The following is a 54,579-nucleotide window of genomic DNA, read 5'->3' as shown; positions in this document are numbered from 1 at the left end:
GAATAGCTCAACAAGTAAAACAGACTTATAACCTTCCATTGGTTCTTATTGTTGATAATGCCTCGATTCATAGAAGTAAAAAGATGGCTGATTACAGAGAGCTACTTAAAAGTAACTTTTCGACGAATTTGTATTTTATTCCAGCTTATAGCCCTGAGTTAAATCGAATCGAGATGGTATGGAAGCAGATGAAATATTATTGGCGAGATTTTCAAGTCATGACAGCTGATAAAATAGAGCAATGGGTGGAGAGAGTATCAAACCAATTCGGAAAAGAATACATGTTTACTTTTTAATGACAGCTTAGAAACGATTCAAGAAATTTCTGTACAAGAAAATCTCCAACTCAATAAATCACAAATATTAGATATCTCATACGTTATTTTTTACTTTGGTATAGAGGGAAGTTGGACGACATTTATAGTAAATAAACTATCAAGGTATAATGGATTTAATGAAGAATTAGTTATTAAAATTCAGAAAAGGTTAATGGAAAAGGATTTTAGAGGCTGCTTATTGAAAACCAATCAAACTCATTTAAGCTCTTATTTTAGAAATATGTATAATGCTATAAAAATAGTAGATGAATCAAAAATCCTAAGTGATTTTGAAAAATACGAGTTAATAAAAATTTACCGTGCACAACTTTCAAATCCTGAGCTTTATATCCTTTTTTTCAATGTTTTATCGCGTTTTGGAAAAAAATGGCTCCAAAATAATTTTATAAATAAATATGATTTTATTAAAAATATTCCATTTGAATATTGTGACGGATATGACCCTAAACATTACTTTCCATCTATCAAATTCGAAGAGGATGAATATTGATTTAAGTACTAACGCACAGAAAGGTGACATGGATGTAGCCTGTTCGTTAGGCACACGGACGTGCCCTCTAACGAACAAAGGATTTTTGTTACTTTTGATCCTTTAAAAGTAAGGCAAACATTTTAATTATTAGAATACCCTCATCCCAATCTTCTCCCAAAAGGCATAGGTATCTACACAAATAAATCACTTCATCCCAAAAATTAACTTTAATCCCAATACTGTCATGACCGCCCCTGCTGCACGGTCAAAAATAGCCTTAAACTTAATATAAGCCTGACGCGGTTTTTCTGCAGACAAAGCCACTGCAACCAATGAACACCAACCTGCATCAATAAAAAAACACAGAATTGGCAGCACCACATAAAAATAGTTCGGAATTTCTTTAGGCAACAAAGCCGTAAAAATACTCGCCAAGACAATTGCAATTTTAGGGTTAGATAACTGCGTAATTAAACCTGTAGTAAACGCACGGCGCAGTGACATTTGCTGTCCATGTGCAAGATTGGTTTGAATAGGCGCTTTGGCATGCTTCACAATTTTATAAGCCAAAAACAACAAATATAAACCACCACAAATTTTAAGCAGAAAATATGCTGAAGGCACTGCCAATAAAATAGCCTGCAACCCCATCACCGCCAATAAACCAAAAATTGCGGCACCCGTACCCGTGCCTAAAGCCGTAAATAAACCATGCTTACGTGAAATGGCTATCGAATTTTTTGCCACATAAATAAAGGTAGGCCCAGGACTAATTGCCCCCAACATTAATGCCAAAGCAATAGAGCCTAAAATCAATAATGATTCCAAGATAGACCTCAAGATTAGAATAATTTTCAATTATTTATTTTACTTAAAAAACCATAATAGAAGATATAATTTTTTTGATTTATGTTTATAAATTTAAGGATTTTTCAAGCAATTTGATATTTATTAAAAAAACCAAAAATAGAGTAAAAACTCAATTTAATTTCAATATCAAACAGTTAAAACATAGCATATGAACAGTAAAATTTTATTGTGCATCCATTTTTTCTATTAAAGTTTTTTTCTGATAATAATTTATCATCGATTTTTAGCAGAACTTTCATATATTTTTAAAACATATAATCCCATAATAAAATTATGGCTTTAATTTTCTTTAGAACTACAACCGAGGCACATCAGATGCAAAATAAAAGACTGAAAACATTAGACCGCTCTAAATCACATCTTTGGATTGTAGGTGGAGGCATAGCTGGTATGGCTGCTGCTGCTTTTGCGATTCGTGACGCTAAAGTGCCAGCCGAACATATCCATATTTTAGAAGAATTGAATGTTTCTGGTGGTTCGATGGATGGTGGACATAATCCGCTTAATCCGAACCAAGCATGGGTCACACGTGGTGGACGTATGCTAACTGATGAGACTTATTTGTGTACTTGGGATTTATTTTCAAGCATCCCATCTTTAGAAAATCCAGACATTTCTGTTCGCGAAGAATGTCGTGAATTTAACGAACAAATTAAAACCAATGCTCAAGCACGTTTGATCGACTCAAATCATATTGTTGCAGAAGCTCAAAAATTGGGATTATCAACGCTCAACCGTGCTCAAATGTTACGTCTACTGGCATTAAAAGAAGATCGTATCGGTAGTCGCCGTATTGATGAATTTTTTGATGATACATTTTTCCAAAGTAATTTTTGGCGGATGTGGCGAACCACGTTTGCCTTTCAAAAATGGCATAGCGCAGCGGAATTACGCCGTTATTTTCTACGTTTCATTCAAGAATTACCACGCATCCATACCTTAGCAGGTGTGAAACGAACTAAATACAATCAATATGATTCAATGATTCATCCTCTACAACGCTGGTTGGTGGAACAAGGCGTTGATGTTCGTTTCGGTAGTTATGTCACAGATGCAGACTTTGTCGAAGATGCCCAAACGAAGGAACGTAAGGCAACCCAACTTTATGTCAACATTCCAGAAGGCACTGAACAAATTCAACTGGGTGAGCATGATCTTGCGCTCTTTACTTTAGGTTCGATTACGGCTGATTCACGTTATGGCGATAAATTCGATGTTCCTGAGCTGATTCGTGATCGACAAGATCATGGCTGGCGTTTGTGGGAAACATTGGCTCAAAAAGCTCCTGATTTTGGTCGTCCAATGACCTTCTATGGCAACATTGATGAGCATAAATGGAAATCCTTTACGCTCACCATGCATGATGATGTGCTGCTAAAACGGATTATTGATTACACAGGAAATGAACCGGGTACAGGTGCACTCATGACTTGGTTTGAATCTGGTTGGCATCTATCTGTGGTCGTTCCAGCTCAACCGCATTTTGCTGACTTACCAGAAGGTAAATTCACCTTATGGGGTTATGGTTTTGAAATTGACCATATCGGCGATTACATTAAAAAACCGATGAGTGAAGCGACAGGTCAAGAGATTTTAATTGAGTTGATTCATCAACTTGGTTTCGATGACATCTTGGATCATGTGTTGGCACATACTGACATTACCACAGTAATGATGCCTTATGCTTCTGCCCTATTTGCATGTCGTAAAGCAGGTGATCGCCCATTGGTCATTCCAGAAAATGCGGTCAACTTTGCTTTCTTAGGTCAATTCGTAGAGCTTGAAGATGATGTGGTTTTCACTGTGGAATATTCCGTACGTTGTGCCATGATTGCCATTTATCAGCTCTTAGGTGTCGAACGTGAAATTCCAGAGATTTACAATGGTTTACTCGATCCTAAAGTTGGCTTAAATGCTTTGGAAGCAGTTTTTCATTAAATTTTAAAAAGCCATAGGGTAAATTGCTGCCCTATGGTTATTCAACTTATTTTGATAAAACGATCTTTGTACACGACAAAAAAAGATAACTCATTGAAATAATGGCATAATACTTGTTTTCTAACGACGAATATGATGACACATTTCAATGAGTTACATCTCAACTTAAACACATATCTAAAGTGAAACAAGTCACATGTAAAATGTTTTACACTGATTATGCTTGCATTAATTGTAAAACAGACATGTAATCTTTCTTCTGCATCTAAAGCCTTACCCATCACGTGCTTACCACAATCATTTTATCGATGTATACAACGCTTCTTTGCAGATCAGTATTTCGATTATCGTCAAATTTCTCAGTTAATTTTCAATATATTTTTATTCGATAAAGTCCAATTAACTTTGGATAGAACCAACTGGAAATGGGGAAAACGAGATATCAATATCTTGATGTTAGCCATCGTCTATCGTGGAATAGCGATACCTATTGTTTGAACATTGCTCAATGAACCAGGCCATGTGGAACAGATTTCCCCCGCTGCGGGTTCAGAGTTCAGTGTACTTAAACCTGATAATGCCACAGGCAACTCTTTACCAAAGTGGTGCAACGTATTGCGGTACGTATCACCATTAATCCGAATCAAAAAGGGATCGAAAATCTACGCCCTGGTATGTCGGTGATCACGTCGGTGGATACCGACTCATAAACCAACACTGACATTCTCAATCAAATACATTTACAATGTGGTCAAATTCATTTCTCGTTCGCAAAAAATGTTTGATCACATTGCTTTTCCTACCCCTTATCAAACATTAGAACTTCCCCAGCCTGTTCAACTGACCATCAAACGCCTTGATCAGATTCATCCCCAGATTTCGGGCAACAAGTTTTTTAAACTCAAATACAACCTCTTGGCAGCACAACAGCAAGGTTTTTCTCAAATCCTCACTTTTGGCGGTGCATTTTCCAATCATATTGCAGCAACGGCTTATGCAGCTCAACGCTTTGGCTTTCAAAGTATTGGCATCATTCGTGGTCAAGAACTTGCGACCCAAGACTTAAATCCAACCCTACAAACAGCGCAAGATTTTGGCATGCAACTGCATTTTGTCAGCCGAGCCGAATATCGTCTGCGCCATGAAGTGGAATATTTACAACAACTTCAACAGCAATATCCTCAAGCCTTTATTATTCCAGAGGGTGGAAGCAATTCCCTTGCCATTCAAGGGACACAGGAAATCCTCTCCCCTGATGATTTAGAAAATTATGACGTAATTTGTTGTGCTGTGGGTACTGGTGGAACAATTGTGGGCATCATTGAAAGTAGTTCAGATCACCAGCACATTTTAGGCTTTTCAGCCTTGAAAGGTGATTTTCTCAAACAGGACATTCAACAATGGACCGATAAAAGCAATTGGTCTTTAACCGATGCCTATTGTGGTGGCGGCTATGCCAAAACTACACCTGAATTATTGAAATTTATTCAAAATTTTGAGCAAAAATATCAAATTCCACTCGAACACATTTATACAGGTAAAATGATGATGGGACTTCTTGATTTAATCCAGCACAATCATTTCCCTGCCCACACTCGAATCCTGGCCATTCATACAGGTGGGTTGCAAGGAAAGCTTAAAGCATATTAAAACCCCCACAAATCTTTTATAATTGCTCGCTTTTCGTCTACCGAGTAATACTCATGGTTCATCAGGTTGATGTTGTTGTTTTAGGTGCGGGTGCATCAGGCTTGATGTTGGCTGCAGAAGCTGGTAAACGTGGACGTTCCGTTGCCGTATTAGAAAAAGCCAATAAAGTGGGCAAAAAAATTCTTATGTCTGGTGGTGGTAAATGTAATTTCACCAATTTAGAAGTCGAACCAAACCATTATATTTCACATAATCCACATTTTGTCATTTCTGCTCTCACTCGTTACACCAACTGGGATTTTATTGGTTTGGTCTGCGAATATGGTATTGAATATGAAGAACGTAAACACGGTCAGCTATTTACAATCAAAGGCGCAAAAGAAATCCTCGAACTTTTACTTGCAGAGTGCAATAAATCGAAACGAGTTCAGATTCAGACCCATTGCGAAGTACAAAGCATAACAGCACAAACAGATTCAGGTTTTATCATTGAAACCAATCAAGGCACTTATCACTGTGAATCTCTCGTTGTGGCGACTGGTGGCTTATCTATTCCAACTTTAGGTGGCTCTGGAATTGGCTATGAAATTGCCAAACAGTTTGGTCATCGTGTTTACCCGACCCGTGCAGGTTTAGTGCCTTTTACCTTCTCAGACAGCTTTAAAGAAGTCACCACACGTTTAAGCGGTAATGCGGTGGATGCGACTTTATCGAATTCATTGACTAGTTTTACCGAAGCGCTACTATTTACCCATCGTGGTTTAAGTGGACCAAGTGCCTTACAGCTTTCTAATTATTGGGATGTCGGACAAAATTTTAAAATTAACTTTTTGCCTTACTTAGAACTCTATGACTTTTTTAAAAATAAAAAGCAAAACAGTCCTAAAGTTTTACTGCGCACCTTGCTCAGCGAACATTTGCCAAAAAGTGTAGTGACTGAATTACAGCAACTGATTTGGTCAGAGCTTTCTGAAACTGCAATTGGCAATATTAGTGATGACAAGCTAGAACAAATTGCAGCGCGTTTACATGCCTTTGAAGTCAAACCATCGGGTACAGAAGGTTATCGTACTGCCGAAGTTACTTTAGGTGGAGTCGATACCCAGGAAGTTTCCTCTAAAACTATGGAAAGTAAAAAACAAAAAGGCTTGTATTTTGTTGGGGAAGTTTTAGATGTAACGGGACATTTGGGCGGCTATAATTTCCAATGGGCGTGGTCATCTGCACATGCAGCATCGGAGTATGTTTAAGTTTGCTTTTAGATGAAACATGCAAACAAATGAATGTGATAAAAATGATTCTAGTCTAAACAGAATAATATTGATCTTGCCGATCAAATTGCAAAATGACAAAAGCCAGTTTTTTCTAAACTGGCTTTTTCTTTAACACCGTCACGTACTATAAAGACTTAGCAATACGTGAATCCTGTTATTTTATTCTAAATAATCGGTACGAAATAATACCAATTTTGGCGTGTTTGCCAAACGTGATTCAGTTTGCTGCATTTTGAGGACTGCACTTTGTTGATGCATAGGTAACGAATTTACCACTTGAACTTTTAAACTGATACGTAATTTGTTTAGCATATTGATTTCTCTCATTATTGTCATCCTTGCGCGAATTTTAAGACTCAAATATTTCAGCTTGGTTAAAACCCAAGTTTTTTATTTTTCCCTTAAACCCTCATCAAGCTTTCCAAGCTATTGATCTGATTTATCCAAATCAGTCTTTGGCTCATTCCTGCCAAAGTTGATTAATTTTTAACATAATTTAAGAGCTTGGTCTATCCTCTTTTGGATGATTTTTCTCAACATTTTCAGTTGGTTTTGCCGTTGCTTCTGGTTTAGCAAAGACAAACTTATAAGCGGCAACAAAAAAACCGATGGTGATGCCAGCAATCACGATTGGGGCAAAAAACTTATCGGGTGCTGATTTGGACATTATCGTTTCCTCTTTTTTAATGAATACCGAAAAGAAATCGACCAATACGGTGATTGGTCGATCATCTTAGCGATTCAAATCAAAATTTGAACAGGTTATTTCGGGTCATTTTTTGGATGTTCATCGACATCTGGTTCAGCCTCACCTGTCGAACCAAATGGGTTGTTGACTGGTGGATGTTCAGGATCAACCTTTAAGGTATCTGGCACTGCATGATCAGTTGCCGCTTCAGGTGTTGTAGTCACATCACTTACAGACGCTTGCGGCTGCTCAGATACAATAGGTGTCATCACACTTGATGCTGACGTTGCCGTTTCTGTCTTGTGCAAAGGATTCGGTTGATTTGCCTCACGTTTAGCTTTATCAATCAAATCAGTTAACACACGCTCTGCAGGTTGACGACCACCTAAACCAAAGGCAAGTGCGAAAGCCACTGCAACAGAACCGAGAGTTAAACCAAAGGCCAAGTTCACAATCGAGTCGGCAATACCCATCGCGCGTAAGCCCATGGCTACCACCAAACCCATAATTAAAATACGGACTAAGTTTGCCAACCAACGTGAGCTGTTATATTCACCGCGCTGTACCACTTTGGCGACCAAATTCGCGAGCCAGAAACCCACCACCAAAATGACAGCACCCAACAGGATATCTGCACCAAACTGGATAAACATGGCAATCAAGCCGCTGACTTGATCAAAGCCCAAACGGTTCGCCGCTTCAGATACCGCAAATAGCATGGTAAAGAATACGATCAGATAACCAACCACACATGAAATTTTAGTCGTACCTAAAAAGCGCTGTAAGTCGAGTTTGGCAGGAATATCATCGACTCCTGTGCCTGCAACCACTTCCACCACAATATTGGCTACAAAACGCGACACCACATAAGCCAAAATAAGAATCAGACCTGCCGCAATAATATGCGGGATCGCATTCATAATTTCATACAACATGGCAGTCGCAGGCTGAGAAATAGCTTCAATGCCAAGTGCCTCAAAACCAATAATCAAGGCTGTGATGATCACCAAGACGAAAACAAACGAACCGAGTAATTTAGGTAAATTTGAATTTTTGAAGATGCCAACTTTTTCAGCATGCTGTTGAATATTCAAGCTACCCAATAAACCTTCGACAATGCCACGAACAATTTTTGCCAGAATGTATCCGACAAAAACAATCACGCCTGCAATGAAGATGTTCGGTAAATACAGCACAACTTCATTCACCATGTTTTGCACAGGGAACAACAGACCGTTTAAGCCTAAAATTGACAGCACAATTGGCAAGAACAGCAATAAAATCAGCCAATAAACAATTTCACTGATATTTTGACTTAAGCCACTCACACCCACATCGGCGCTGAGTTTTTCATCCAACTGGGTACGTGCCAACAGTTTTTGCATCCCCACTTTGACCAGATTTGCCAAAATCCAACCAATAAAAGCAACAGCAACAGCAGCAAGTAAAGAAGGAATAAACAGTAAAAACTGCTGAATCATATTACTGAATGGCCCACTGACACTGGTCAGATTCAACACATTCAGCGCACCAATGACCGCAATAATTAAAATCACCCAAAACACGACACGTGACACAATCAGTTCAATATTTGAACGATGCCCCGTTGCATTTGATAGTTTATGATCCGTACCCAATTTTTGCAGGACTTTTTTAACCCCTCCAGCCACGAGTAACGCCACAACCCATCCTATCAGCAATATTGCAACAGCCGCCAGAATCGGCTGAAATTGCTCCCAATAATACATGGCTTCAAAACCTCTACCATGTAGGTTGTCATTTAAGTAATCATTCATCTTATTTAATCCTCATGGTTTTTAGCTTCATTTTTTGGTTTGCGCCGCAGCGTAAAACTGCTTTTTATCGATTCAAATTATTGAGTAAAGCTCTACCCACCATAGAATTTGCATATTTTTTATTCAACCTTGGGATGCAGAATCGCAACAATTCTACAAAGGAGGGACAATAAACCTTGTGAAAATCCACAAAAAAGCCCTGCATCTAGGCAAGGCTGAATTTGTAAATACGATTTTTTGACGCTTAGGCTAAACTACCGATCTGTTGCTGTTGCAGTATTGCTGTCCTCTGCACGTGCTTCATCTCCAGCTGTGCCCGTTGTCGTGCTATTTGGCGTTGCTTGTTGTACGGTTGGATTAGGATGTCCAGGAGGTGCTTCGCTCGGACTCGGATTGCGATCCGCCATCATGTAAATCAGCAATGCCAATAAAAAGATTCCCACCAGTAGAAGCATATAGACTGGAATACGTTTTTTTCGCTTAATGTCTTCAGCTGAGTTTACATGAGGTGGTTTATTGAAATCATGCGGCATGTTCCCCTCACTTATGTATTTATCTGATGAATTTTCATACTAACAAGCTCCTCACGCTTATTGTGTGACAATACATAGCAAGATGGTGAAAAGATGTAATATACCTCAAGTACCACCTATGTTGCCCAATATCGACAAAGCTGCCTCTCACGGGGAAATGCGCTATAATCACGTACCGTTTTTTGTGTACTTTGAACTTTATGGCGTATCGTCAACAAAGTGTATCGCTTGATCTTGACACTGACGTCACTCATCAATGTGCCTTGCACTATACCCGTGATGGGCATCTCATTGGTATTATTGAATTTAGCAAGCCCAGCTATCTGCTCAAATGGGGCGATTTGGAATATTTCCGTCGTCGTACCGAAGAATTTTCGGTCATGCCATTTCCAGATTGTGTGAATGCCATGATCATTGATATTCGCAACATTGCTGCATTTCTGGATAATGAAGTGCCAATTTTACCGTGGCGCTTACTTGAAGAAGAATGTCCTGTGCGTTTGGTGGTTCCTCAAGAGCGCTTAGAGCATTATGTAGGTTTTTTTGAACCGACTTGGCTAAGTAGCGATGTCGATAGCGCGATTCAGGAAATCCGCGAATATATGGATATGTTTGTGCACTAATTTCTTTGAAGAGTCACTTTCAAGCATTGCGTTCAAAAGTTGCTTTCAAAATTGAATCGCACCAAGCAAAAACCTCATCTGCAGCGTTGTAGATGAGATTTTTATATGAATGGTGAAGATCACCTCAACAACCAATTTTTAGCGAATTGTGAAAATACATTTATTTTCAAAACTCAATTTAGGCAGCCACAAAACCTGCTTAAAACGCACCTGATCTATGCCAAAACTTCGCATTTTCTTAGATGTATAGCGCTTGATATTTTTCATATTCAGGAGTCTGCCCTGCAATGGTTGAGCTTTGCTGAACTTTAATTTTCTGAAAAAAAGCGGTTTCCTTTGCACGGATTGGGCCAATATATTCATTATACATTTGTTCCATTTCGGCACTTTCAAATTGCATTTTTTGCAAACTGCCACCATGCCAACCCAACTGACTACGCAAGTTTAAATATTTTACTTTGCCCGCAGGAAACACATAATTGGCACAAGAAGAAAAGCAATACTGCGCAACTTCTACATTAAGTTGATGGTCAAAGACCAAATTGCCCAAATCAATACCTAAGCCGATCTCGCCACCCCGACTGTTGATTTTTAAGGTATCAATCTTATCTGACTGTTTGAGTAATTCCGCTGCACGTGCATTGGCTTCAGGGCTAAGTGGCCCATCATAAATGAGTACGTGATCTTGCACAGCAACCTGAGTTTCGACCGTTTCAGCCTGTACGGTTTGTGCGACTATAAACATCAGCCCTGCGCTGGCTATATATTTGAACAGTTGATATTTGAATAGTTGTATCACATCCTCACCAATAATTTTCAACTGCAATATTACCTTCCCCGCGGCGGTTCATGCTTAAACCACGCGCTTTTAAGGCTTCTTTGGTGTCATCGACCATGGCAGGGTTACCGCATAACATCACATGGCTAGTTTCAGGGTTGAGTACACTGCCTGCAGCCTGTTCCAGTTCGCCATTCGCAATTAATACAGGCAAACGATCATGCAAAGCAGCTTGAGGGTCGCGAGTGATAATTGGGATAAACTCAAAGCCTGTATGCCCTTCGCCAAAAGTTTCGGCAATCTCGTGAATTTTATCGACATAAGCCAATTCAGCTTCGGTACGCACGCTATAAACCAAATAAATATGTTGATATTTTGTCCATGTTTCAAAATCTTGCAGCATGGATAAAAACGGTGCAAGACCTGTACCTGTGGCCAGTAACCATAAATCGTGTGGCGCAGGCAATTGATAACGCGCCAAAGTCAAAAAACCATACGGAATTTTTTCCAAGTACAGCTCATCGCCCACTTGAAGGTGCTGCAAGTTAGAAGTAAACGCACCATCTGGCACGACAATTGAGAAAAACTCCAATGTTTCATCAAAGGGTGATGACACCACCGAATAAGCACGTACCACCAATTCATCGCCCACTTTTAACCCGATACGTGCAAACTGTCCTGCGGTAAATTTAAAATGCGCAGGACGGGTCATGGTGAAGCTAAACAAGGTGTTGGTCCAACGATGAACCGAAAGCACTTTTTCTAAAGTAAATTTTTCAATTGACATGATTTGAGCGTGGCATGAAAGACTGTGCTCATGTTAGCATGTTGGGGTAATTTATGAATATTTTTAAATGTTAAGGCTTGATTCATGCGCATGACTTTACGCCAGTTGGCGGTTTTTGTAGCAGTTGCCCAAGAAGGGACAGTAACCAAAGCCAGTGATGCCGTTAAGCTCACCCAAAGTGCTGCAAGCATGGCCTTAGCAGATTTGGAAGATGGCTTGGGTGCTCCACTGTTTGACCGTTTGGGTAAGCGTCTACAACTAAATGATTTGGGTCGTTTTTTATTGCCACAAGCCTTAGAAATTTTGGGTCGTTGTGAAGCATTTGAGCAAGCCGCTAAAGGTGAGCTGCAAAGCATCGATTTGCGTTTAGGCGCAACTCTCACCATTAGTGACTATTTGATGCCTGATTTAATGGCAGACTTTTTGCAAATTCAACCACAGGCGCATTTACAATTACAAGTGGGCAATACCCGCCAAATGATTGAAGCTGTGAATCAGTTTCAGCTAGATTTAGCCTTGATAGAAGGCTCTTGTCACTTACCCCAACTCCAATGTATTCATTGGCGTGATGATGAACTTGCAGTGTGCTGTGCGCCAAGTCATCCTCTAGCGCAGTTAAACCGTGCTTTAAGCATTGCAGATTTTGAAGATGCCGAGTGGATTTTACGTGAAGAAGGTTCAGGTACCCGTGAAGTGTTTGACAATGCAATTTTAAAAGACCTGCCTGATGCCAATATTCGTTTAACTTTGGGTCATAACGAAGCGATTTTAAAAATTGTCGCAGGTGGGATTGGTATGTCGTGTATTTCACGATTGGCGATTGAACCTTTACTAGAAAAAGGTCAATTGGTGATTTTAGATACACCTTTCTGGCAACTGACGCGCCCGTTATTCATGTTGGTGCATCGTCAGAAATACCAAGGGCCTGGCTTAAAGGCATTTATGAAGTTTTGCGACGCGAAATAGTTTATAAAAGAGTACCGATGATGGTACTTTTTTTTAGCGATTAAACTGACTCTCACACGGTATGCCGTCACCATCACCGTCCATTTTAGTATTTGGACAATTTCGTATAAAGAATAATGCTTCTTCGTAAGACGTCATTTGACTACAGTGCTCACGCCCATCACAAGTAAAGTTCTGTTCAACAACAGGAACTTCTACTACTTTTTGTACTGATAAAGCTTCAGGCTGACTATTTTGCCAAGCTTGGTACTTATTAAATACTGCATAAGCCAAGCCGAATATAATCAATATACCAATATAAGTAACAAAATTGGATGAGTTATTTTCAGACTTCTGCTGTCTTTTATGATTCTGCTTTGTCGTATGAATTGCCCTTGATTGAGGTGTATGCCTTTCGACTGCAACCTTAATATCTAGACGGACAATATTATCTGCTTTGAACTTGCCATTTTCTTCTACTTTACGAAATTTTAGATTTTCTCCCACTTTTAGTGGAATATTTTTATTGGGAAAATCTTTAATATGAAAAAATAAATCTTTAGGCTCTCCTTCTATTTGAATAAAACCAAAGCCTCGTTCTTCGTTATAAGTTTTTATTTTCCCTTCTAAAAACATAAATTACTCTTTTCACGTTAATTTTTGATTATTGTACAAAAAAAGAGGCGAGAATGCCTCTTTTCTGTGCATGAAAACATTTAAAACTAACGCTTTAAGTTTGATAACAATGCAGACGTAATCGAGGTATTCGCAGCAACCGCTTTGGCTTTTTTTGCTTTTTTGGATTTATCTTCTACAGGTTCAATATTAATGGCTTTATAACGATCACCATTTTGAACCACATTAAATTTAACGCGATCATTGCGCTTTGGCTCGCCTTCAGCCGCAGGAAAATCCGAGATATGGAAAAACACTTCACCTTCAGGTGCGGCAATAAATCCATAGCCTTTTTCGGCATTATATTGTTTGATTTTTCCTTGATATTGTTCAGATTTCATGGCTTAACCTTTTACGAGCTGCACTTTATATGAGTATATAAAAAAGAGGCAGTTAATGCCTCTTTTTCACCGACATTCGGCTTAATCTTTTTGGACTGAACCAAAAATTTTATCGCCTGCATCACCCAAGCCAGGCACAATATAACCATCTTGGTTTAAACCTTCATCTACCGATGCAGTAAAGATCACCACATCTGGATGCGCGGCTTCTACACGTTGAATGCCTTCTGGCGCTGCAACCAAAACCATCACACGGATGTCTTTACAACCACTGGCTTTGAGCAAATCAATTGCTGCCACTAAAGATGAACCTGTGGCAAGCATAGGGTCAATAATCATCGCGATACGATTTTGTACATCTGGTACTAATTTTTTGTAGTAAGTACGCGCTTCTAAAGTTTCTTCATCGCGTTCCAAGCCAAGTACAGATACTTTAGCACTTGGAATCAGGTTCAAGAAACCATCTAACATGCCAATACCTGCACGTAAAATTGGCACAACCGTAATTTTTTTACCCGCAATACGGTCTACAGTGACTGCACCATTCCAACCCGCAATTTCGTGCTCGACCACTGGCAAATCTTTAGTCGCCTCATAAGTCAGCAACATGGTCACTTCTTGTGCTAATTCACGGAAGTTTTTGGTGCTGATGTCTGCACGACGTAATAGCCCTAATTTATGACGAATAAGTGGATGACGGATTTCATGAATAGCCACGGGAGAACACCTAAAAGGAAAGAAAAGCAAATATCCTTTTATTATATGCTGTTTTTATTGTGTATATAAACCAAAAAGCCTTCAATTTATGAAGGCTTTTTGACTGAAAGTTAAACTTCTTTCAAATTATTGCTGTGACAGCATGAAATGGATGGGTGACAAAATTTCAGCTTCAAGTGCCATTTTGATAATTGGGTCTGGATAAACACCAATCACCAATACCGCTAAAGCTGCAACCAATACCATAATACCGCCCACTTTTTGGCCCCAATGATCGACAGCATCCATTTTTGGTTCATCTGGCGGTGTCATATACATCACCACCATAACGCGCAAGTAGTAGTACAAACCAATACCTGAACCCACGATGATCATCGCAGCTAAGAACCAGTGCTGAGTCGTTACCGCAGCCATCACCACCAAGAACTTACCAATGAAGCCTGCAGTTAATGGAATACCTGCAAGAGAAAGCATCATCACGGTTAATACAGCAGTCAATACTGGACGACGCCAGAACAAACCACGGTAGTCAGCCAAACTTTCAGCTTCTGCTACGTTGTTGTATGGGCTAGACATTAATGCCACTGCACCAAACGCGCCAATAGTCGTCAAGACATAGGTAATCACATAAACGCTGACATTACCCAAGCTTGCATAAGTCATGCTGATCAAACCAATCAACAAATAACCAAAGTGTGCAATTGATGAGTAAGCCAAAATACGTTTCAAGTTCACTTGACGTACAGCAAGGAAGTTACCCACCAAAATTGAAAGCACGGCAATAATGGTCATGATAGTTACAATCGAGTCGATCAGGATTGCCCCTGAACCCAAAATGTAACGCACGAACAAACCAATGGTTGCTACTTTCGCTGCAGTCGCAAGGAAGGTTGCGATTGGTGCAGGCGCACCGTCATAAACGTCTGGTGTCCATTTGTGGAATGGCGCCAAAGACAGTTTAAATGCCACAGCAAAGACAATTAAGCCTAAACCTAAAATTACCAAAGGTTGCTGGATGTTTTGCATTAATGCTTGAACAGAGTCATAGAACGACAATGAACCTGTGTACGCATAAATGTACGCCATACCCATAAGCAACATTGCTGATGCAGTTGCAGACAATACTAAGTACTTCACACCCGCTTCTAAAGATTTAGAACGCTGGTGGGTATATGCCAATAAGCCATAAACAGGAATTGACATTAACTCAAGGCTAATGAAGAACGATGCATAGTGCGAACTTGATACCATCAACATAGCACCCGCTACAGAACATAACATCAAGATGTAAAGTTCTTCGCGGTTGTCTTTATAGGTCTCAATATAAGCATGAGACAAAGTAGAACATGCCAATGCTGCGATCAGAATCACCAGTTGATATAACAAGGTGAACGGATCAATCATAAACATGCCCATCACGCTGGCAGGAGCAAAGTTCCCACCAAACATCATGAGTAAAAGGTAAGCCGCAGCGAGGTTCAAGCCCACCACTGATGCTGTAGCAATTAAGTTATGGTTACGCTTAATTGCAGTAAGGATCATCACGACAATCGCAGTTAAAGCCACGATCATCACAGGAGCTAAAGGCATAAGCTCAGAAAATGACATTGTGAAGTTCATGGCTTATTGGATCTCCACATTTTCGAGTTGAGCTGTTACTTCTTGTGTAACTTCAACTACTTCTTGAACTGGGATGTAGCTATTTGCTAACCACGCCATACTTGAATTTGAAATATCAAGGAAGGTTTGTGGATACAGACCAAGCCATACTAGACCCAGCGCACAAATTGAAAGAATCACAACTTCACGTGCATTTAAATCTTTTAACGGATTTGCATAGTGCTGTTTTTGCTCTTCATTTGGTACACCAAACAAAGCTTTGTGAATCAGGATTAAACCGTAAACACCTGCAAAAACTAAGCTGATTGCCGCAATAATTGTGAAGGCTGGGAACTGTTCAAATGAACCCATCAAAATCAGGAATTCACCAATAAAGTTACCTAAACCAGGAATACCGACTAACGCAGCCACAAAGAACATCAGGAAGAATGAAAGGTATTGGAATTGACCACGAATACCGCCCATTAAACGCATGTCACGTGTATGTACGCGCTCGTAAATTTGACCACACATAATGAACAATGCAGCAGATGACAAGCCATGTGCCAACATCATGATCATTAAGCCTTGGTAAGTCAGGATATTACCTGCATAAATTGCAAGTAATACGAAGCCCATGTGCGAAATTGAGGTATAGGCAAGTAAACGCTTCATATCGGTTTGCTGGAAAGCACACCACGCGCCGTAGAACACCCCAATTAAACCCAAAATAATGGCGATGTCTGCAAACTGAGCAGAAGCCGCTGGGAAGAATGGAATCACGAAACGTAATAAACCGTATGCCGCAGTTTTAATCAAAATACCTGCAAGGTCGACAGAACCCGCTGTAGGCGCTTGTGCGTGTGCATCTGGTAACCAACCGTGTAATGGGAAAACTGGAAGTTTTACCGCAAAACCGATGAATAAACAGATCATGAAGGCATAAGCGACTGCTGGTAATTGTGCGTCAAGTGTATTCGCTACAGCCAATAAATAGTTGTAGTTGAATGAAATAGTACCTGACATCATGTATCCATAGATCACTAGACCTAAGATACCAATCAACATGATTAAACCAGCAACTTGCGTGTAGATAAAGAATTTGGTTGCAGCGTAAACACGTGAACGACCATTTGAACCTTTATGCCCCCATAACGCAATCAGGAAGTAGATTGGTACAAGCATCATCTCCCAGAAGAAGAAGAACAGGAACAAGTCAATCGCAAGGAATACACCAATTACCCCACCCAAAGACCATAAAAGGTTAAGGTGGAAGAAACCAACGTTCTTTTGAATTTCACCAAATGAACAGCCTACCGCTAAAATACCCAGTAATGCGGTTAAACCCACCATGAGTAAAGATAAGCCATCCACCGCTAAGTGAATGTTGATGCCTAGGGTTTGAATCCAAGGCAACATAAATTCAGCCGACCAAGTTGGAACTTGAGCGCCTAATTCATAGTTATAGCTAGCTCCTTGCCACAATGCGACAGTTAAGCCCAAAGTAACGAGCATACCCACTAAAGCAATGTAACGCGGTAATTTATCGTCGAGTTTATCGACCAACCAGCAAATAAAACCTGCAATGAACGGAACAAGGATCAGCGCGGGTAGAATTAAATTGTTTGGAGTATCCATCTTATTTCCCCACGACCTGAATCACGATCAAGATCATTAGTAAGACCACCACACCAAGTGCCATACTTGATGCGTACTCACGCAATGAACCTGTTTGACGTGAACTTGTGAAGCTATGACCACCTTTCACCAGTGCAGGCAGTACCAACCACATACCATCAACTGGATCACGACCTAATAGTTTGGCAATCAGCAAGAATGGTTTTACAAATACGATGTCATACAACGCATCGAAACCAAGTGCATTACGGCAAATGTTGGCAAGGCCTGCGCCCAATGAAGTTTGCGCAAAACCTTTTACAGCATTGTAAGCAAAGGCAAATAACACCACACCTACTGCTAAACCAGCCAAAGCCACACCAATTGCAACATACTCTGCACCATGTGCGCCTGCTTCTAATGCTTCAGGAATCACAAATGCTGGGATTTTTGCAGCATCAAGAATGCTCATCACTGGTGCTTTTAATACAATCGCTAAACCAGTTGAAAGTACTGCAAGCACTGCCAATGGGAACCAGTAAGTTGCGCCTTTGATCTCGTGATACGGTGTGTTTTCTTTACCAAAGAATACAACCCAAATTAAGCGGAATGTATAAATTGACGTTAAGAATGCACCTGCTACACCCACCCAATATAAGGTGTTATATAGCGGAATACCTGCGATATGACTTTGCGTCCAAACTGCTGCCAAAATAGCGTCTTTTGAGAAGAAACCAATGGTCAAGAATGGAATCGCTGCCAATGCACCGCCACCAATTGCGAAACATGCAAATAGGAATTTGTTCTTGTAGAACAAGCCACCCATTTTGAAAATGTTTTGTTCGTGATGGTAAGCCAAAATCACCGCACCAGAAGACAAGAATAATAATGCCTTGAAGAATGCGTGAGTTAACATGTGGAATAGACCCGCTTGGTATGCTTCTGCACCAACTGCCATAAACATATAACCCAGCTGACTCATAGTTGAGTAAGCCAAAATACGTTTGATGTCGGTTTGAACCAATGCTGCAAAACCAGCAACTAGCAAGGTCACAGCACCTGTAATTGAAATGAATAACATCACTTCAGGTGCAAGTTCAAATACGCTGAACATACGGCAGCATAAGTAAACACCCGCAGTTACCATGGTTGCAGCGTGGATTAATGCAGATACAGGTGTAGGACCTGCCATCGCATCGGCTAACCAAGTTTGCAACGGAATTTGTGCAGATTTACCCGCAGCACCCAAGAACAACATTAACGCTGTCCAAATGGTGATCGACGAGCTTTGAGTCATTACATTGGCTGCATTTTCTACGATGTATTGTGTGTTCAACGTACCAAATTGTTGATACAACAAGAACAACGCGATCAGTAGGAAAACGTCACCCACACGTGTTACGGTAAATGCTTTGATTGCTGCAAAACCGTTTGCAGGGTTTTGGTAGTAATAACCAATCAGCAAGTAAGAGCACAAACCTACACCTTCCCAACCTAGGAACAATAACGCCAAGTTATCGCCAAGTACCAACAACAACATGCTCGCAACGAACAAGTTGAAGTAAGAGAAGAAACGTGCAAAGTCTTCTTCACCACGCATATACCATGATGCAAAGATGTGAATTAAGAAACCCACGCCTGTAATCATGCCCAGCATGAGCAAAGATAAACCGTCTAAGTGCAAGCTAAACGCAGGTGCAAAACCACCCACATTGAACCAAGTCCATAAATGTTGAGTCGTTGCAACCGAACCGTTGTTCACAAAGTCCATGCCTGCAATTAGCGCAAATAATGCAGACAGACCCACTGAACCTACGCCAATAATCGCAGCAACTTTTTCAGGTAAGTTGTTACGCCCTGCCGCTAAAAGGATAAAACCAATGAGCGGAAACAATACTGTTAGATATAAATAACTCATCCGCGCATCTCACTAGCAGCATCCACATCCAAATGATGGAAGCGATGATAGAACTGAAGGACGATCGCAAGACCGATACACGCCTCTGCCGCAGCAAGTGTCAAGATCAAGATAAACATGATCTGACCATCTGGTTGTACCCATGCACTACCAGCCAAGACAAACGCCAATGCCGCAGCGTTCATCATGATTTCAAGGCCCATTAAAATAAATAGTAGGTTGCGTCGCACCATCACACCGTAAAAACCGAGTGCAAAAAGAATGGTCGCGACAATCAAACCATGTTCTAAAGGGATGTTGCCCATTATTCTTTTTCCTCTTCTGCACTTGGTTCACGTTTACCGATGTGGAAGCCTGCAACCAAAGCTGCAAGTAATAACATTGCGGCAACTTCAACCAACAATAAGTACTGAGTAAAGAGTGCTTGACCCACTGCTTTTGGACCCACCATTTCGGTGCCCATAAGCGCGCTTGGTGCAGTGTAGTCTGAGCTTAATGACCACACTAAAACCAAACCAATTAGGAAGCTCATCAAAGCTGGGTATGCCCAAGTTGATGAAGTCAACCATTTACGCTCTTGCTCAACAGTTTGCTGACCAAGGTTGAGCATCATCACCACGAATACGAACAAGACCATGATCGCACCCGCATAAACAATGATTTCTAAGGCACCAGCAAATGGTGCACCCACGATCATGAACATGCCTGCAACCGCAAGTAATGACACGATCAAGCTTAATAAAGCATGTACTGGGTTCGCGTTAGTCACTACACGAACCGTAGAAACAATGGCCACGAGTGCCATCAAGTAAAACGGCCACATCATGGTAATAGACTCCGTACATCAATAGGTGCGCTTTCACGTTGCGCTTGACCTTTGTCTTTACCTGTAACAGCCATACCCGTTACACGGTAGAAGTTGTAGTCAGGATATTTACCAGGACCTGAAATGAGTAAGTGTTCTTTCTCATACACCAAGTCTTGACGCACATATTCACCTAACTCGAAGTCAGGTGTTAACTGAATTGCAGTCGTTGGGCATGCTTCTTCACACATACCGCAGAAAATACAGCGTGAGAAGTTGATACGGAAAAACTCTGGGTACCAACGACCATCTTCCTGTTCTGCTTTTTGCAGTGAAATACAACCTACTGGACAAGCAACTGCACAGAGGTTACATGCTACACAACGCTCTTCGCCATCTGGATCGCGTGTTAACACAATACGACCACGGAAGCGTGGAGGTACAATTTCTTCGGCTGGTACTTCCGGATACAAAATGGTGTCACGTTTACGTGTCACGTGCGAGAAAACCATCCACAGTGAACGTACAATTGACCCAAACCCAGCTAGAAACTTAAACATATTGTTCTCCCTGCTGTCTTAGGCCGAATGATTCATAAGAATCACAGCACCAGTTACCAAAAGGTTAACAAGCGCCAATGGCAAGCAAATTTTCCAACCAAAGTTCATCACTTGGTCATAACGTGGACGCATTAAAGAACCACGAGCCAAGACAAACATCATCACAAAGAATGCTGTTTTGATAATGAACCAGAAAGCTGCTGGAATGAATGGAATTTCAAGGTTAAACGGCGCTAGCCATCCACCGAAGAATAGAGTCACGATAAGCGCAGAGATCAGTACCACGTTGACATATTCTGCAACGAAGAACATCCCCCACTTCATACCGCCATATTCGACGTGATAACCTTCAGCCAATTCTTGTTCTGCTTCTGGTTGGTCAAATGGGTGACGGTGAGTTACCGCAACGCCTGCAACCACGAAAATCAAGAAACCTAAGAATTGTGGAATCACAAACCAAACATCACGTTGCGCTTCAACAATTTCACGCATGTTGAATGAGCCTGCAATAGCAACCACACCCATGAGTGAAATACCCAAGAACACTTCATAAGAAATGGTTTGAGCGGCTGAACGTAAACCACCAAGCAATGCGTATTTGTTGTTTGATGACCAACCACCAAATAACACCGCATACACTGCGATACCTGCCATTGCCATAAAGAACAACAGGCCAATGCTCATGTCTGCCACACCTAAATAAGGTGATACAGGAATAACCATGAACGACAGTACCGCAGTTGCCATTGCAACTGCTGGTGCCATACGGAACGTAAGTTTGTCGGCAAATTTTGGTGTCCAGTCTTCTTTGAACATGATTTTCAGCATGTCGGCAACAATCTGGAACATACCGCCTGGACCTACACGGTTCGGACCATAACGGTCTTGCCATAAGCCCAGTAAACGACGCTCAATAAAAGACATGAGTGCAGCAATCAATACCACAACCAGTAAGATGACAATCGCTTGAATGACTGAATAGGCAATTGGCCAGTTCTCAGCCCACAGCGGCGTCTGACGGATTAATTCTTGTTGCATGAATTACACTCCTACCGCGACTGAAACAGGCTCTGCAAGAGATACCGTTGGTGCAAGACCAATTGGGTAGCCAATATAACCTGTAGGTAAATATTCAATCACTTGTACTGGCAGTACGATAGACGTTTCACCTGCTTGTACGGTAATTGTTTGACCATCTTGTACATTCAAACGCTGCGCATCTTGAGTGCCTACAGCAAATACAGCTTCAGGAATACGCGTTTCCATTGCAGGTGTTTTCACCGTAAATTCACCCGATGCAAAAATGTGATGCATTGGAATTAAACGGAAGCTTTCAGGATTAGCTAGCACAGGTGCTGGTGCCACATAGCTACGTGCAGGACGTTTTGCTAAGCGATCGAATAAACGAATGCCTGAATCACCACCTTTTAAGTGACCGCCCACATTGTCTTGGAATTTGTTCCAAGCTTGTGGTGAGTTCCAACCTGCAGACCATGCAAATGGTACAAGTGCCGATGGTGTTTGGTTACCAACATAACCTTCCATAGAGAAAGTTAATGCAGAATCGACATCGGTCGGTTGTTTTGGCTCGTGAATAGATAACGGCGCACGCATTGCAGTACGACCTGAGTAACGACGTGGTTCACGCGCAACTTTCAAGCCATGTACACGGAAACCTGCATCTGGTGCAACATCCTGAATTGCTTCAAGTGCTGGAATATTTTTCGCAACAGATTCAATCACGTCATCTAAAACAGTCCAAGAAATTGCTTTACCTTTTAAGCCTGTTTCAAGTGCGTGTAACCAGCGCCAAGATTCTTTGATTGCTAGTTCAGGTTTGTAGTAGCTTGGGTCATACACTTGGAAGAAGCGTTGAGCACGACCTTCTTGGCTCACTACAGTACCATCACCCTCAGCAAAGCTTGCTGCAGAAAGTACGATGTTGGCTTTTTGCACTGTTGCTGTTTCAGCATGATCAAGCACAATTACATCTTGTGCTTTTGCCAAAGCGGCATCAACTTGTGCCGCAGGTAAACGACGGTATAAGTCATTTTCAACCACAATCACAGCATCATAATCTTGTGCAAATGCTTGCTCTAAGCTTTGACCACCTAAAATTGCCAAGCCCATTGAGTTCACTTCTGGCACAGTTAGGGTTAAACCTGCGTTCTCACCCAAGTTTTGTGCCACTTGTGCAGCCGCTTCCATAATGGCAGCTTCTTGTAAGCTTGTACCTGAAATCACCAATGGTTTTTTCGCAGCTTTTAACGTGTCAGCAATGGTTTGTGCAAATGCTTTCGCATCGTCATCTAAACCTGTGATCACGTCACCTGCAACCGCAGCAGCAATGGCAAAACCTAAACGTGCGATATCATTTGGAGAAGCAACCACTTCACCTGTTGCGACATCAGCTAAACGAGTTTGCGTTGCAGCCAAAATGTAAATTGGTGATTTTGCATCTTGCGCAATACGTTGCACAGGTTCAGCCAACCAATCTGGCGTACGACGCTCTGCCGCCATTTCTTTGGCTTTGTTTTTCGCCGCTTGACGAACAGACAACGCCATACGTGGTGCAGTTTGGGTTAAATCTTCACCCAAAATTAACACAGCATCGTAGTCTTCAATTTCACGCATACCCGGGTTGTAAATCCCTTCGGTTTGCATGATTGAAGCTGCAAGTTCAACCAAGTTTTGCTCTTTTTGCGATAAACCTGTTGAGTAGTTGTCTTGGCCAACCAACTCACGCAAAGCAAAGTTTGATTCAAGCGATGCACGCGGTGAACCAATACCCAAAACTTTTTTGCCTTGAACTTTGGCAATAATCGTATCAAGTACAGCATCTACAGAAACGGTTTCTACGCTCGCACCGTTACGGAACTGAGGCTGACGTGGACGATCTTCACGGTTCACATAACCTGTACCGAATCGACCTTTATCGCATAGGAAGTATTGGTTGACTTCACCGTTAAAGCGGTTTTCTACACGACGCAATTCGCCATAACGCTCACCCGGAGAGATGTTACAACCTGAAGAACAGCCTTGGCATACGCTAGGCGCATACTGCATGTCCCACTTACGGTTATAACGCGCAGAGTGAGTTTTGTCGGTGAATACACCTGTTGGACAGACTTCAGTCAAGTTACCTGAGAATTCAGATTCCAAAGTACCCGATTCAGGACGACCAAAGTAAACACGTGATGCGTTGGCATAGACACCAAAGTCTGTACCGCCTGCATAGTCTTTGTAGTAACGCACGCAACGATAACACGCGATACAACGGTTCATTTCATGCGCGATGAACGAACCAAGCTCTTGGTTATAGTGAGTACGTTTAGTAAAGCGGTAACGACGACGATCGTGCTGTGTCATTACAGTCATATCTTGTAAATGACAGTGACCACCTTCTTCACAGACTGGACAGTCGTGTGGGTGGTTGGTCATCAAGAACTCTACAATTGAAGCACGGAACTCAGTTGCTTCCTTGTCTTCAATCGAGATATAGGTATTGTCAGCAGCAGGTGTCATACATGACATCACCAAGCGACCACGAGTATCTTCAGGGTTCGCATATTGGGTCACGGCACATTGACGGCAAGAACCGACAGAACCTAAGGATGGATGCCAACAAAAGTACGGAATGTCGATCCCAAGGCTCAAACATGCTTGCAGCAAGTTTTCCGAGCCATTGACTTCGTACGATTTTCCATCGACATGAATTGTAGCCATAGTCGAATTCCTTAAGCTTGTTCTACGTTGCTAGCTTGAGCAGCAGGACGGCTATTTGCCACTTTTGCTTCAAACTCGCCACGGAAATATTTGAGTGCGCCCATTAATGGCTCCATCGCACCTGGTGCGTGAGCACAGAAGGTCTTACCAATCCACAATTTTTTGGTGAGTTCTTGAAGATGTTGAATGTCTTCTTCTTTCCCTTCGCCATTTTCAATTGCTTTGAGTGCTTTTACAGCCCACGGTAAACCATCACGACATGGGGTACAGAAACCACATGATTCGCGCGCAAAGAATTCTTCTAAGTTACGGGTTGCAGAAACCATACATTGGGTTTCATCGACCACCATAAGCAAACACGTGCCTAAACGTGAACCTGCCTTCATGATGCTTTCTGCATCCATAGGCAAGTCAATGTGTTCTGCTGCCAAGAAGTCGGTAGATGCACCACCCGGTAACCATGCTTTTAGCTTCAAGCCATCACGCATGCCACCCGCATAGTCTTCAATTACTTCACGTGCAGTCGTACCAAATGGAAGCTCCCATAGACCTGGGAATTTCACCTTACCAGAAGCACCGTAAATTTTTGTGCCAGGGTCTTTCGATTTACCTGCAGATAAACCGATATACCACTCTGCACCACGCAACATGATTGCAGGTAAGTTGTTATAGGTTTCTACGTTGTTGACAATCGTTGGACGACCCCATGCCCCTGCAACTTGCGGGAATGGTGGTTTAGTACGTGGGTTAGCACGGCGACCTTCAAGCGAGTTAATCAATGCGGTTTCTTCACCACAGATATAACGACCTGCGCCTGTATGCACGTATAGCTCAAAGCCCCAGTTGGTACCTAAAATGTTTTCGCCCAAATAACCTTTGGCACGAATTTGCTCAATCGCTTCATTTAAGTACTGTGCAGCTTCGATGTATTCGCCACGAATAAAGATATAGCCGTGGGTAGCTTCAAGCGTGTACGCAGCAATCAGCATACCTTCAATCAGTTGGTGTGGAAGTTTTTCCATCAACAAACGGTCTTTGAAAGTACCCGGTTCCATCTCATCGGCATTACAAATCAGGTAACGTGGACCTGAATTGTCGTTTGGCGCCATCAGTGACCATTTGATCCCTGCTGGGAAGCCTGCACCACCACGACCTTTTACTGTCGCAGCTTTAATGACTTCAAGCACATCTTTAGGCGGCATAGAAATCGCTTTCTTAAAGCCTGCATAACCTTCTAGTGCTTCGTAATCATCTGCATTACGCACGTGCTCTTGCTTGCTTAAACGCCAAGTTAATGGATGCGTTTCTGGGTTACCGTCACCATAAATTGGTCTTGGTTCGGTATTCATACATACTTCTCCAATAACTGTTGCACCGATGTCACCTCAACTAAACCGTGAGTATCTTCATCAATCATCAAGGTTGGACCCTTATCGCAATTTCCTAAACAGCAAATTGGCAATAACGTGAAACGACCATCTGCAGTCGTTTGACCAAACTGAATGCCTAATTCACGCTGGAATGCTTCTGCCAGTGTTTCTGCACCCATCAAAAAGCATGCAATCGAGTCACACAATAAAATCACGTGACGACCTACAGGCTGGCGATAAATACGGTTATAGAATGTTGCGACACCTTCTAAATCAGCAACGCTGATGGTGAGAAGCTGTGCAATCGCATTTAACTGCGCATCATCTACCCAGCCATTACGGCGCTGTACACACTTCAAGGCATCTAAAGATGCTGCACGTGGGTACGGATAATGACCAATGTGATGTTCAATTTCATGGATTTCTTCCGCAGTCAAAATCCCTTCAACATTCACACGTGGCTTTTTATCAGTCAAAATCATCATAATGCGTTTACCCCTTAGCGATCCACGTCTGCCATTACGACGTCAATGGTCGCTAAATAAATGATTAAGTCAGATACCAGACTGCCGTTAATCACAGAAGGCATTTGCTGTAAATGCGTGAAAGTTGGTGTACGAATACGGGTACGGTAACTCATCGTTGACTTATCTGAAGTCAAGTAGTAATTCGATGCACCTTTCACCACTTCTGCCATTACAGATGCTTCACCAGCAGGCATTACAGGACCCCAAGACACGCTTAAGAAGTGCGTAATCAGGGTTTCAATATCTTGTAATGTCTTGTCTTTTGGTGGTGGAACAGCCAATGGATGGTCTGCTTTATATGGACCAGATGGCATGTTATCTAGACATTGTTTGATGATTTTCAATGACTCTTCGATTTCACGGAAGTGAACCAGTACACGAGCGTAAGCATCGCCTTCGTACTCTACAGGTACTTCGAAGTCATAGTTTTCATAACCACTGTATGGACGGTATTTACGCACGTCAAAGTCGATACCTGTTGCACGTAAACCAGTACCTGTCACACCCCAAGCCAAGGCAGATTTCGCATCATACTGCGCTACACCTTGCGTACGACCCATGAATACCGAGTTGCGTAATGCCGCAGTGTAGTATTCGTTCATACGTTTTGGCATCCACTCTAAGATTTCACGAATCAGGTGTTGCCAGTTGTTTGGTAAGTCGTGTGCGGTACCACCGATACGGAACCATGCTGGATGCATACGGTAACCCGTAATAGCTTCAATCGCATCGTAGATTTTTTGACGGTCTGCGAACATATAGAATACAGGGGTCATACCGCCCGCATCCTGAATTGCAGTACCAATGAACAATAAGTGGTTATTGATACGGAACAATTCCGACATCATGACACGGATACATTGTGCGCGGTCTGGCACAGTAATGCCTGCCAGTTGTTCCACACCCATGACATACGGCATGTTTTGCGCACAACCACCCAAGTAGTCCACACGGTCTGTATAAGGAATGAATGAATGCCAAGTTTGACGCTCAGCCATCTTTTCCACACCACGGTGGTGATAGCCGATATCTGGCACACAGTCTTTCACTTCTTCACCATCCAACTGCAAAATTACACGGAACGCACCGTGCGCAGATGGGTGGTTAGGACCCAAGTTCAGGAACATGAAGTCTTCGTCTTTATTACCGCGCTTTAAGCCCCAATCTTCAGGCACAAAGCGAAGGTGTTCTTGCTCGAAGTCTTGTTTGGCTTGGTTCTGCATATACGGTGTATATTCCGTTGCACGTGCAGAATACTCTTTGCGTAACGGATGACCTTCCCAATATGTTGGCAACAAGATACGACGAAGCATTGGATGCCCTTCGAAGTTGATACCAAACATATCGTAAGCTTCACGCTCGTACCAGTTGGCATTTGGCCAAATGTTGGTTGCTGTTGGAATATTGAGATCACTCTCATTCAACGCAACTTTAATACGAATGTCCGTGTTACGCTCTAGCGATAACAAGTGATAGAACACAGTAAAGTCAGACGCAGGTAGACCATCGCGGTGAGTACGCAAACGCTCATCTACCGCAGACAAGTCGAACAACATCACGTATGGACGTGACACTGTACGCAAGAACATTAAAACTTCTTGTACACGTGCGCGCTCAACCCAGACTGTTGGAAAATCTTCAAAAGTCGTTTGCACATAGAAGTTCTCACCAAATTTGGTTTTGAGCTCTTCTACAATTGCAAATGCTGGGCGTGAATCAACTGCTGTTGATTCTGGCATAGCAATGTCAGTTTCAGCCATTGGCTTGGCTTCCTATTTAATACAAATTCAGTCAACCTAAACGACAACTACACCCGTCGGGTGCATCAATATTTGTACGTTTAAATTATTTAATTTCATCCATAGAGCGTAAGTTTTTCACCGCAATACGCTGCGCATTCTTACGGTCACGTTCTGGCATCATCTTCGGCTTATATACTGGCTTAAGATCATCACCAATCACCGCAGACAACGGACGACGCTCTAATTGAATTTGGTCTTGTAATAACATCAATGCTTGGATTAATGCTTCAGGACGTGGTGGGCAACCCGGAATGTACACATCCACAGGAATGATTTTATCCACACCTTGCACAACTGAATAAATGTCGTACATACCACCTGAGTTTGCACATGCGCCCATTGAGATTACCCACTTAGGCTCAAGCATTTGCTCGTACAAACGTTGAATTACAGGTGCCATTTTCACAAAACACGTACCTGCAACAATCATCAAGTCTGCCTGACGCGGTGAAGCACGAATAACTTCTGCACCAAAACGTGACAAGTCATGCACACCTGTTAAGGTAGTTGCATACTCTACGTAGCAGCACGATGTACCAAAGTTAAACGGCCAAACTGAGTTCTTACGTCCCCAGTTTACTGCTGTATGTGCCAAGTCCTCTAAACGAGTCATGAACACATTTTTATTCACTTCTTCTTCAAGCGGATCGGTTACGATCTGACGCTCTTGAAGTGGATATTGATCAGCATCGGGATTCGCACGGGTTAAGGTATATTTCATCCCGAGTTACTCCTTGTCAGATGAGGTAGTCGCAGATTTTTTTACACGACCAGAGGATTGAGCTGGAATTTGACCGGTAGGGTCCGTTACCAATTCTTCAATTGAGTTAAAGCGTGTGATTTCTGCAAGATCCATATTTGGCGAACCAATTTTAGGTTTAATCCCTGCTGCTTTACGCTTATCAGATGGAGCCCAGTTCAGCGCACCAGTTGATAATTCATAAATTAAGCCAACGAGTAAAACTAAAATAAATACAGCAGCCGTTGCAAAGCCCACCCAACCTACTTCACGAACAGAAGCTGCCCATGCGTATAGATAAAGTGCTTCTAAGTCGAAAACAACGAAGAAAATTGCAACCAAATAGAACTTTGCAGATAAGCGGATACGTGCTCCACCAGCACCTACAACACCCGACTCAAACTGCTCTTGCTTCGCACGCCCCCATGATTTACCCCCAAGGAGTAAAGGAACGGTCAGCATAAAGACGCATAAAAATGTAACGCCGATCACGAAGGCAATAATTGCCCATTCGTATGGAGTAATGGCACTCATGCGGGGATAACTCCTGGCAGGCCTATTTATTAACAAAGAATGTATGTATTGGCCTTCAAATACACCAAACACAAAATTAATCACGCCAATTGTACCTGATTTATGATTTCACTTGCTAGTTCATAAGTCTTAGTCTTTCGGATGATTTTTTATTCAAATACTTGATATTTTAGAATTCCACTACTCCGTAGGGCTCTTAATCGCTTTAACAAATAGATAAGTCAGTTGTGATTATTTTTTCCAAAACACCAATTGAGCGGTTCGTTGCAAAGTTTTTAAATTTATAGAGAGATCATCGCAACTTCAGGTTTCAGCTTAGTTTAAGCCGCACAAAATTTTGTGTAGTTTTTGCAACTTAGACCCTGAGTTTCTTTAATTTTTCACCCAGAGTGTGCTATTCCTAGTAAGCATTAAAAATTTGAATAATAAGGAGTAAACACATGAGCTTAGACTATACCCACAAACCAAATTACTTTATGTTTGCGCAATTATTTATTCGTCATTTGCAAAATTATTTTGAAAAACATCCTGACGCACAAAATGCAATTTTTGACCTGCGTGATATTTACGAGTTATTTCGCCAAGACAAAGCATCTGCCACCATTAATTTAGACGGCATTATGAATATTGCAGATGAATACCGCCTTGAAACCTTACAAGGCGATCAAAAATTAATTAGCCGTTATGCGATTGATCCACAAAATAATTCTTTGTTGGTAGATTTTAACCGCGAGGCTTTAGACAGCTTAAAACAAGGCAAAGCAATTTTACCACCTGATGCAACGCTACAAGAATAAAGCCGTATAGAATCTGCATTAAAGTGTGTTGCTTAAAACAGCCAACACTTTCATAAAGCACAAAAAAGCGAGCATCTGCTCGCTTTTGAGTATTGAGAGCCACAAGCCCTCCATCTAGAATAATTTAGCTTTTACGTGACAATAAAAACTCGGAAATTTGTTGTAACTCTAAGACGGTATCAGTTTTAAAATATGCCAACGCAGCAAAGGCTTGATCGTGCAATTCTTGTGCATAAGCTTGTGCTTTTTCCAAGCCCATGAGTGCAGGATAGGTCGATTTTTCAACTTGTTCATCTTTCCCTGCAGTTTTACCTAGTACTTCAGTATCCGAAATAATATCTAAAATATCGTCTTGTACCTGAAAGGCTAAACCAATCGCCTGTGCATATTCACGCAATTGCGGAATCGCTTTATCTCGCCCATCAAACACGGTCACAGCTGCCATCATCACCGCTGCAGAAATTAAAGCCCCTGTTTTATTGCGGTGGATATTCTCCAAAGTCGCCTGGTCAACCTGTTTACCTTCAGACTGCAAATCTAAAACCTGTCCACAGACCATTTTTGAAGAAGCAGTGGCTAAAATTTGCATCTGCTTGAGGACAATGCCTTGATCTACCGCAGCAGCCTGATCAAACAAACGACTGCCTAAAATTTCAAATGCCATCGACTGTAAAATATCGCCTGCCAACAATGCTGTATCTTCACCATACGCGGCATGGCAAGTTGGTTGCCCACGACGCAATAAGTCATTGTCCATACACGGCAAATCATCATGTGCCAACGAATAACAGTGGATCAGTTCAATTGCAACCGCAGCACGGCGTACCGCAGCAGAGTTCTGATTCGGTCTTAATGCTGCGGTGGCATAACACAAGGCAGGACGAACACGCTTACCACCCAACATGACGGCATGATGCACGGCAGACTTTAACGGTTCTGGCAATGCAAAAGCCTCTAAAGCGGTAAGCAAGTCTTGCTGAATACGTTGTTGGGCTGCGGTTAATGCATGCGCCTGTAAATCGTGAAGTGATGACACATTCGCCTCGAGTGGTTGGTTCATGTCTAATAAGCAGTAAGCTGCCTGTGTTGCAGCATTGTACCTGTAATTCAAAGTTTTTTAAGCCTTAACTGAACTGATATAACATTTCAGCCATAAGAAAGCCCCTATCGAGATAGAGGCTATATGTAGTTAATTAGGGTCTGTTGACACTTCATCTATGTTTGCGACAACGCATATTTTTTAGCTGATATAAGGCATGGGACAGGAAATTTAGTCATTCTAAATGACTGGCACATAACGCAATAGCAGCAAAAAATATGCTCGTCCTGAAAGGCTGTGGCTAAAACTTTCTCAGATTGCGTTATGAAACTTGGCAATAGTCTCACTATTCCCTGCGTTTCATGCCTGATCTGCTCAGTTTTAGCCTACAGCGCAAGCCATTTATGAAATGTCAACAAACCCCAAATCTGTTCGAAGCAAAACTTATTCTAATGTTTCCGCAGGTACACGCACCCAACCTTCCATTAATACACGTGCACTACGGCTCATCACAGCTTTTTTGACTTGCCATTGTCCATTTTCCTGCACGGCTTGCGCACCCACACGAAGCGTACCTGATGGATGTCCAAAGCGCACTGCTTCACGCTCTCCCCCGCCCGCAGCCAAGTTGACCAATGTTCCCGGAATGGCTGCAGCTGTACCAATCGCGACTGCTGCTGTACCCATCATGGCATGGTGTAATTTACCCATCGACAATGCACGTACCAATAAATCGGTATCTTCAGCCTGAATTTGTTTACCACTTGAAGATACATAACTTTTTGGCGCAGAAACAAAGGCAATTTTTGGCGTATGTTGGCGTTTTTCAGCTTCAGCAATTTCCTGAATCAAACCCATTTGTTTAGCACCATAAGCGCGAATGGTTTCAAAACGTGCCAAAGCTTGTGCATCACCATTGATTGCATCTTGCAGTTCTGTGCCTGTATAACCAATTTCTTCTGCATTTAGGAAAATTGTTGGAATACCCGCATTAATAAAGGTCGCTTGGAATGTTCCAATATCTGGCACATGCAAAGTGTCCACCACATTTCCAGTTGGGAACATCGCCCCACCTTCTTCGCCATCATCGGCAGGGTCTAAGAATTCAATTTGTACTTCTGCGGCAGGAAAAGTCACGCCATCCAACTCAAAATCACCCGTTTCCTGCACCTGACCATGCGTCATTGGAACATGCGCAATAATGGTTTTTTCAATATTTTTCTGCCAAATACGTACGGTACAAATGCCGTTTTGTGGAATTTTACTGGCATCAACCAAGCCATTGCTGATCGCAAATGCACCGACTGCAGCTGTTAAGTTACCGCAGTTGCCACTCCAATCGACAAATGGCTGATCAATCGAAACTTGCCCAAACAAATAATCGACATCGTGATCGGGTTGAGTGCTTTTGGCTAAAATTACGGTTTTACTGGTACTTGAGCTTGCACCGCCCATTCCATCAATTTGCTTGGCATAAGGGTCTGGACTGCCAATCACACGCAATAAAATTTGATCTCGAATTTTGCCTGGCAGCTGCGCTGCTGCAGGTAAATCATCAAGTTTAAAAAATACACCTTTACTGGTACCGCCACGCATATATGTTGCTGGAATTTTAACTTGTGGTGCAAAACGCATGAATTTTATTCCCTTGTTTTTTGATTGTTATGGCCATATAAAAAGACCCTTTTGCATCATAACGGTTTTTATTCAAAAGGTATCGCGGTCTTGACTTAAGTATAAAAAAACAACATTTGGTAAATTTCACCCTAACCAGTCATCTTGATTTATAAGGCAAAAATAAAATTAATATATTGATTCACTTATCTTTTATACAAATAAAAACCATAAAATATTTTAATATTTATTATAAATTTATTTCATTATTTCCTAGCTACTAGGCTAATGAAATTTGATCTATTACAATCTTGTCACTTTTTCCTTGTCGGGCTGAATACTTTGAACAACGAGTCTTCACAACTTCAGCGTGGCTTAAAGAACCGCCATATTCAATTGATTGCCATGGGTGGCGCAATTGGTACAGGCTTATTCTTAGGTTCCGCGCAGGTCATCCAATCTGCTGGCCCTTCTATTATTTTGGGTTACGCCATTGGTGGTCTTATTGCATTTTTAATTATGCGCCAATTGGGGGAAATGATTGTTCATGAGCCCGTTGCAGGATCATTCAGTCACTTTGCCTATAAATATGCAGGTAAATTCCCCGGCTTTTTAGCAGGTTGGAACTATTGGATTTTGTATATTTTGGTGGCAATGGCAGAACTCACCGCAGTTGCCAAATACATTAACTATTGGTGGCCGCATATTCCTGCTTGGACATCGGCACTGTTCTTTTTCATTGTGATTACCATTATTAACTTGGGCAATGTAAAGTTCTACGGTGAATCAGAGTTCTGGCTAGCAATCATTAAAGTCGCTGCTGTGGTTTCGATGATTGTGTTTGGTTTATATCTCTTACTTTCTGCAGATGCCAATTCAACCGCATCATTCAGCAACCTTTGGGCGCATGGGGGGTTCTTCCCGAATGGCTTTGAAGGTTTGTTCTTTATGCTGGCATTCCTCATGTTTGCCTTTGGCGGCATTGAGTTGATTGGTATGGCAGCCGCAGAAGCGCAAGATCCTGAAAAAACCATTCCTAAAGCCATTAACCAAGTGGTGTTCCGTATTCTAATTTTCTATATCGGTTCACTCACCATTCTATTGTCTTTAGTGCCTTGGAATCAGTTAGATTTAGGTGGTTTAGATAAAAGTCCATTCGTGATGATTTTTAGTCAAATGGGCATTGAATGGGCAGCGCACTTACTGAATTTCGTGATTTTGACTGCGGCACTTTCTGTGTATAACAGTGGGATGTATGCCAACAGCCGTATGCTGTTTGGTTTAGCCAAACAAGGTAACGCACCAAAAATTTTCCTAAAAGTGAATAAACAAGGTGTGCCAATTCCAGCAGTATTATTCTCTGCGGTATTAATTTTCGGCTGTGTATTGTTGAACTACTTTGTACCTGAAGAAGCTTTAAGCCACCTCATGTATATTGTTGTGGGTGCATTGGTTTTAAACTGGGCGATGATCAGTTTGACTCACCTTAAATTTACCAGCACACTGAAAAAATTAGCGATTCCAACTAAGTTCCCTGCGCTATGGTCACCATTTAGCAACTATTTGGTTTTAGCGTTTATTGCAGTGGTACTTTATATTATGTGGACTCAAGGCTTTAAAGAATCAGTCATTATGATTCCTGTATGGGTGGTCTTGATGTACATTTTATTTAGAGTGCTTAATGCGAAAAAACCTTAATTTGCATAGTACGCATAGTACAGATTTCTAAAAATTGAAAAGTTATTGCTTCGGCAGTAACTTTTTGCTTTTAAGCCCCCCCTTTTAATAGCCCATAAATAAAGTGCTGCACTTAAAATAATTTAAATTCCAACCTATTGTTTTCAGTTGATATTTCAACTTTTTGTAGCAAAAACTACATCATTTACATTCTAAATGATAAAAAGACTCTACATGAGAAGAGTTCTTAGTTATCATTTGAGCACAAAATTTGTCGTGTGAATAAACTATGAATGCGTACGCTGCTCAACCTGCCAATGTCTTGACGATCCAACAGCTCAGTAAAAAGTTTGGTTCGCGTTTTGCAGTGCAACAAGCAACATGGTCAGCGATGAGTGGACAAATTGTGTGTTTATTAGGTCATTCAGGCTGCGGCAAAACCACAATGCTACGTCTGATTGCAGGCTTGGAAACACCAAGCAGCGGCACAATCCAACTGGAACAAAATACCTTGTGGAGTGAGCAAGCACAGATTCCTGCGGAAGCACGCAATATTGGTTTAGTGTTTCAGGATTATGCACTTTTCCCACATTTAAGTGTGTTAGACAATGTTATGTTTGGCTTAAAGAAATTTCCCAAAGCGCAGCGGGAAACCATTGCCAAACAAGCTTTAGCGCATGTTTCCATGTTGCATCATCAAGACAGCTATCCATATACACTTTCGGGCGGCGAACAACAACGCGTTGCCTTAGCACGTGCCTTAGCACCAGAACCGCAAGTTTTGTTGATGGATGAACCTTTTTCAAATTTGGATCATCGTCTGCGTGATCAAATTCGTCAAAATACCATTCAACTCCTCAAACAAACTGCAACGACTACGGTTATCGTGACACATGACCCAGAAGAAGCATTGCAAATTGCCGATCAAATTATTTTGATGCATCAAGGGCAAATTATTCAAATTGGTTCACCGAAACAACTTTATTTACAGCCGAAAACGTTGTTTGCTGCACGATATTTTTCTTCGTTGAATGAAATTCCAACGCGCATCAAGCAGCAAGAAATTCACACTGTATTTGGCAAGATTGATTTACCAGAACATGTAAACGCTCAAGACTCAATCGTTTGCTGCTTCCGTCCGCATCAATTGCGCCTCAGCCAAACACCAAGTGAAAATGCATTACCAGCAAGCATTGTGTCATCCAGTTTTATGGGTCATGCACAACAACTGCATCTAAAACTACGCGATCATGATCTCACGCTTTTAGCACAAGTGAACCACCTTCAAGATATTCAACCTACTGATCAGGTCTATGTTTCTGTCGATTTAAACAGCTGTTATTTCTTGGCGTCTGATGAACAATCATCCACTACCTCATCTTCTACTCAAGCTGCTGTTCAGGTTTAAATTTTTAATTAGGAATACTGTATGAAACCATTGTCGAAACTATCATTGCTTGTTACAGGTTTACTTGCATTTGGTGCAAGTGTCGCACAAGCAGCGGAAGTCAATTTATACACCACGCGCGAACCTGTGCTGATTCAAACCTTATTAACCGAATTTACCCAAAAAACTGGGGTAAAAGTGAATACGGTTTTTATTAAAGATGGTTTATTGGAACGTGTAAAAGCAGAAGGTCGTCGTTCTCCTGCCGATGTGATGCTGACTGTAGATTTTGGCAATTTGGTTGATTTAGTAGAAAGTGGTTTAACCCAGCGCGTAAGTTCTAAAACCTTAAATAGCGCAATTCCTGCCAATTTACGAGCTGCCAATGGTCATTGGTATGCTTTGTCGATGCGTGCACGTGCAGTCTACGCCTCTAAAGACCGTACACCGCTTAATGCGATTACTTATGAAGATTTAGCCAATCCAAAATGGAAAAATAAAATCTGTATTCGCTCAGGCAACCATCCATATAACACTGCTTTAATTGCGGCTTATATTGCCCATCATGGTGAAAAACAAGCCGAAACTTGGTTGCGTGGTGTGAAAGCCAATTTAGCTCGCCCAGCCAGCGGTGGTGACCGTGATGTGGCACGTGATATTTTAGGTAAAATTTGTGATATTGGCGTTGCCAACACCTATTATGTCGGCACGATGCGTACAGGTGATGCGGAACAAAAGCGCTGGGGCAATGCGATTAATGTTGTGTTACCACGTTTTAAAAATGGTGGAACGCATGTAAACGTATCGGGTGCAGTGGTTTCTAAACATGCACCAAACCGTAAAGAAGCTGTACAACTGCTCGAGTTTTTAGCTTCTGATCACGCACAAGCCATCTACGCACAAAACGGCTTTGAATACCCTGTCAAACCTGGGGTAAAAATTGACCCGATTATCGCTAGTTTTGGCAAACTGAATATTGATTCAATTCGTTTAAGCGATATTGCACGTCACCGTAAAGCCGCCAACTTATTGGTCGATAAAGTCCAGTTTAACCGCTAAAATTTTCTGCTTTTGTCTTACAGTGCAGCGCTTTGCACTGTAAGATGCTCAGCTGATCCCTCCCCCTTATTTAGTACCTCTATTGCAATGCTTAAAAATAAATTTAATTTTTTATTTTCGCTCAGTGGGTTATTGACGCTACTCGCCTGTTTACCTGTGCTCGCTTTAATTTGGACAGCATTACAAGGTGATAGCGAAATTTGGGGACATCTGCTGCGTTATGTAATTCCACACACGTTGGCAGAAACAGGGATTTTATTGTTGGGTGTGGGGATTCTCACCATCCTGATTGGTACAGGCAGCGCATGGATTGTAACAGCGTATCAATTCCGAGGTCGTGCATTTTTAGATTGGGCCTTACTGCTGCCTTTAGCCGTACCAACTTATATTATTGCGTATAGTTATATCGACATTTTGCACCCCATTGGCCCTGTGCAAAGTATCCTGCGGGATGGGTTTAATTTAGAATTACAACAGTTTTGGTTTGCTAATATTCGTACCGTTTGGGGCGGCATCTTCTTGCTTAGCTTTGTGCTGTATCCGTATGTGTATTTAAGCACCCGTGCAATGTTTCTGATGCAATCGGCCAGTTTAATTGAGGTTGCACGTACATTAGGATTAAAACCCGATCAAGTGTTTTTACGTGTTGCAATTCCACTGGCACGTCCTGCAATTGCTGTGGGCACTAGTCTGGTTTTAATGGAAACCATTAATGATATTGGTGCAACAGAATTTTTAGGCATTAAAACCTTAACTTTGTCGATTTATTCAACCTGGACCAATCAATCCGACTTGGCAGGCGCAGCGCAAATTGCCATTTTCATGTTGATGATCATTACCTTATTGGTTTTAGTAGAGCGTTTAGGACGACGTAAACAGCGCTATATGAACTCTGCACAACGTAGCCGTTTAATGCCTGCACAATCGGTTAAAGGTGTTAAAGCACTGGTATTATTGGGTTTAGGTTTAATTCCTGTCTGTATTGGTTTCTTAATTCCAACCAGTCACTTATTGGTCGAATCCTATAAACGTATTAAATATGCAGGGTACTCAGATTTTCTAATCCAAGCATCTATCAACACACTAATCCTTGCCAGTCTTGCAACTGTGGTAACTATTTTGATTGGTTTCTTTATTGTCAGTGCGGCACGTTTTAGCAAACACCACTGGTTTAGCCGTATTGCCAGTTTAGGTTATGCCATTCCAGGAACTGTTTTAGCCATTGGTCTCATGTTGGCTTTGGGAAAAATTGATCATGCCATTGCAGATTTTTTAGAGTTTAAATTAGGGATACACACAGGTTTATTATTTCTCGGTACTAGTTTTACCCTTATTTATGCTTATGCTGTGCGTTTTTTAGCTATTTCGGTGGGCGGCATTGAGTCAGGCTATAACCGTATTCATGGTGTTTTTGATGATGCTGCACGCAATTTAGGGCAAAACAACTTTGCACTGTTGTGGCGTGTACACCTGCCATTATTACGCCCTGCTATTATTTCTGCAGCTTTATTAATTTTTGTAGATTGCATGAAAGAGCTGCCTGCCACTTTGTTGCTCCGTCCCTTAAATATGGAAACACTCGCTACCCAGCTATATGCAGAAGCCTCTAGGGGCACTTATGAAGATGGTGCCGTAGCAGCTTTACTAATTGTATTGGTTGGGCTGATTCCTGTCATTCTTTTGGCAAAGCTTGGAAAAACCACACGTTAATGCACCCCATTTTGTTGCAAGATATGCCTTGCAACAAAATGAGTTTTGATAAAAAAGTATTTTTTTTAACCAATTAAAAACATTTAAACAAGAGATTGATTTTTAAATTTTATTATTTAATTTCAATGACTAACAAGCTAAAAACCCATACCAATTAGAACAAATACTCTATTCAGCGTGTTTTTTATACTGATTAGTTTTTTCTAGAGCATTTACTCTTATTTTAATTGTGATATTTTTGTCACATGGAGTAACAAATGGTCTCGGTTTGCACAAGCCGAAATCATCCTAGATGAAAGCATAAAGCATCAACAAAAACTGTCATAAAAGACTTTATAGCCCAAGGGAAATGTATAATGAAATTAAAAGCACTAAGCACAGCAATGATTTTAGCAACTGTACCAATGACCGGGGCATTTGCCGCTGCTCTAGATCGTTCAGGTCAGTCAATCTCTGCATTCTTACAACCGGGTAACTATTTTGAAGCAGGTATTTCTGTATTAGATCCAGATGTATCTGGACAGGAAGCTGGCACAAGCACAACAAATCGTCAAATTGGTGATATGGCGGGCGATTACTATTTCCCAAGTGCCGCACTAAAATTCCAACTTACTGATAACTTCTCTTTTGGTCTGCTTTACGACCAACCCTTTGGTGCTGATGCCGAATATTCAGGTAATAATGTTTTTGTTGCTGCACCAACAGATCGAGTACTAAGTACACTACCAATTACAACAACAGCTATTGGCGGCGCTACTACAGGCAGTACTTCAGTTGAAGTTGATACACAAAACATTTCTATGATTTTTGGCTTCCAACCAACTGAGAATTTTAATATTTATGGTGGTGGTGTATATCAAACCATTAAAGGTAATGTAAAACTACGCGGCTCAGCTTACAGCGTTTTTAATGGATACGATGCAGACATTAAAGAAGACTCTGCTGCAGGTTGGTTAGCTGGTGCAGCATTTCAAATTCCTGAAATTGCATTAAAAGCTTCAGTCACTTACCGCTCTGAAATTGATCATGAATTCGTTGCCAATGAAAACTTAAGTCTAGCTACTCCTTTAGCAGCTGCATTACCAGGTCTTGCTGGTCAACTACCAAGTTTAGGTTTAACACCACAACAAATCGCAGGAATTGGCCAAGCAGTAACAAAGTTTTCAGCAGCTAACACAGCTGAAGGTAAAACTAAAATTACAACACCACAATCGGTGAACTTAGACTTCCAAACAGGCATCATGGCGAATACTGTAGCATTTGCAAATGTACGCTGGGTGAACTGGAAAGATTTCTCAATCACACCGTATAAGTTTGGTAAAGCTGCAGAAGCTGTTGGTCCTTTAGTTAAGCGTCCAAATGGTTTTTCTCTTGTAGAATATTCAGATGACCAATGGTCTGCAAACGTAGGTGTAGGTCGTAAATTAAATGATCAATGGGCTGGTAACGTTTCTGTAGGTTGGGACTCTGGTGCAGGTAATCCTGTTTCAACTCTAGGTCCAACAGAAGGATATTGGAATCTTGGTTTAGGTGTTCAATATAGTCCAACACCAGCAACCTTCATTGCTGGTGGCGTAAAATATTTTTGGTTAGGGGATGCGAAAGCACAAACTGGTGCTCAAGCAGGCGGTTCAGAGTATGTAGCAAATTTTGAAGATAATGATGCTTTGGCTTATGGCTTAAAAATCGGTTACCGCTTCTAATTCAATATTTTCTAAAACAGCCACCCTTCGGGGTGGTTTTTTACACTTAAAGCTCTTCGTTTTTATACAAGTGCCAACCTAATGTTTAAATTTAAAACAATTAAACACATATTTTCCCAAATATTACCCTAAAAAATTATTTAATAAAATTCATTTACTTAAGACCTTAAAATAGTACTTTTACTCTAATCAACTGCTATTTATAACTTATTCAGTTCATTTATTCTGCGAAATTGAGCATTTACTCTTTTTTCAAATGTGTTACTTTTCCTGCACTTTTTGTTACATAAAGCATCAGGGAACGACCATGAAGCTCAATAGAATTTATTCGGCTATTTTACTTAGCACTCTCCCACTTACACCTGCGATTGCTGCTGGTTTAGACCGTTCCGGTCAATCTATTGCTGCATTTTTACAACCGGGTAATTATGCAGAAGCAGGTATTTCAATTTTAGATCCAAATGTATCTGGTCAAGACAAAAATAAACACCAAGCAGATGACATGGCAGGTGATTATTACTTCCCACACGCTGCATTAAAAGTTCAAGCAACTAACAAAGTGTCGATTGGTTTAATTTACGATCAACCTTTTGGCGCCGATGCTGAATATTTTGGGAAAAATAATTTTGTTGAAAGTAGACCTGTACCATTTCAAGGCAGTACTTCTGTTGTGGTTGATACCCAAAATTTAAACTTGTTAGTGGGTTATCAACCTAATGAAAATTGGAATCTATATGCTGGTGCTGTATATCAGACAGTAGATGGTACTGTTATTTTACGTGGTACTGCATATTCAGCCTTTAATGGTTATGATTTTAAAACCGGTGAAGATGAGTCTGTGGGTTGGTTAGCGGGTGTTGCGTATCAAATCCCTCAAATCGCACTTAAAGCTTCTGTTACTTACCGCTCTGAAATTGAGCATGAAATGACTGCTTATGAAAACTTTGGTGCAATAGGATTTACCCAAATACCTACACTAGATGAAACCATGACGCAAATTAGTTCTACTACAGGTAAAACACAACTAACAACACCACAATCTGTCAATCTAGATTTCCAAACAGGAATTATGGCGAACACCGTTGCATTTGCAAACCTTCGCTGGGTGGACTGGTCAAATTTTAAAGTACAACCATACAAATTTGGCAAGCTTACTCAAATATTAGGCCAAGCTGGTTATGTACCCACCAAACCTAATGGATTTAACCTTATTGACTATAAAGATGACCAAATTTCTGCAACTGTTGGTGTAGGGCGTAAGTTCAATGATCGTTGGGGTGGTAATGTATCTTTAGGCTGGGATTCTGGTGCCGGCAACCCTGTTACGACCTTAGGTCCAACTGAAGGCTACTGGAGTGTGGGTACAGGTGTTCGCTACTCACCTACCGAAAATTATTTCATTGGTGCAGGATTTAAATACTTCTGGTTAGGTGATGCTGATGCCGTCACAGGTGCACACACGGAAGCAGGCAAGTTTGAAAATAATTACGCTGTTGCATATGGATTAAATATTGGCTACCGCTTCTAAATAGTTCACAGTTCATATCGCATAAAAACAAAGGGCATCAAATGATGCCTTTTGTTGTACTCAGCTTCAGATTAAGCAGGAATATCTCGTACCGAAGCACCACGAATTGCTTCTTTTAATGCTGCATAACCATGAATTGCAGGGAATTGTGGGAATTCTGCAATCACATTATCAGGTGCATCAAATAAGAAACCTTTGTCCGCTTCACCTAGCATCGTGGTGTCGTTATATGAATCGCCTGCAGCAATTACACGGAAATTTAAACCGTGTAAGGCTTTAACCGCCTGACGCTTTTGGTCGGGTTGACGCAATTTGTATGCTGTAATCATGCCATTTTCATCTGTTTCTAATTTGTGACAGAAAATTGTTGGCCAGCCCAATTGCTTCATCAACGGATGTGCAAACTCATAGAACGTGTCTGAAAGAATAATCAATTGGAAGTGTGTGCTCACCCACTCTACAAACTCTTTCGCGCCAGGGAATGGCCCCATATCCGCAATCACCGCTTGAATATCATTCAAACCCAAGCCATGCTGTTTTAGAATATTTAAACGCTGAGTCATCAACACATCGTAGTCTGGAATATCACGTGTAGTTGCTTCTAGTTCTTTAATTCCAGTTTTTTTAGCAAAGTTGATCCAAATTTCTGGAACTAACACACCTTCAAGATCAAGACATACGATTTCCATGGGTTCTCCCAAAATACCAATAAAAATTTTCACTATCATAGCCGAAGATTCGGTTTTTGCCTTGTTCTTTTTTAAATCTATTTAGTTCATAAGCATTTATTTTTTAGTGATAATAGAGTTTTGACAATTCTATTAAAATAAGCGCTTAATTCAGTAAGATTAGCTTCTCCAAGCCGAATGCTAGGAACATATAATGACCACCATTCCAACTATAGATATCGTTGATGCACTCGCAACCGAATATACAGACAAATCGCCTAGCGAGATTTTAAAACTTGCTTTGAACCAGCAGGGTGAAGTTGCAATTTCTTTTTCTGGCGCAGAAGATGTGGTACTGATTGATATGGCGTCTAATTTAGGTTTGCCATTTCGTGTATTTAGTTTAGATACAGGACGTTTGCATCCTGAAACCTATCAATTTTTAGAAACTGTACGCAAATATTATAATATTGAGATCGAAATTTGCTTTCCTGAAACCGAAGCAGTCCAACAATTGGTACAAGAAAAAGGCTTGTTTAGCTTTTTTGAAGATGGACATCAGGAATGTTGTGGAATTCGTAAAGTTCAACCTTTACGAAAAAAACTGGCAACACTAGATGGCTGGATTACAGGGCAACGTAAAGATCAAAGCCCAGGTACACGTCAAGATATTCCAGTGGTACAAGCCGATGCAGGTTTTGCTGGTCCAAATAAACAACTAATTAAATACAATCCACTGGCAAACTGGTCAAGCAGTGACGTGTGGAACTACATTCGCATGATGGAAATTCCATACAATCGTTTGCATGAAAAAGGTTTTATTTCGATTGGCTGTGAACCTTGCACCCGCCCTGTGCTCCCAAACCAACATGAACGCGAAGGTCGTTGGTGGTGGGAAGAAGCAACGCACAAAGAATGCGGTCTACATGCTGGAAATTTAAAATAACAAATCTGTTACTACAATAAAAATCACAGTTTTACTGTGATTTTTATTGACTTGCGATGGCGCAAAAACCACTATATTTGTTTGATAAAAAAGATATACTGAAATTAAATCTTATATAACTCTAAAAACCTTGTTCAGATAAGAACAAGCGTAGAAATTGCAGTGAGGCAATCCACAATATGCGTCCATTACACCCTATTGATTTTATTTTCCTATCACTCGAAAAACGTCAACAGCCCATGCATGTGGGCGGATTATTCTTATTCCAAATTCCAGAACATGCACCAGCCACTTTTATTCAAGACTTGGTTGCCGATATTCGCAATTCAAAGTCGATGCCTATTGCACCATTTAACAATAAGCTCAATGGTCTATTTTGGGATGAAGATGAAGAGTTCGATCTCGATCATCACTTCCGTCATATCGCCTTGCCAAAGCCAGGCCGTATTCGTGAATTATTAACTTATATTTCACAAGAACACAGCTCGTTGATTGATCGCGCCAAACCACTCTGGACTTGCCATATTATTGAAGGTATTGAAGATAATCGTTTTGCGATGTTCTTTAAAATTCATCATGCCATGGTAGATGGTATTGCTGGCATGCGTTTGGTGGAAAAATCCCTTTCGCACGACGAAAATGCAAAAAGAATTGTACCACCTTGGTGTGTAGAAGGCCCACGTGCTAAACGCCTGAAAGAACCGAAAGTCAGCCGTTTAAAGAAAATTTTTGGTGGAGTTAAAGGTCAGTTTGAAGCAACCCCTCGCGCAGTTTATGAAGTATCACAAACTGTTGCCAAAGATATGGGACGTAACCCTGATTATGTCTCCAGCTTCCAAGCACCAAGCACCATCTTAAACCAACGTGTGAGCGCCTCACGTCGTTTTGCCGCTCAATCTTTTGAGTTTGCACGTTTGCACCGTATTGCTAAAGCTTTGGGCGTAACCATTAATGATGTGGTACTGGCAATTTGCTCAGGCGCATTGCGTGAGTACTTACTCAGCCAATATGCTTTACCGAAAAAACCTTTAATTGCGATGGTGCCTGCCTCTATTCGTGATGACGATTCTGAAGTATCTAATCGAATCACCATGATTTTAGCCAACTTGGGTACGCACAAAGAAGATCCGCTTGAGCGTTTAAAAATTGTGCGCCGCAGTGTACAAAATGCCAAGCAGCGTTTTAAGCGCATGAATGCCAATCAAATTATGAACTATAGTGCTTTTGTTTACGGCGCTGCTGGTTTAAATATTTTGTCAGGCATTATGCCAAAGCGTCAGGCCTTTAACTTGGTTATTTCCAATGTACCTGGCCCACGTGAACCTTTGTATTGGAATGGTGCAAAGCTAGATGCACTATACCCTGCTTCAATCGTGTTAGATGGACAAGCTTTAAACATTACCATGACCAGCTATTTAGACAAATTAGAAGTTGGTTTAACTGCTTGTCGTCATGCCTTACCGAAAATGCAAAACTTATTGCAACACTTGGAAGATGAAATTCAGCGTTTTGAACAGATTATTGATGCGCCTGAAGGGGTCAATAAAATCGTGGATTGATACGTCAATCCATCAGAAAAATAATTCAATAGAATCAATTAAGGGGCAATTTATGCCCCTTATTTTTGAATACTACGACACTGTTTTAATAATTGCTGACAAACTGCGCTAATCATTGCTGTAGTAATTTGAGTTTCCTTACCTTGCTCATCCAAAATATAACCGTTATGTGTCACTTTACGATCTAAGACTTTCAAACTTTTTTTAATCACTGCTTCACTCATACCCATGACATACCTCATTTGCTAAACCGAGGGAGATGTTCGGTTTTGGCTACTGACTGTGTATGCTTAGTATTGAGAATTCGCTCAAAAAAGTAAAATTTCAGATGTAACAACTGTTTAGCGACATCCTGTTACAATTTCAGCTCAGAATGATATCGTATTGCTCTTGCGTATATAAATTTTCCACCTGAAATTTAATCACACGACTAACAAAATGCTCTAAATCCGCGACTGCTGGCGCTTCGGCAGTTAACAATCGGTCAATCACCGATGGATGCGCAACGACAGTAAAGCCACGTTGTGACTCAAATGCACGGGCATATCTTAAAATTTCTCGAAAAATTTCGTAACACATTGACTCAGCTGTTTTGACATATCCTCGCCCCTGACAGGTTGGACAGGCTTCGCACAGTAAATGTTCTAAAGATTCACGGGTGCGTTTACGGGTCATTTCTACCAAACCCAATTCAGACACTTGGGTAATTTTGGTTTTGGCATGGTCACGTTCTAGCATCCGCTCGAACTGACTCAAGACTTCATCTCGGTGCTGCACTTCCTGCATATCAATAAAGTCAATAATGATGATGCCACCTAAATTACGCAAACGTAACTGGCGAGCAATCACCTGCGTGGCTTCCATATTGGTTTTAAATACGGTGTCTTCTAAAGTCCGCCCACCGACATAAGAGCCTGTATTCACATCAATGGTGGTCATGGCTTCAGTCTGATCAATCATCAGATAACCGCCCGACTTTAATGCCACACGGGTTTGCAGTGCCTTTTGAATATCTTCTTCGACATTGTATAAATCGAACAGTGGTCGCTCACCAGGATAATGAATCAGACGATTGTGCATATTCGGCACAAATTCATCTACAAACTCTTTTAATTTTGCATGAATTTCACGTGAATCGACATAAATTTTGGCGGTATTGTCATTGGCTAAATCACGAATCACGCGTTGTGGTAAAGGCAGTTCTTCAAAAATTAATGAGGGTACGGCAATACTGATTTGTTTCCGCTGAATGTATTCCCACAGTTTTGCCAAATAGCACATGTCTTGCACCAAAGCGGCTTCATCTACCCCTTCGGCTGCTGTACGGACAATCACTGAGCCTGGAAGTTTATGCTCTGCCTGAATGCTTTCTATGATGCCACGCAAACGTTCTCGTTCTTCGCTCAACTCAATGCGTTGTGATACGCCAATATGACTGCCATACGGCATTAAGACCAAATAACGCGAAGGAATGGAAAGATCAGTGCTCAGTCGGGCGCCTTTAGTACCCAGCATATCCTTCATGACTTGTACCGTGAGAATTTGCCCTGGCTGCAACAACTCAAATACATTGGGTGTTGGCTGGCTACGTGGCCAAATCATGTCATTAATATGCAAAAAAGCAGTACGTGATAAGCCAATATCGACAAAAGCAGCTTGCATACCTGGTAGCACACGCACGACTTTGCCTTTATAAATATTGCCCACCAGACCACGCTTGGCAGTACGTTCAACGAATAATTCATTGACCGTGCCGTTTTGAATTAACGCCACCCGACACTCCATCGGTGTGACATTAATCAACAACTCGTCAGACATAATAAAACTCAAAACATTATAAAAATTTTTGTGCAGCAGTTAATTTAGTGCCTTAACTGTCTGTAATAACTGTACGGTTTCATGCAAAGGTAAGCCCACAACATTACTGTAGCTCCCCTCAATACGCGGAATATAACGTGCTGCAATGCCTTGAATTGCGTACGCTCCCGCTTTGCCAATCGGCTCACCTGTTACCCAGTAACTTTCCATATCATCTAGGCTAAGCGATTGAAATTCAACCTGTGTACGTACCACTATACTGGATTTTTTCTGTTTTGTACCCACACAAACTCCTGAAAAAACATCATGTTTTCGACCAGAGAGTTGTGACCAAATGGCAAAGGCATGTGCCTTAGATTCAGGCTTACCCAAAATCTGCCCATCCACCCCTAAACTGGTGTCGGCAGCAATCACAATGGCATCAGGAAATACACTGAGCACAGCATCGGCTTTGGCACGTGCCAGACGTTCAACATAAGCGGCAACGTCTTCACCAACCAAAACAGATTCATCAATGTCTGGACTGTAAATTTCAAATTCCAGTCCAAGTTGTTGTAGCAGCTCCCGACGTCGCGGTGAACTTGAGGCGAGAATTAAATGCGCCATTTTCTTAAGAAATAATACAACACGGGCCAAAGCAAAATGCTACTCAGCACAGGCTGCCAATGACGGGCGAACGGGAACTGTATTCCCCCCATAACTTGCAACACCCACATAATGGCAAGGTGTGCCAAAATCGCAATTACACTGATCACCCATAAATTAGCAAAAGTCATGATGCGGCGTTCACGGGTCAGAAAACGTGCCACAAAAGTAATCACCACAAAACTTAGGGCATTCATACCCAAAGGTGCATCGAGAAGTAAGTCGGCAAATAAACCTGTGCCAAAGGCAAACCAAATGCCACACCAGGTTGGTTGTCCAAGCACCCAAAATAGGGTCACCATTAACATAAATAATGGTCGCCAGCCAGAACCTGCGTATGACAATGGATACACCATAAGTACCGATGCTGCAATTACCGAAAAAATAATCGGAAACAGTGGGTCTTTATTCTTGTTTTGCCCTAGTCGGGTTTGTCCTAATTTAGCGATTGGCATTTGGCTGCTCCTTCGCTAAAGATTCTGAGAATAACACCACTACATGATGCCCACCTGCCAATTGTGCTGCAGGCACGACATCAATTTGGGCAAACTCACCTGAATTATGACGGCTAATTTTAGCAATGCTTCCAACCAAATAACCTGCTGGAAAATGCTCGCCCAAGCCAGAGCTATAGACTTTTTCTCCAACTTGAATATTGGCACTGGTCGGTACATATTCCATTTTTAAACGACCAAGGTCACCCGTACCAGACACAATGGCACGCATACCAGTATGTTCTAGACGTACAGAGAGTGAATGTTCTTTGTCTGAAAGCAGCATGACACGGCTACTATGCGGATAAACAGAAATAATCTGCCCCATAATTCCCTTATCATCTAAAACAGTTTGTCCGACTTTTAACTGATTTTGAGAGCCACGGTTAATCACAATAATATGTCGCAATGGGTCAGCATCGGTGCCAATCACTTCGGCAATTTCCATGCGTCCATCAATGATCAATGGCGTATCCAGCAACCCACGTAAGCGGGTATTTTCTGCAGAAAGTTCAGATAATTTTTGCAAGCGAACTTGAGCCTGTAACAACTCTGCCTGCATCGCAGTATTTTCACGACGCAATTGAGCTTCAGACTTACTTTGTTGACTTAGCCATTCTCGCGACAATACGGGATAGCTTGCAAGGGCATAAATTGGGTTATACGCCGCATACAAAACATCTCGTGCAGGTTGGATTACATGCGGAACACGCCAGTTAAAAAACAGGATGACCAAGCAGGTAATGACCGCAATGATAAAAGAGCGAAAAGATGGCGGTTGTCTGGAAAACAGATTTGTTTGCACCGCCGAATCCTATGTTTAGCCAACAAATAACATATCGTGGTTTGGATTATCAAAGAATTCCAAGACCTTGCCACCGCCACGGGTCACGCAAGTTAATGGTTCTTCTGCCACAACCACAGGTAGACCTGTTTCTTGTGCCAATAGCTTATCTAGGTTACGTAACAACGCACCACCACCTGTCAACACAATACCACGCTCTGCAATATCTGAAGACAATTCAGGAGGCGTTTGTTCCAATGCAGATTTCACTGCGGCAACAATGCTTTGTAGCGGATCAGAAATCGCTTGGGTGATTTCATCTGAAGTAACCGTAATGGCACGCGGCACACCTTCAGCCAAGTTACGACCACGAACTTCAATTTCCAGTGGTTTAGCACCTTCATCTGGCAATGCCATGCCCACTTCTTTTTTAATGGTTTCTGCTGTGGTTTCACCAATCACACAGCCATGCGCCTTACGCACATAGTTAATGATTTGCTCATCAAACACATCGCCACCAATACGCAATGAATCTGAATACACGCAACCCTGTAATGAAATAATGGCGATTTCTGTTGTACCACCGCCAACATCGACCACCATAGAACCACAAGCTTGCTCAACTGGCATACCCGCACCAATTGCAGCGGCCATCGGTTCTTCAATCAGGCGGACATCACGAGCACCCGCATTGAATACCGCTTCACGAATGGCACGGCGTTCTACCAAGGTAGATTTACATGGCACACACACCACTACACGTGGTGCAGGTGGGAATAAGCGCTTTTCATGCACTTTACCAATAAATTGGTTAAGCATGGTTTCAGTCACTTCAAAATCAGCGATTACACCATCTTTCATAGGGCGAATTGCAGAAATATTTGCAGGGGTACGACCCAACATTTGTTTGGCATCAAGACCGACTGCGGCAACAATTTTCTGTGAACCGCTGTGACGAATTGCCACAACCGTCGGTTCATTTAATATAATGCCTCGTCCTGGCGCATAAATAAGTGTATTTGCTGTACCTAAATCAATGGCTAGGTCTGGCGAAAACAAGCCAATTAGTCGTTTTAGAATCACGGAGTCGTTCTCGATTAAACTTTATGTGGACGCAAGTTGGCAACTTTAACTAAATGTGGTGCGTTGAACAAGTCAATCGCTTATTATAACGCACGATATTTTGAAATTTTTTATTAATACTGATTTTAGGTGATGTTATGTCTACCTCGGATGCTCAGCATTCTGCAGATTTAAATGCACAAACAGTTTCAGCAATTGCCCATCTTGCTCGTCTTAAACTCAATGATACGCAATCTGCTGAGTATGCTCAAAGTCTAAATAAAATTTTAGGCATGATGGAAAGCTTAAAAGGCATAAATACCGATGACGTTGAGCCTTTAAAAAGCCCATTTGACCACCCTCAACCATTACGTGAAGACGTCGTAACCGAACAGAATCATCGTGAGCAATATCAAGCTGTTGCCCCTGCAGTTCAGGATGGCTTGTACCTTGTTCCACGTGTGATTGAATAATTTATTCGGCTGTTACATTTTGACTTCATAAAAAGGTAAAAGAATTTTTCTCATGACAGATTTACATCGCTTATCGATTCGTGAAATCTCTGAGGGTTTAGCGGCAGCCAAATTCTCCTCTCGCGAACTAACAGAACATTATTTAAAACGTATTGCCAAAATTGATCCGCAAGTGCGCTCTTATGTCACCGTGACCAATGAAGTAGCACTGGCACAGGCGGATGCAGCCGATGCATTACGTCAGGCGGGTCAAGCGACAGCACTGACAGGTATTCCTGTTGCACATAAAGATATTTTTTGTACCCAAGGCATTAAAACCTCTGCGGGTTCAAAAATGCTGGACAATTTTATCTCGCCTTATGACGCAACTGTGGTGGCACAAGGTAAAAATGCAGGTTTGGTCACTTTGGGTAAAGTGAACATGGACGAATTCGCAATGGGTTCAACCTCTGAAAGTTCGTTCTATGGCGCGACCAAAAACCCATGGGCACTTGACCATGTACCGGGTGGTTCGTCAGGTGGTTCTGCTGCTGTCGTGGCGGCTGACCTTGCACCATTTGCTACAGGTACAGATACAGGTGGTTCAATCCGTCAGCCTGCGTCTTTCTGTGGTTTGACTGGTCTCAAACCAACTTACGGACGTGTTTCACGTTACGGCATCATCGCTTATGCATCATCTTTAGATCAGGCAGGCCCAATGGCACGCTCTGCAGAAGACTGCGCATATTTAATGAATGTAATGGCAGGTCATGACGCCAAAGACTCAACCTCTATGGATAAAGCGGTTGAAGATTATGTCGCGAACCTGAATGCAACAACGCTCAAAGGCTTACGCATTGGTATTCCGAAACAATACTTCAATGTGGCTGGTTTAGATGCTGCGGTGAAAGCACGTGTTGAAGAATCACTAAAAAAATTAGAAGAATTGGGCGCAGTATTGGTTGAGATTGATCTCAACATGACTGAAAGCTACGTGCCAACTTACTATCTGATTGCCCCTGCAGAAGCATCATCTAACCTTTCTCGTTACGATGGTGTGCGTTATGGCTACCGTGCAGAAAATCCTCAAGATATTTTAGACCTTTACAAACGCTCGCGTTCTGAAGGTTTTGGTGCAGAAGTGCAACGTCGTATCTTGATTGGTACGTATGCTCTTTCTGCGGGTTATTACGATGCTTACTACGTGAAAGCACAAAAAGTCCGTCGTTTAATTCAGCAAGACTTCTTAAAAGCCTTTGAACAGGTCGATGTGATTGCAGCACCAACTGCACCAACAACTGCCTACAAAATTGGCGCGTCTTTAGACCCTGTTGAAATGTATTTGGGTGATATTTACACCATCGCGGTGAACTTAGCGGGCTTACCTGCAATTAGTGCGCCTGTTGGTTTTGACCAAGATCACTTGCCTGTGGGTTTACAATTGATTGGCAATTACTGGTCTGAATCACAATTGTTATCTGTGGTACATCAGTATCAACAAGCGACAGATTGGCATACTCAACGCGCTGCAATTGCTGAGGAGAACGCATAATGGCGAAGAATACTGCTAAACCCAAATCAAACCTGATTGATGGCTGGGAAGTCGTAATTGGTATTGAGATTCACACTCAGCTTGCAACCAATTCTAAAATTTTCTCGGGCTCATCAACCGAATTTGGTCAAGACCCAAATACGCAAGCCAGCCTTGTTGATTTAGCTATGCCAGGCGTCTTGCCTGTGTTGAATAAAGAAGTGGTGGATTTGGCAATCCGTTTTGGCTTGGGTATTGATGCCTACATCGACCAAGCCTCTGTATTTGCACGTAAAAACTACTTCTACCCGGATTCTCCAAAAGGCTACCAGATCAGCCAGATGGATAACCCGATTGTAGGCTTGGGTCATATCGACATCCAACTTGAAGATGGCACAACCAAACGCATTGGCGTAACCCGTGCACACCTTGAGGAAGATGCAGGTAAATCGATTCACGACCAATTTGAAGGCATGTCAGGTATTGACTTAAACCGTGCAGGCACACCTTTATTGGAAATAGTATCTGAGCCAGATATGCGTTCGGTTGAAGAAGCGGTTGCTTACATTAAAGCGATTCACACACTGGTTCGTTGGTTAGGTATTTCTGACGGCAACATGGCTGAAGGTTCGTTCCGTGCGGACTGTAACGTGTCGCTACGTCGTCCAGGTCAGCCATTCGGTACACGTTGTGAGCTTAAAAACTTGAACTCATTCCGTTTCATTGAACAAGCGATCAATGTTGAAATTGAACGTCAAATGGAAATTTTGGAATGGGATGGCACCATTGATCAAGAAACACGTTTGTTCGATCCAGTGAAGATGGAAACGCGTTCAATGCGTTCGAAGGAAGAAGCGAACGATTACCGCTACTTCCCTGATCCAGATTTGTTGCCTGTGATTATTCCTGACGCGCAAATTGAAGCCATTAAAGCAACTATGCCTGAGCTTCCTGCTGCACGTCGTGCACGTTTCGTGGCGGACTTTGGTGTGACTGAGTACGATGCTCACGTGCTAACATTGACTCGTGAAATGTCAGAATTTTACGAAGCTGTAGTTGCTGCGGCTGGTGGTGCGGCACAAGGTAAGATTGCTGCAAACTGGGTAATGGGCGAATTCTCAGGTGCTTTAAATAAAGCAGGCTTAGACTTGGCTGATTCTCCTGTATCTGCGGAAAAACTTGGCGGTATGATCGCGCGTATTGTGGACAACACAATTAACGGTAAGATCGCTAAGCAAGTATTCGGCTTTATGTGGGACGAAGGCAAATCTGCGGACGAGATTATTGCTGAGAAAGGCTTAAAACAGGAAACTGATACAGGCGCGATTGAAGCAATTATTAAAGACGTACTTGCTGCCAATGAGAAGATGGTTGAAGAGTATAAATCTGGTAAAGAGAAAGCTTTCAACGGTCTTGTTGGTCAAGTGATGAAAGCTGCGAAAGGCAAAGCCAACCCAGCTCAAGTGAATGAATTAATGAAGAAATTGATTGGTTGATTTATTAGCTAATCAATTGATTTCATGTTATAAAAACCTCGCTTAATGCGGGGTTTTTTAATTTTCTGAGATTATATTTTAAAATGAGTTACTTTCATATATTACAAGTTAGTACTGAACATCAAATCAAACAACTTGACGAAGAATATCAAATTAGTTTTCACACAAGTCGTTTTTTGGAATACACAAATCAAGACATCCGGATTTTATATAAAATATTAACTCAGGAAAATCTTGATTTGCTCAAGAAGTACCCTGCTTTAATAACTATTGAGCGCTTTGAGAAAGAAATTTCCTTAGCTCAAATTACAACCATCATATATGATTCTAAAGAACAAAATATATATGTAAATTTTAAAAAATTAAAATCTATAAATATAAAAACTAGAGACGATATTGAATTTAATGAAGAAGATACTAGAGAAACAAGAAGAGAAAAATTTAAAGATTTTGATAGATATCTAAGAGATATTAAAGAATCTTTAAAATTCGAAGAAAGAGAAATATATAGACATCATTGGGCAATAAAAATAGGAAATATTTTTACTATATCATCTAATAATTCACATCTCCAAGCTTTTAACACTCAGAGTTATGTCGACCAATTTCCTGATTATAAACAACCACTCCCATTAACTCAGTATATTGACCTTAAATCAACTATTGAAGTAGGTTACGAAGCACAAACAACGTTAGAAGTTAATAAAGCTCAAGAAGCTCAAGAAGCTCAAGAAGCTCAAGAAGCTCAAGAAGCTCAAGAAGCTCAAGAAGCTCAAGAAGCTCAAGAAAATGATAGATTATCTATTTCTACAGTTGCGGAGTATATGAGACTCATTGATAAAATCAGCAAGTCAATGATAAAAGAAGAAAGGGAAGTATTTTTCCGTGGTCATAGTAATGCTGCTAGTTATTTCTTAAGTTGACAAAAATAACTAATCATGCGAAAAAGTTTTTTTAGTTAACAGATGTTCACACATGCCTCGAATTG

Annotated in this window: 52 protein-coding genes and 2 pseudogenes; 22 read left to right on the top strand and 32 right to left on the bottom strand. The window is 41.5% G+C overall.

The features are described from left to right. Both CF596_RS07515 and CF596_RS07510 read left to right on the top strand, forming a co-directional pair. Positions 1-296 (top strand): transposase (locus tag CF596_RS07515; RefSeq protein ID WP_096901827.1); only part of this gene is annotated, 296 nt, incomplete at its 5' end. Between the two features lie 193 nt (positions 297-489). Then, positions 490-828: a putative phage abortive infection protein gene (locus CF596_RS07510; RefSeq protein ID WP_242439136.1), complete on the top strand. Its 339-nt coding sequence runs from the start codon at positions 490-492 to the stop codon at positions 826-828. Positions 829-1,014: 186 nt separating this feature from the next. Here the strand turns inward: CF596_RS07510 and CF596_RS07505 are convergent, their stop codons facing one another. Then, entirely contained in the window at positions 1,015-1,638 is a 624-nt protein-coding gene (locus CF596_RS07505) for a LysE family translocator (RefSeq protein ID WP_096901823.1), read from the bottom strand. A gap of 357 nt (positions 1,639-1,995) precedes the next feature. Between CF596_RS07505 and CF596_RS07500 the strand changes: the two genes are divergently transcribed. The 5 genes and pseudogenes from CF596_RS07500 to CF596_RS07480 all read left to right on the top strand — a co-directional run bounded on the left by CF596_RS07500 (position 1,996) and on the right by CF596_RS07480 (position 6,518). Then, a complete protein-coding gene (locus CF596_RS07500; protein WP_096901820.1) occupies positions 1,996-3,618 on the top strand; it encodes an oleate hydratase in 1,623 nt (540 codons plus the stop codon). A gap of 135 nt (positions 3,619-3,753) precedes the next feature. Then, positions 3,754-4,113 (top strand): annotated as a pseudogene (locus CF596_RS07495) (IS4 family transposase); the annotation flags it as partial. A 21-nt stretch (positions 4,114-4,134) separates the two neighbouring features. Continuing rightward, a pseudogene (locus CF596_RS07490) lies at positions 4,135-4,328 on the top strand (HlyD family secretion protein); the annotation flags it as partial. 67 nt (positions 4,329-4,395) lie between these two features. Next, complete coding sequence (locus CF596_RS07485) at positions 4,396-5,268, top strand: pyridoxal-phosphate dependent enzyme (RefSeq protein WP_096901832.1); 873 nt, start codon at positions 4,396-4,398, stop codon at positions 5,266-5,268. A 53-nt stretch (positions 5,269-5,321) separates the two neighbouring features. Then, positions 5,322-6,518, top strand: coding sequence for an NAD(P)/FAD-dependent oxidoreductase (locus tag CF596_RS07480; RefSeq protein ID WP_096901818.1), 1,197 nt, complete (start codon positions 5,322-5,324; stop codon positions 6,516-6,518). 183 nt (positions 6,519-6,701) lie between these two features. On the opposite strand, the gene CF596_RS14735 is transcribed toward CF596_RS07480, so the two are convergent. From CF596_RS14735 to CF596_RS07470, 4 genes are all read right to left on the bottom strand, one after another. After that, on the bottom strand, positions 6,702-6,869 hold the full coding sequence (locus CF596_RS14735; RefSeq protein ID WP_171324904.1) for a hypothetical protein: 168 nt from the start codon (positions 6,867-6,869) through the stop codon (positions 6,702-6,704). Between the two features lie 169 nt (positions 6,870-7,038). Next, positions 7,039-7,209 carry a hypothetical protein gene (locus CF596_RS14730; RefSeq protein WP_004975491.1) on the bottom strand — a complete coding sequence of 57 codons (171 nt, stop codon included), beginning with the start codon at positions 7,207-7,209 and terminating at the stop codon, positions 7,039-7,041. A 95-nt stretch (positions 7,210-7,304) separates the two neighbouring features. Further along, the gene (locus tag CF596_RS07475; protein WP_096901816.1) at positions 7,305-9,026 is read right to left on the bottom strand and encodes a mechanosensitive ion channel; all 1,722 of its coding nucleotides are present in this window, start codon (positions 9,024-9,026) and stop codon (positions 7,305-7,307) included. 254 nt (positions 9,027-9,280) lie between these two features. After that, positions 9,281-9,559 carry a hypothetical protein gene (locus tag CF596_RS07470; protein WP_004975487.1) on the bottom strand — a complete coding sequence of 93 codons (279 nt, stop codon included), beginning with the start codon at positions 9,557-9,559 and terminating at the stop codon, positions 9,281-9,283. A 200-nt stretch (positions 9,560-9,759) separates the two neighbouring features. Here CF596_RS07470 and CF596_RS07465 point away from each other — a divergent pair, with 200 nt between their 5' ends. Further along, positions 9,760-10,182 (top strand): hypothetical protein, encoded by a 423-nt coding sequence (locus CF596_RS07465; protein WP_096901813.1) that lies wholly within the window; start codon positions 9,760-9,762, stop codon positions 10,180-10,182. Between the two features lie 238 nt (positions 10,183-10,420). Here CF596_RS07465 and CF596_RS07460 read toward each other — a convergent pair whose 3' ends face one another. Further along, complete coding sequence (locus CF596_RS07460) at positions 10,421-10,981, bottom strand: hypothetical protein (protein ID WP_143228676.1); 561 nt, start codon at positions 10,979-10,981, stop codon at positions 10,421-10,423. A 4-nt stretch (positions 10,982-10,985) separates the two neighbouring features. Beyond that, the gene (locus CF596_RS07455; RefSeq protein ID WP_096901809.1) at positions 10,986-11,747 is read right to left on the bottom strand and encodes a ferredoxin--NADP reductase; all 762 of its coding nucleotides are present in this window, start codon (positions 11,745-11,747) and stop codon (positions 10,986-10,988) included. An 84-nt stretch (positions 11,748-11,831) separates the two neighbouring features. Here CF596_RS07455 and gigC point away from each other — a divergent pair, with 84 nt between their 5' ends. Then, positions 11,832-12,713, top strand: coding sequence for a LysR family transcriptional regulator GigC (gene gigC / locus CF596_RS07450; protein ID WP_004975482.1), 882 nt, complete (start codon positions 11,832-11,834; stop codon positions 12,711-12,713). Positions 12,714-12,746: 33 nt separating this feature from the next. On the opposite strand, the gene CF596_RS07445 is transcribed toward gigC, so the two are convergent. The 16 genes from CF596_RS07445 to ndhC all read right to left on the bottom strand — a co-directional run bounded on the left by CF596_RS07445 (position 12,747) and on the right by ndhC (position 29,622). Beyond that, positions 12,747-13,328: a cold shock domain-containing protein gene (locus CF596_RS07445; RefSeq protein WP_096901807.1), complete on the bottom strand. Its 582-nt coding sequence runs from the start codon at positions 13,326-13,328 to the stop codon at positions 12,747-12,749. Positions 13,329-13,414: 86 nt separating this feature from the next. Continuing rightward, a complete protein-coding gene (locus CF596_RS07440; protein WP_004975478.1) occupies positions 13,415-13,708 on the bottom strand; it encodes a cold shock domain-containing protein in 294 nt (97 codons plus the stop codon). A gap of 81 nt (positions 13,709-13,789) precedes the next feature. Beyond that, the gene (gene upp, locus CF596_RS07435; protein ID WP_019836328.1) at positions 13,790-14,425 is read right to left on the bottom strand and encodes a uracil phosphoribosyltransferase; all 636 of its coding nucleotides are present in this window, start codon (positions 14,423-14,425) and stop codon (positions 13,790-13,792) included. A 126-nt stretch (positions 14,426-14,551) separates the two neighbouring features. Further along, positions 14,552-16,045: an NADH-quinone oxidoreductase subunit NuoN gene (gene nuoN, locus CF596_RS07430; RefSeq protein WP_096901804.1), complete on the bottom strand. Its 1,494-nt coding sequence runs from the start codon at positions 16,043-16,045 to the stop codon at positions 14,552-14,554. A gap of 3 nt (positions 16,046-16,048) precedes the next feature. Further along, complete coding sequence (nuoM, locus tag CF596_RS07425) at positions 16,049-17,662, bottom strand: NADH-quinone oxidoreductase subunit M (RefSeq protein WP_004975471.1); 1,614 nt, start codon at positions 17,660-17,662, stop codon at positions 16,049-16,051. A gap of 1 nt (position 17,663) precedes the next feature. After that, positions 17,664-19,559, bottom strand: a complete 1,896-nt coding sequence (gene nuoL / locus CF596_RS07420) for an NADH-quinone oxidoreductase subunit L (protein ID WP_096901802.1) — start codon at positions 19,557-19,559, stop codon at positions 17,664-17,666. Further along, positions 19,556-19,864: an NADH-quinone oxidoreductase subunit NuoK gene (gene nuoK, locus CF596_RS07415; protein ID WP_004975463.1), complete on the bottom strand. Its 309-nt coding sequence runs from the start codon at positions 19,862-19,864 to the stop codon at positions 19,556-19,558. Before nuoK ends, nuoL begins: the two co-directional genes overlap by 4 nt. Then, positions 19,864-20,382: an NADH-quinone oxidoreductase subunit J gene (gene nuoJ, locus CF596_RS07410; protein ID WP_171062597.1), complete on the bottom strand. Its 519-nt coding sequence runs from the start codon at positions 20,380-20,382 to the stop codon at positions 19,864-19,866. The genes nuoK and nuoJ overlap by 1 nt, the downstream gene beginning before the upstream one ends. Then, on the bottom strand, positions 20,382-20,924 hold the full coding sequence (nuoI, locus tag CF596_RS07405) for an NADH-quinone oxidoreductase subunit NuoI (RefSeq protein WP_004975460.1): 543 nt from the start codon (positions 20,922-20,924) through the stop codon (positions 20,382-20,384). Before nuoI ends, nuoJ begins: the two co-directional genes overlap by 1 nt. An 18-nt stretch (positions 20,925-20,942) precedes the next feature. Then, complete coding sequence (gene nuoH, locus CF596_RS07400) at positions 20,943-21,962, bottom strand: NADH-quinone oxidoreductase subunit NuoH (RefSeq protein WP_004975457.1); 1,020 nt, start codon at positions 21,960-21,962, stop codon at positions 20,943-20,945. Positions 21,963-21,965: 3 nt separating this feature from the next. Beyond that, positions 21,966-24,650, bottom strand: coding sequence for an NADH-quinone oxidoreductase subunit NuoG (nuoG, locus tag CF596_RS07395; RefSeq protein WP_096901799.1), 2,685 nt, complete (start codon positions 24,648-24,650; stop codon positions 21,966-21,968). 11 nt (positions 24,651-24,661) lie between these two features. Continuing rightward, complete coding sequence (gene nuoF / locus CF596_RS07390) at positions 24,662-25,999, bottom strand: NADH-quinone oxidoreductase subunit NuoF (RefSeq protein ID WP_004975453.1); 1,338 nt, start codon at positions 25,997-25,999, stop codon at positions 24,662-24,664. Beyond that, positions 25,996-26,505 (bottom strand): NADH-quinone oxidoreductase subunit NuoE, encoded by a 510-nt coding sequence (gene nuoE / locus CF596_RS07385; protein ID WP_004975451.1) that lies wholly within the window; start codon positions 26,503-26,505, stop codon positions 25,996-25,998. Before nuoE ends, nuoF begins: the two co-directional genes overlap by 4 nt. A 14-nt stretch (positions 26,506-26,519) precedes the next feature. Continuing rightward, positions 26,520-28,307, bottom strand: coding sequence for an NADH-quinone oxidoreductase subunit C/D (gene nuoC, locus CF596_RS07380; RefSeq protein ID WP_004975450.1), 1,788 nt, complete (start codon positions 28,305-28,307; stop codon positions 26,520-26,522). 85 nt (positions 28,308-28,392) lie between these two features. After that, positions 28,393-29,070, bottom strand: coding sequence for an NADH-quinone oxidoreductase subunit B (locus CF596_RS07375; protein WP_004975447.1), 678 nt, complete (start codon positions 29,068-29,070; stop codon positions 28,393-28,395). Positions 29,071-29,076: 6 nt separating this feature from the next. Further along, positions 29,077-29,622 (bottom strand): NADH-quinone oxidoreductase subunit A, encoded by a 546-nt coding sequence (ndhC, locus tag CF596_RS07370; RefSeq protein ID WP_004975445.1) that lies wholly within the window; start codon positions 29,620-29,622, stop codon positions 29,077-29,079. A gap of 440 nt (positions 29,623-30,062) precedes the next feature. Between ndhC and CF596_RS07365 the strand changes: the two genes are divergently transcribed. Then, positions 30,063-30,419, top strand: a complete 357-nt coding sequence (locus tag CF596_RS07365) for a hypothetical protein (protein WP_096901797.1) — start codon at positions 30,063-30,065, stop codon at positions 30,417-30,419. A gap of 124 nt (positions 30,420-30,543) precedes the next feature. Here the strand turns inward: CF596_RS07365 and CF596_RS07360 are convergent, their stop codons facing one another. Beyond that, positions 30,544-31,455 (bottom strand): farnesyl diphosphate synthase, encoded by a 912-nt coding sequence (locus CF596_RS07360; RefSeq protein WP_096901830.1) that lies wholly within the window; start codon positions 31,453-31,455, stop codon positions 30,544-30,546. Between the two features lie 447 nt (positions 31,456-31,902). Then, positions 31,903-33,093 carry a 2-methylaconitate cis-trans isomerase PrpF gene (gene prpF, locus CF596_RS07355; protein ID WP_096901795.1) on the bottom strand — a complete coding sequence of 397 codons (1,191 nt, stop codon included), beginning with the start codon at positions 33,091-33,093 and terminating at the stop codon, positions 31,903-31,905. Positions 33,094-33,414: 321 nt separating this feature from the next. Here prpF and CF596_RS07350 point away from each other — a divergent pair, with 321 nt between their 5' ends. The 6 genes from CF596_RS07350 to CF596_RS07325 all read left to right on the top strand — a co-directional run bounded on the left by CF596_RS07350 (position 33,415) and on the right by CF596_RS07325 (position 42,136). Further along, positions 33,415-34,770 (top strand): amino acid permease, encoded by a 1,356-nt coding sequence (locus tag CF596_RS07350; protein WP_171287414.1) that lies wholly within the window; start codon positions 33,415-33,417, stop codon positions 34,768-34,770. Positions 34,771-35,038: 268 nt separating this feature from the next. Then, on the top strand, positions 35,039-36,157 hold the full coding sequence (locus tag CF596_RS07345) for an ABC transporter ATP-binding protein (protein ID WP_096901791.1): 1,119 nt from the start codon (positions 35,039-35,041) through the stop codon (positions 36,155-36,157). A gap of 21 nt (positions 36,158-36,178) precedes the next feature. Next, positions 36,179-37,195: an extracellular solute-binding protein gene (locus CF596_RS07340; RefSeq protein WP_004975434.1), complete on the top strand. Its 1,017-nt coding sequence runs from the start codon at positions 36,179-36,181 to the stop codon at positions 37,193-37,195. An 87-nt stretch (positions 37,196-37,282) separates the two neighbouring features. Continuing rightward, positions 37,283-38,905 carry an iron ABC transporter permease gene (locus CF596_RS07335; RefSeq protein ID WP_096901789.1) on the top strand — a complete coding sequence of 541 codons (1,623 nt, stop codon included), beginning with the start codon at positions 37,283-37,285 and terminating at the stop codon, positions 38,903-38,905. Between the two features lie 356 nt (positions 38,906-39,261). Continuing rightward, positions 39,262-40,608, top strand: coding sequence for an outer membrane protein transport protein (locus CF596_RS07330; RefSeq protein WP_096901786.1), 1,347 nt, complete (start codon positions 39,262-39,264; stop codon positions 40,606-40,608). A 307-nt stretch (positions 40,609-40,915) separates the two neighbouring features. Then, entirely contained in the window at positions 40,916-42,136 is a 1,221-nt protein-coding gene (locus CF596_RS07325) for an outer membrane protein transport protein (RefSeq protein WP_096901784.1), read from the top strand. Between the two features lie 71 nt (positions 42,137-42,207). Here CF596_RS07325 and thrH read toward each other — a convergent pair whose 3' ends face one another. Next, positions 42,208-42,825, bottom strand: a complete 618-nt coding sequence (gene thrH, locus CF596_RS07320) for a bifunctional phosphoserine phosphatase/homoserine phosphotransferase ThrH (RefSeq protein WP_096901782.1) — start codon at positions 42,823-42,825, stop codon at positions 42,208-42,210. Between the two features lie 193 nt (positions 42,826-43,018). On the opposite strand from thrH, the gene CF596_RS07315 reads away from it, so the two are divergent. Further along, a complete protein-coding gene (locus tag CF596_RS07315; protein WP_096901780.1) occupies positions 43,019-43,750 on the top strand; it encodes a phosphoadenylyl-sulfate reductase in 732 nt (243 codons plus the stop codon). A 179-nt stretch (positions 43,751-43,929) separates the two neighbouring features. Further along, complete coding sequence (locus CF596_RS07310) at positions 43,930-45,309, top strand: wax ester/triacylglycerol synthase family O-acyltransferase (RefSeq protein ID WP_096901778.1); 1,380 nt, start codon at positions 43,930-43,932, stop codon at positions 45,307-45,309. A gap of 59 nt (positions 45,310-45,368) precedes the next feature. Here the strand turns inward: CF596_RS07310 and CF596_RS14725 are convergent, their stop codons facing one another. The 6 genes from CF596_RS14725 to CF596_RS07280 all read right to left on the bottom strand — a co-directional run bounded on the left by CF596_RS14725 (position 45,369) and on the right by CF596_RS07280 (position 50,133). Beyond that, the gene (locus tag CF596_RS14725; protein WP_096901775.1) at positions 45,369-45,539 is read right to left on the bottom strand and encodes a PA1571 family protein; all 171 of its coding nucleotides are present in this window, start codon (positions 45,537-45,539) and stop codon (positions 45,369-45,371) included. Positions 45,540-45,672: 133 nt separating this feature from the next. After that, the gene (rng, locus tag CF596_RS07300; protein ID WP_096901773.1) at positions 45,673-47,127 is read right to left on the bottom strand and encodes a ribonuclease G; all 1,455 of its coding nucleotides are present in this window, start codon (positions 47,125-47,127) and stop codon (positions 45,673-45,675) included. Positions 47,128-47,166: 39 nt separating this feature from the next. Continuing rightward, positions 47,167-47,733: a Maf-like protein gene (locus CF596_RS07295; RefSeq protein ID WP_096901771.1), complete on the bottom strand. Its 567-nt coding sequence runs from the start codon at positions 47,731-47,733 to the stop codon at positions 47,167-47,169. Further along, entirely contained in the window at positions 47,721-48,227 is a 507-nt protein-coding gene (mreD, locus tag CF596_RS07290) for a rod shape-determining protein MreD (protein ID WP_096901768.1), read from the bottom strand. The genes CF596_RS07295 and mreD overlap by 13 nt, the downstream gene beginning before the upstream one ends. After that, the gene (gene mreC, locus CF596_RS07285) at positions 48,214-49,071 is read right to left on the bottom strand and encodes a rod shape-determining protein MreC (protein WP_096901766.1); all 858 of its coding nucleotides are present in this window, start codon (positions 49,069-49,071) and stop codon (positions 48,214-48,216) included. Before mreC ends, mreD begins: the two co-directional genes overlap by 14 nt. Before the next feature lie 15 nt (positions 49,072-49,086). Then, entirely contained in the window at positions 49,087-50,133 is a 1,047-nt protein-coding gene (locus CF596_RS07280; RefSeq protein ID WP_096901763.1) for a rod shape-determining protein, read from the bottom strand. A gap of 137 nt (positions 50,134-50,270) precedes the next feature. Between CF596_RS07280 and gatC the strand changes: the two genes are divergently transcribed. From gatC to CF596_RS07260, 4 genes are all read left to right on the top strand, one after another. Then, positions 50,271-50,585 carry an Asp-tRNA(Asn)/Glu-tRNA(Gln) amidotransferase subunit GatC gene (gene gatC, locus CF596_RS07275; RefSeq protein WP_004975405.1) on the top strand — a complete coding sequence of 105 codons (315 nt, stop codon included), beginning with the start codon at positions 50,271-50,273 and terminating at the stop codon, positions 50,583-50,585. A gap of 52 nt (positions 50,586-50,637) precedes the next feature. Next, positions 50,638-52,116, top strand: coding sequence for an Asp-tRNA(Asn)/Glu-tRNA(Gln) amidotransferase subunit GatA (gene gatA, locus CF596_RS07270; RefSeq protein ID WP_004975402.1), 1,479 nt, complete (start codon positions 50,638-50,640; stop codon positions 52,114-52,116). Next, the gene (gatB, locus tag CF596_RS07265; RefSeq protein WP_096901762.1) at positions 52,116-53,591 is read left to right on the top strand and encodes an Asp-tRNA(Asn)/Glu-tRNA(Gln) amidotransferase subunit GatB; all 1,476 of its coding nucleotides are present in this window, start codon (positions 52,116-52,118) and stop codon (positions 53,589-53,591) included. The genes gatA and gatB overlap by 1 nt, the downstream gene beginning before the upstream one ends. 83 nt (positions 53,592-53,674) lie before the next feature. Next, positions 53,675-54,514: a hypothetical protein gene (locus tag CF596_RS07260; RefSeq protein WP_096901760.1), complete on the top strand. Its 840-nt coding sequence runs from the start codon at positions 53,675-53,677 to the stop codon at positions 54,512-54,514. The last annotated feature ends 65 nt before the right edge of the window (positions 54,515-54,579 follow it).

It is taken from the genome of Acinetobacter sp. YT-02, assembly GCF_002412355.1.
Classification (GTDB): domain Bacteria; phylum Pseudomonadota; class Gammaproteobacteria; order Pseudomonadales; family Moraxellaceae; genus Acinetobacter; species Acinetobacter towneri.
Note: the sequence above shows the minus strand (reverse complement) of the source record. Positions and strands in the feature narration are given on the sequence as shown.

What these genes read in the sequence shown, in the direction of transcription:
- CF596_RS07510 (WP_242439136.1), top strand. Translation starts at nt 490, where the DNA reads ATGGAAAAGGATTTTAGAGGCTGCTTATTGAAAACCAATCAAACTCAT.
- CF596_RS07500 (WP_096901820.1), top strand. Translation starts at nt 1,996, where the DNA reads ATGCAAAATAAAAGACTGAAAACATTAGACCGCTCTAAATCACATCTT.
- CF596_RS07485 (WP_096901832.1), top strand. Translation starts at nt 4,396, where the DNA reads ATGTTTGATCACATTGCTTTTCCTACCCCTTATCAAACATTAGAACTT.
- CF596_RS07480 (WP_096901818.1), top strand. Translation starts at nt 5,322, where the DNA reads ATGGTTCATCAGGTTGATGTTGTTGTTTTAGGTGCGGGTGCATCAGGC.
- CF596_RS14735 (WP_171324904.1), bottom strand. Translation starts at nt 6,869, where the DNA reads ATGAGAGAAATCAATATGCTAAACAAATTACGTATCAGTTTAAAAGTT.
- CF596_RS14730 (WP_004975491.1), bottom strand. Translation starts at nt 7,209, where the DNA reads ATGTCCAAATCAGCACCCGATAAGTTTTTTGCCCCAATCGTGATTGCT.
- CF596_RS07475 (WP_096901816.1), bottom strand. Translation starts at nt 9,026, where the DNA reads ATGAATGATTACTTAAATGACAACCTACATGGTAGAGGTTTTGAAGCC.
- CF596_RS07470 (WP_004975487.1), bottom strand. Translation starts at nt 9,559, where the DNA reads ATGCCGCATGATTTCAATAAACCACCTCATGTAAACTCAGCTGAAGAC.
- CF596_RS07465 (WP_096901813.1), top strand. Translation starts at nt 9,760, where the DNA reads ATGGCGTATCGTCAACAAAGTGTATCGCTTGATCTTGACACTGACGTC.
- CF596_RS07455 (WP_096901809.1), bottom strand. Translation starts at nt 11,747, where the DNA reads ATGTCAATTGAAAAATTTACTTTAGAAAAAGTGCTTTCGGTTCATCGT.
- gigC (WP_004975482.1), top strand. Translation starts at nt 11,832, where the DNA reads ATGCGCATGACTTTACGCCAGTTGGCGGTTTTTGTAGCAGTTGCCCAA.
- CF596_RS07445 (WP_096901807.1), bottom strand. Translation starts at nt 13,328, where the DNA reads ATGTTTTTAGAAGGGAAAATAAAAACTTATAACGAAGAACGAGGCTTT.
- CF596_RS07440 (WP_004975478.1), bottom strand. Translation starts at nt 13,708, where the DNA reads ATGAAATCTGAACAATATCAAGGAAAAATCAAACAATATAATGCCGAA.
- nuoN (WP_096901804.1), bottom strand. Translation starts at nt 16,045, where the DNA reads ATGAACTTCACAATGTCATTTTCTGAGCTTATGCCTTTAGCTCCTGTG.
- nuoM (WP_004975471.1), bottom strand. Translation starts at nt 17,662, where the DNA reads ATGGATACTCCAAACAATTTAATTCTACCCGCGCTGATCCTTGTTCCG.
- nuoL (WP_096901802.1), bottom strand. Translation starts at nt 19,559, where the DNA reads ATGAGTTATTTATATCTAACAGTATTGTTTCCGCTCATTGGTTTTATC.
- nuoK (WP_004975463.1), bottom strand. Translation starts at nt 19,864, where the DNA reads ATGGGCAACATCCCTTTAGAACATGGTTTGATTGTCGCGACCATTCTT.
- nuoJ (WP_171062597.1), bottom strand. Translation starts at nt 20,382, where the DNA reads ATGTGGCCGTTTTACTTGATGGCACTCGTGGCCATTGTTTCTACGGTT.
- nuoI (WP_004975460.1), bottom strand. Translation starts at nt 20,924, where the DNA reads ATGTTTAAGTTTCTAGCTGGGTTTGGGTCAATTGTACGTTCACTGTGG.
- nuoH (WP_004975457.1), bottom strand. Translation starts at nt 21,962, where the DNA reads ATGCAACAAGAATTAATCCGTCAGACGCCGCTGTGGGCTGAGAACTGG.
- nuoG (WP_096901799.1), bottom strand. Translation starts at nt 24,650, where the DNA reads ATGGCTACAATTCATGTCGATGGAAAATCGTACGAAGTCAATGGCTCG.
- nuoF (WP_004975453.1), bottom strand. Translation starts at nt 25,999, where the DNA reads ATGAATACCGAACCAAGACCAATTTATGGTGACGGTAACCCAGAAACG.
- nuoE (WP_004975451.1), bottom strand. Translation starts at nt 26,505, where the DNA reads ATGATGATTTTGACTGATAAAAAGCCACGTGTGAATGTTGAAGGGATT.
- nuoC (WP_004975450.1), bottom strand. Translation starts at nt 28,307, where the DNA reads ATGGCTGAAACTGACATTGCTATGCCAGAATCAACAGCAGTTGATTCA.
- CF596_RS07375 (WP_004975447.1), bottom strand. Translation starts at nt 29,070, where the DNA reads ATGAAATATACCTTAACCCGTGCGAATCCCGATGCTGATCAATATCCA.
- ndhC (WP_004975445.1), bottom strand. Translation starts at nt 29,622, where the DNA reads ATGAGTGCCATTACTCCATACGAATGGGCAATTATTGCCTTCGTGATC.
- CF596_RS07365 (WP_096901797.1), top strand. Translation starts at nt 30,063, where the DNA reads ATGAGCTTAGACTATACCCACAAACCAAATTACTTTATGTTTGCGCAA.
- prpF (WP_096901795.1), bottom strand. Translation starts at nt 33,093, where the DNA reads ATGCGTTTTGCACCACAAGTTAAAATTCCAGCAACATATATGCGTGGC.
- CF596_RS07345 (WP_096901791.1), top strand. Translation starts at nt 35,039, where the DNA reads ATGAATGCGTACGCTGCTCAACCTGCCAATGTCTTGACGATCCAACAG.
- CF596_RS07340 (WP_004975434.1), top strand. Translation starts at nt 36,179, where the DNA reads ATGAAACCATTGTCGAAACTATCATTGCTTGTTACAGGTTTACTTGCA.
- CF596_RS07335 (WP_096901789.1), top strand. Translation starts at nt 37,283, where the DNA reads ATGCTTAAAAATAAATTTAATTTTTTATTTTCGCTCAGTGGGTTATTG.
- CF596_RS07330 (WP_096901786.1), top strand. Translation starts at nt 39,262, where the DNA reads ATGAAATTAAAAGCACTAAGCACAGCAATGATTTTAGCAACTGTACCA.
- CF596_RS07325 (WP_096901784.1), top strand. Translation starts at nt 40,916, where the DNA reads ATGAAGCTCAATAGAATTTATTCGGCTATTTTACTTAGCACTCTCCCA.
- thrH (WP_096901782.1), bottom strand. Translation starts at nt 42,825, where the DNA reads ATGGAAATCGTATGTCTTGATCTTGAAGGTGTGTTAGTTCCAGAAATT.
- CF596_RS07315 (WP_096901780.1), top strand. Translation starts at nt 43,019, where the DNA reads ATGACCACCATTCCAACTATAGATATCGTTGATGCACTCGCAACCGAA.
- CF596_RS07310 (WP_096901778.1), top strand. Translation starts at nt 43,930, where the DNA reads ATGCGTCCATTACACCCTATTGATTTTATTTTCCTATCACTCGAAAAA.
- CF596_RS14725 (WP_096901775.1), bottom strand. Translation starts at nt 45,539, where the DNA reads ATGGGTATGAGTGAAGCAGTGATTAAAAAAAGTTTGAAAGTCTTAGAT.
- rng (WP_096901773.1), bottom strand. Translation starts at nt 47,127, where the DNA reads ATGTCTGACGAGTTGTTGATTAATGTCACACCGATGGAGTGTCGGGTG.
- CF596_RS07295 (WP_096901771.1), bottom strand. Translation starts at nt 47,733, where the DNA reads ATGGCGCATTTAATTCTCGCCTCAAGTTCACCGCGACGTCGGGAGCTG.
- mreD (WP_096901768.1), bottom strand. Translation starts at nt 48,227, where the DNA reads ATGCCAATCGCTAAATTAGGACAAACCCGACTAGGGCAAAACAAGAAT.
- gatC (WP_004975405.1), top strand. Translation starts at nt 50,271, where the DNA reads ATGTCTACCTCGGATGCTCAGCATTCTGCAGATTTAAATGCACAAACA.
- gatA (WP_004975402.1), top strand. Translation starts at nt 50,638, where the DNA reads ATGACAGATTTACATCGCTTATCGATTCGTGAAATCTCTGAGGGTTTA.
- gatB (WP_096901762.1), top strand. Translation starts at nt 52,116, where the DNA reads ATGGCGAAGAATACTGCTAAACCCAAATCAAACCTGATTGATGGCTGG.
- CF596_RS07260 (WP_096901760.1), top strand. Translation starts at nt 53,675, where the DNA reads ATGAGTTACTTTCATATATTACAAGTTAGTACTGAACATCAAATCAAA.